The organism is Asanoa sp. NPDC050611, from assembly GCF_040654855.1.
In the GTDB taxonomy this organism is placed as follows: domain Bacteria; phylum Actinomycetota; class Actinomycetes; order Mycobacteriales; family Micromonosporaceae; genus Asanoa.
Genome location: NZ_JBFAIU010000010.1, coordinates 1 through 56,740, shown reverse-complemented (window position 1 = coordinate 56,740; position 56,740 = coordinate 1). Strand labels below are relative to the sequence as shown.

Here is a 56,740-nt window from a genome sequence, read left to right as displayed (position 1 = left end):
CCTCCCGCCGGACCATGACCACGAGATCCGGCAGGCCGATCTCCAGGACCCCGTCCAGGTCAAGGACCTCGTCGAGAGCGTCGTCGGCCGGCACGGGTCCGTGGGGGTGCTGGTCAACAACGCCGGGATGTACGAGCCGCAGCCGGTGCTCGAGACCTCCTACGACGACTGGCAGGCGATCTGGCGCCGCACGCTCGACACGAACCTGGTCGGCCCCGCGAACCTCATCCACGCCGTCGTGCCGCACATGGTGGCCGCCGGCGGTGGGCGCATCATCAACATCACCTCGCGCGGCGCGTTCCGCGGTGAGCCGAACCACGTGGCGTACGGCGCGAGCAAGGCGGGCCTGAACAGCCTCAGCCAGTCACTGGCCAAGGCCCTCGGCCCGCACAACATCTTCGTCACCGCGATCGCGCCCGGGTACGTCGAGACCGACATGGCCGCGCCCTACCTCAACGGGCCGCGCGGGCACGAGATCCGCGGCGAGACCGCGATCGGGCGCGTCGCCGACCCCGACGAGGTGGCGCGGCTGGTGACGTTCCTGGCCACCCCGGGCACGGAGTCGATGACCGGCGGGGTCATCGACATCAACGGCGCTTCCTACCTGCGTACGTGACGGCGGCGGCGGCCACCAGTGCCGCGGCGCAGCCGCAGAGGAGCGCGGTGCCCAGGGCGGAGTCGCCGGCTTCGTAACCGTCCGTGAGGAGGAAGGGCCAGAGGGCGCCGGCCAGGCAACCCAGGAGAGTGGCGGCGAGCACCCACAGCAGCGAGCTGCGGTAGGTCACCGAAAGATCACTCGTCGTTGAGGACGAGGCGGTAGGCGTCTTCGATGCGCGCCGCCAGCGTGACCTCGCGCTCCGTGATCGACACGCCGTCGGCCGCGGCGAGCTTGACCTGTGTGTAACCATCGAGACGGCGGATTTCGGCCCGCAGGTGGAGGGCGTCGGCGCAGACCTTGACGCGTTCGGTCAGGTCGCTGTGCTGCGAGTTGTCCAGCTGGAACACCCGTTTGAGCTGCTTGTCTTCACGTGTCCAGCCGGCCAGCAGGGCGAGCGCGTCGGATAGGTAGTCGCCACGGCTCCGCCCGTTCCACAGGGCTCGCATCCACACCTCCCAGGCGTCGTTGCCGGCTTGTGGCCAAATCGTCGCCGTCTCGTCATGGTTCGGTGCTCACAGTCTTTCGCTGACCGGCCCCCGTGTCCACGCCCACATTTCCCCCTTGTGGTGACCTAGGGGACGGCTCCGGCACCCGAAACGACAATTCGTCTGGCACGCTGGTTGCTCGTGCAAGCCGAAAGTCCAAGCGCGCCCGACGGGCGGGGGAGTGCAGCCATCCGCGTTATCGTCGGTGCCGCCATCGTTGCTGAGCGTAAAGTTTTGGCCTGTGCCCGGGCGCATCCTCCCGAATTGGCCGGCCTGTGGGAGTTTCCCGGCGGCAAGGTCGAGCCGGGTGAGTCCGAGACCGGGGCACTCGTGCGGGAATGCCAGGAAGAACTGGGTGTGCGGATCGCGGTTGGCGACCGCATCGGCGACGATATCCCGTTAGGGCACCGCCGTACCGTATTGAAGATTTTCGCCGCACGACTGCTTGACGGGCAGCCCCGACCGCTGGAACATGCCGCCCTGCGCTGGCTGCACCGCGACGAGTTGGACGAGGTTCCCTGGCTGCCGGCCGACGCCCCGATCGTGGCCGCCCTCCGCGCGGGCCCGTGGCTCACCTAGCGTGAAACGCGAAGGCCCCCGGCGAAAGCCGGGGGCCTGAGCGAACGAACCAGATCAGTCCTGGTCGGGGTGCGCGTAGTTGAGGTCGCGCGCGCGCATCGGGAACTCCACGTCGTCGCCGAACGGAGAGGCCGCGCCCGAGCGGTCGAACGCCGCCTCGCTCACGCCCAGCCTGCCGTTGGCACCCACTGCCGGAAGCTGCGCGGGCGCGAGCTGCCGGTGCCAGTTGACGCCTCGTTCCACTTCCTGCTCCTCGGTGCGCTCGTGTGCGTCCGGCAAGTCCTCGCCCCTCATCGCGGGTCCAGCGCTCACCGAGTGACGTGCGCCGGCATCGGTCAGCTCGTCGTCGCCAGGGTGCCGACGGAAGATCTTGCTGCCCAGCCACACCAGCGGATCGTACTTACGGTCCACCACGCGCTCCTTCATCGGAATGATCGCGTTGTCGGTGATCTTGATGTGCTCAGGGCACACCTCGGTGCAGCACTTGGTGATGTTGCAGTATCCGAGACCCTGATGCTGCTGAGCGTACGTCTTCCGGTCGTCCTGCGCGTCCAATGGATGCATATCCAGCTCCGCGGCGCGGATGAAGAACCGCGGGCCCGCGAACGCCTTCTTGTTCTCGTCGTGGTCGCGCACCACGTGGCAGGTGTTCTGGCACAGGAAGCACTCGATGCACTTCCGGAACTCCTGTGAGCGCTCGACGTCGACCTGCTGCATCCGGTACTGGCCGGGGGCAACACCCTCGGGAGGCGAGAAGGCCGGCGTTTCCCGCGCCTTCTCGTAGTTGAAGGACACGTCCGTGACCAGGTCGCGGATGACGGGGAACGTCCGCAGCGGCGTGACCGTGATGGTCTCGTCGTCCGAGAACGTCGACATCCGGGTCATGCAGCCGAGCCGCGGCATGCCGTTGATCTCCATCGAGCACGAGCCGCACTTGCCGGCCTTGCAGTTCCACCGGCAGGCGAGGTCGGGCGCCTCGGTGGCCTGCAGCCGGTGGATGATGTCGAGGACGACCTCACCCTCGTTGACCTCGACCTGGTAGTCCTGCAGGTCGCCGCCGGTGTCGTCACCCCGCCAGACCTTGAATTGGCGCTTGGTTCCCATTACTTGCTCGCCCCTTCGGTAGCAGACGTGTCGAAGTCCGCCAGCTCCTCGTCGGTCAGGTACTTCGACAGCTCGGTGCGCTCGAACAGCTGGATCAGCTCCGGCCGGATCTTCGGCAGCGGCTTGTGCTCGAGCCGCACCTTGTCGCCGTCGAGCGAGCAGACGAGGTTGACCGTCCGCCACTTCGCGGACATCGCGGGGAAGTCCTCGCGGGTGTGGCCGCCCCGCGACTCCTCCCGCTCCAGCGCCGCCTTGGCGGTGCACTCGGAGACCACCAGCATGTTGCGCAGGTCCAGCGCCAGGTGCCAGCCCGGGTTGTAGCGGCGGCCGCCGCTCGCGCTGACCTTGGCGACCCGCTCGCGCAGCTCGGCGAGCCGGGTCAGCGCGTCCTCCAGCTCACCCTTGCGGCGGATGATGCCGACCAGGTCGCCCATCACGGCCTGCAGGTCCTGCTGCAGCTTGTACGGGTTCTCGCCCGTGTCCCGGGACAGCGGGGCGAGGGCGGTGTCGACGGCCGCCTCCACCGCACCCGCGGGCACGGCCGGGCGCTTGCCGATGGCGTCGACGTAGCGGGCGGCGTACTCACCCGCGCGCTTGCCGAACACCAGCAGGTCGGAGAGCGAGTTGCCGCCGAGCCGGTTGGAGCCGTGCATGCCGCCGGACACCTCGCCGGCCGCGAACAGGCCCTGCACGTGCCCCATCGCCGCACCCGAGTCAGGGTCGACCTCGACGCCGCCCATCACGTAGTGGCAGGTCGGCCCGATCTCCATCGGCTCCTTGGTGATGTCGACGTCGGCCAGCTCCTTGAACTGGTGGTACATCGACGGCAGGCGCTTCTGGATGTAGTCGGCCGACCGCCGGGACGCGATGTCGAGGTAGATGCCGCCGGCGGGGGTGCCGCGACCCTCCTTGACCTCGTTGTTGATCGCGCGGGCGACCTCGTCGCGGGGCAGCAGCTCCGGCGGGCGCCGGTTGTTGTCCGGGTCGGTGTACCAGCGGTCCGCCTCCTCCTCGGTCTCCGCGTACTGCTTGCGGAAGACGTCGGGGACGTAGTCGAACATGAACCGCTTGCCCTCGGAGTTCTTGAGGACGCCACCGTCACCGCGGACGGACTCGGTGACCAGGATGCCCTTGACCGAGGGTGGCCAGACCATGCCGGTCGGGTGGAACTGCAGGAACTCCATGTTGATCAGCGTGGCGCCGGCGCGCAGCGCGAGCGCGTGGCCGTCACCGGTGTATTCCCAGGAGTTCGAGGTCACCTTGTACGAGCGGCCGACGCCGCCCGTCGCCAGCACCACCGCGGGCGCCTGCAGCAGCAGGAAGTCGCCGGACTCGCGGTAGTAGCCGAACGCGCCGGCCACGCGGTCGCCGTCGAGCACCAGCTCGGTGATCGTGGTCTCGGCGAACACCCGGATGCGGGCGTCGTAGTCGCCGAACTCGCGCTTGTCCTCCTGCTGCAGCGACACGATCTTCTGCTGCAGCGTGCGGATCAGCTCGAGGCCGGTGCGGTCGCCGACGTGCGCGAGCCGCGGGTACTCGTGGCCGCCGAAGTTCCGCTGGGAGATCTTGCCGTCCGGCGTGCGGTCGAACAGCGCGCCGTAGGTCTCCAGCTCCCAGATCCGCTCCGGCGCCTCCTTGGCATGCAGCTCGGCCATCCGGAAGTTGTTGAGGAACTTGCCGCCGCGCATGGTGTCGCGGAAGTGCACCTGCCAGTTGTCGCGCGAGTTCACGTTGCCCATCGCCGCGGCGGCGCCGCCCTCGGCCATGACCGTGTGCGCCTTGCCGAACAGCGACTTGGAGATGATGGCGACCCGCTTGCCGGCGAGCCGCGCCTCGATCGCCGCGCGCAGGCCGGCGCCGCCGGCGCCGATCACGACGACGTCGTAGTGGTGTCGTTCGATTCGCTCAGTCATGTCAGTCGCCTCAGTTGATGAACCGCACGTCGCCGAACCAGCCCGCCGAGACCGCCATGATGTAGAAGTCGGTGAGGGCGAGAGTCCCCAGGGTGATCCACGCCAGCATCATGTGCCGGGTGTTCAACTTGGACACGAACGTCCAGAAGCGGTAACGCACCGGATGCTTGGAGAAGTGCTTGAGCCGGCCACCGGCGATGTGCCGGCAGGAGTGGCAGGAAAGCGTATAGGCCCAGAGCATGACCACATTCCCGATGAGAATGAGGTTGCCGAGCCCGAAGCCGAATCCCTCGGGGCTGTGGAACGCTTTGATGGCGTCCCAGGTGTTGATGACCGAGATGATGCCGGCGGCGTAGAACGCGTACCGGTGGGCGTTCTGGAAAATCAGGGGGAAGCGCGTCTCGCCGGAGTAGGTCTTGTGCCCGTCGGGCACCGCGCAGGCCGGCGGCGAAAGCCAGAACGAGCGGTAGTACGCCTTGCGGTAGTAGTAGCACGTCAGCCGGAAGAGCAGCAGGAACGGCAGCGTGAGGGCCGCCTCGGGGATGATCCACCAGCTCGGCAGGAAGGTGCCGAACTCCGCCGCCGAGCCACACCGATCGGTCAGACACGGTGAATAGAACGGGGTCAGGTAGTGGAAATCCTCGACGAAGAACCACTTGTGCATGTAAACCCGGACGGTCGCGTAGATGACCCAGGCCGACAGCCCGATCACCGTGATGAGCGGCGCTAGCCACCATCGATCCGTACGCAACGTCCGAGCCGAAATCGAGGCGCGCGCCTGCGCCCCGACCGGCCTCGTCGCCGTTGTCGTCATGAAGTCTCCCGCAAGGTTCTCATTGCCGCTGACCGGCGCGTGACGGTGCACACGTTACGCCGAGGAAAACGAGCGGCTCGCGGAGGTGCCAGCGGATGTGATCAATCCGCTGGACGGTGCTCAGAGATCCGGTGCGGAGAGGCGACGGACGGATGCGGCGCAGTCGTGGTGGCGGCTCGCCAACCGCTGCGAACCCGGCCCGACGAAGAACGCCGGCGCACCGCCGCGCACCTGCCGGTCGAGCGCGTCCGCGTAGCTGGTGCGCGCGTCGACGAGCGCGGTCCACCGGCGCACGAGGCGGTCGTCGTCATCGTCGCGCCGCAGTTCGTCGAGGAACGGGCGCACCGCCGCGTTCTCGTTGCGGATCGCGAGCGCGCGCTCGCGCGGGCCGGCCGTGGAGCCCGGCGGTGCCACGCGGTTGAGCCGCACCTCCAGCGCCTCGCAGGCCTCGCCCACGCGCCCCTCGCCGTCGACCGCGTCGGCGAACCGCGCCACGCCGACCACGCCCGCGCCGCAGGCGGCGACCACGACGAGGACGACGGCCGCGACGATCCCACCGATGATCAGCTGGCGGCGCCGCCGATTGTCCACATTGTCCGAAACGGGAGCGGGTGATTCGGGCAGATTGTCCGGCTCGTCGATGGTCGACGACGACGGCGGGGGTGGCGGGGTCGTCATACAGCAGAATCTATCCCGAAGCGCCGCCCGTGAAGTTCCACGAAGCCAGCCGCAGCGACGGGCCGGTGAAGCCGAAGACGTCCCAACTGTCGGCCGGCGTGATCGCGTTGCCGCCGACGCCGAGCACCGCACCCGGACCCAGTGCCTGCGGGTAGGACTGTGTGAACCGGAAGTTGCGCACCGGCCGGGTGATCTCCCCGCCCTCCACCAGCCACACACCGTTGCGGGTGAGCCCGGTGACCACCAGGGTCTTCGGGTCGAGCACGCGGGTGTACCAGAAGTCGGTGACCAGCAGGCCGCGCTCCATCGTGGACAGCAGCGCCGCGGTGTGCCCGTCGGCCACCGGGCCGGCGACCGCCGCGGCCGGCGCGCCGTCGTCCGGCAGCAGCCGCAGGTTGGCGGCCAGCGGGCCGAACGCGCTGCCGCCCGGCCACGCGTGCCCGGTGGACGTCGCGCCGGCCTCGGCCGCCGCCCGCCGGTCGTACGCCACCGCCGTGGTGATGCCCTCGCCGACGAACGTGATCGGGCGCTTCGGCGTGCCCTCGCCGTCGAACGGGACGCCCGCGCCGGCCGTGGCGGTCACGTCGTCGACGATCGTCACCGCCGGGTCGAACTGGGCCGCGCCGATCTCCGCGAACGACTGGCGCTCGTTGTGCAGCTTGCCGTTGAACCCGTAGAACGCGAAGTTCGCCAGCAGGTCGGCCACCGCGGTGGGTTCGAGCACCACCTCGTAGCGGCCCGGCGGCAGCTCGACGGGGTCGGCGCCGGCGCGCGCCTTGAGCGCGGCCCGGCCGCCGAGCAGCGCGCCGTCGATGTCGGCCAGCCGGCGCGAGCCGAGCCGGGCGACGCCGTCGGCGCCCGGCACGCGGGCGATGCCGTCCATCGCGGCTTCGGCCGCCCGACCGGACACGGACTGCCCGGCGCTGTTGGCGAACGCGCCGGACCAGTGCACGGTGCGGCAGTAGCCGGCGGTCTCCAGCCCCTCGGCCGCGTCGACGAACGCGCGCACCCGGGCGGCCCGCTCCTCGGGGCCGGCCTGCGCGGTGGCCTCGTCCCAGGCGCCGTCGGCGACCAGGGGCGCGGGCGGCGCGAGGCCCGGCCAGCCCGGGTCGACCGGGGTCAGCGCGGCCGCGGCGATCGTGCGCTCGACCAGCGCGCTCAGGCCGGCCTCGTCGACCACGGTGGTCGAGCCGCCGACCGTGCGGCCGTCGAGGTTGATGCGCAGCCGGACCGCGGTGGTCGCGTCCGCGACGTTCTGGTGGATGCCGGAGTTGGCGAACCGGGTCAGCGCCAGGGCGGTGTGTCCCACCAGCGCCTCGGCCTGCGCGCCGCTGCCCGCCAGGCGGTGGACCAGGTCGACCACCCGGCCCGCGAGATCGAGCTCCGCCGACATCAGCCCGTCACCCCCACGCGTACGCCGGTGAACCGTGCCGGAGCCGCGGGATGGCCGGTGTGCCCGGTCTGGCCCGGCTGGCCCTTGCCGCAGTTCGGGATGCCCCACGCGGTGACCTCCGACGAGAGCATGTCCATGGACTGCCAGAAGGTCGGGCCGATCCCGGTGTAGGTCGGGTTGCGCAACATCCGGCCGATCTTGCCGTTCTTGATCTCCCAGCCGATCTCGCAGCCGAACTGGAAGTTGAGCCGCCGGTCGTCGATCGACCAGGACCGGTTGGTGTCCATGAAGATCCCGTCATCGGTGCTGGCGATGATCTCTTCGAGCGTGTGCGGGCCGGGCTCCAGCCCGACGTTCGTCATCCGCACCATCGGCAGCCGGGCCCAGCCGTCGGAGCGCACGCTGCCGGCGTAGTCGAGACCGGCGACCGACGCCGAGTCACGCCCGGCCAGCACACCGACCCAGAGGCCCTCGTGCACCGCGTAGCGGGCACCGGCCGGCGTGCCTTCGTCGTCGTAGCCGAAGCTGCCCAGCGCGCCCGGGATGGTCGGGTCGATCGCGATGTTCATCAGGTGCGAGCCGTAGCGCATCGTGCCGAGCTGGCGCAGGTCGAGCCAGGACGTGCCGGCGTAGGCGGCCTCCCAGCCGAGGATCCGGTCGAGCTCGATCGCGTGCCCCACGGACTCGTGGATCTGCAACGCCATCTGCTCGCTGCCGAGGATCAGCGTGGTCTCGCCGGCCGGGCACGGCGCCGCGGTGAGCAGCTCGCGCGACTCGACCGCCACGCGCGCGGCGTTGCCGGGCAGGTCGAGCCCGGTGACCAGCTCCCAGCCGCGGGTGCCGTACTGGTTGCCGTAGGACCGTCGTTGCGACTCGCCCTCGCCGATCGAGGTTGCCGCGATGCCGCCACCGCACTCCCGGAACCGCTGGTCGATCCGGTGCCCCTCGCTGGAGACGAACCACTTCGCGGTGTCCCAGATCTGGTAGTGGCTCTCGGCCAGGTCGGCGCCGTGCTCGCGCATCGTGGTGGTCAGCCCGACCATCAGGTCGGCCTTCTCGGTCAGCGGCACGCTCAGCGGGTCGACCTCGCACGGCGACGACCACGAGCCGGACGCCGGCGGCAGCGGCACCAGGCCGGTGGCCGGCCCGGGGACGCCGGCGCTCGCGGCGGCGATCTTCGCGGCGCGGGTGCCGGCCGCGCGGGCGGCACCGTCGGACATGTCGGGCAGGGCGTAGAAGCCCCACCCTGAGCCGACCAGCGCGCGCACGCCGACACCGGCGTCCTCGTCCTGGTTGAGCTCCTCGATCTCGCCGTTGCGGGCCGACATGGACTCGGACCGGCGGTGCATCACCCGCGCGTCCGCATATCGCGCCCCGGCGTCCAGTGCTGCCTGGACCGCGGCGGCGGCCGCGTCGAAATGGGTCACGCGCCGACCCTATCCAGGAGATCGCCAACCGGCACGCCGGCTTCCGGTGATAGGTCACGATTCCGTCGCGGGCGCGAACCCTTGGCGGGGCATATGGCGTCCTCGATGCAGAGTCGTTACCACCGACCTGGCTGACAGTTCGCAGGCCGTAGCTTACTTTCAGCGCCAACGGTCGGATGCAACTTCCTTTCGCGTTCGAAGCGTTCACTGCACAGTGCACGACCCGGAAGGAGGGTGACCGCCATGACCGATGGCGCCACCGGTCCGGTCGGTCTCGCGGTCGCGTCACCCGACGACCCCGTCGGGGAGCAACCGAGCGCCGGCAAGGTCATCGTCGGCCGTTCTCCCGGTCAGCTCGCCTGGCTCCGACTCAAGCGCGATCGCACCGCGTGGGCCAGCGGCATCGCCCTCGCCGTGTTCGCGCTGGCCGCCCTGACCGCCCCGCTGATCGAACGGCTCTACGGCAAGGGACCGCTCGACCGGTTCACCGACAAGCTCGACCGCAACGGCAACCCGCTCGGCTATCTCGGCGGCATCAGCGCCGAGCACTGGCTCGGCGTGCAGCCCCGGCTCGGCCGGGACATCTTCATCCAGATCGTCTACGGCATGCGCACGTCGCTGATCGTCGCGCTCACCGCGGCGCTGCTGACCATCGTGCTCGGCGTGGTCATCGGCATCGTGGCCGGCTACCTCGGCGGCAAGGTCGACGCGGTGCTGAGCTGGCTGACCGACCTGACGCTGGCGTTCCCGTTCTACATCTTCTGCTTCGCGTTCGTGCCGATCGCGGTGGCGCAGCGCTACGGGCCGACCGACCAGGAGGCGTCCTGGTTCCGGCCACTGCTGCTGATCATCGTGTTCGTCCTCTTCAACTGGACCTACAGCGCCCGGCTGGTCCGCGGGCAGGTGCTCACGCTGCGGGAGCGGGAGTTCGTCGAGGCGGCCCGCGCGTCCGGCGCCCGCGTCGGGCACGTGCTGTTCAAGCAGCTTCTGCCCAACCTGTGGGCACCGATCTTGGTGACCTTCTCGCTCAACGTGCCGGCGCTGATCACCGCCGAGGCGGCCCTGTCGTTCCTCGGCATCGGCATCCTCGAGCCCACACCCGACCTCGGGCGGCTGATCAGCGACAGCGTCAACTACATCCGCGACGACCCCGCGTTCACGCTGACCGGCGGCATCACGCTGTTCGCGCTGGTGCTCGCGTTCAACCTGTTCGGCGACTCACTGCGGGACGCCCTCGACCCGAAGTCCGACCGGTAGGAGACGGCGACGATGATCCGGTTCTTCGTCAAGAAGGCTCTCCTCGCGGTCGCGACGCTGTTCACGGTCAGCGTGCTCACCTTCGGGCTGTTCTTCGCGGTGCCCAACAGCCCGGCCGAGCTGATGTGCGGCAACCGCAAGACCTGCACGGCCGAGCAGCAGGAGAGCATTGCCCGGCGGATGGGCCTCGACAAGCCCGTCGTCCAGCAATATGCGGACTTCATGGCCGGGATCGTCAAGGGGCGCACGTTCGGCGAGGGCGAGGCGGCCCGCGACTGTCCGGCGCCGTGTCTCGGCTACTCGTTCCGCAACGACGAGCCGGTCACCGACATCATCGGCCGCACGCTGCCGGTGACGCTGTCCATCGTGTTCGGTGCCGCGGTGGTCTGGCTGCTGATCGGCGTCTCGGTCGGCATGATCTCGGCACTGCGCAAGGGCACGATCTTCGACAAGGGCGCGGTCGGTTTCTCGCTGACCGGCGCCTCGATGCCGATCCTGCTGTTCGGGCCGCTCCTTTTGATCATCTTCGTGTACGAGACGGGCCTGCTCGGCTATCCGACCTATGTGCCGATCACCGAGAACCCGCTCAGGTGGGCGGCGGCGATGCTGTTGCCGTGGCTGGCTCTCGGCTTCATCAACTCCGCCAGCTACGCGCGCCTGGCCCGCGCGCAGATGCTGGAGACATTGTCCGAGGACTTCGTGCGCACCGCACGGGCCAAGGGCATGACCAAGATGCGGGTGTACGGGCGACACGCGCTGCGCGCCGCGATCACGCCGATCGTGACGATCGCGGGTCTCGACCTGGGCACCTACCTCGGCGGCACGGTGGTGACGGAGACGATCTTCGGCTTCACCGGGCTTGGCAAGGCATCGCTCAACGCGGCGATCAACCTCGATATGCCGCTGGTTATGGCGACGGTGTTGCTCGCCGCGTTGTTCATCGTCGCGGCCAACCTCGTCGTCGACGTCCTCTACTCGTTCATCGACCCCAGAGTTCGTCTGGCGTAGACCCACGGGCGCGTGCCGGTGTGGGCCGTGCCGACACGCGCCCGTGACCCGAAAGAAATGTTCGAACATCAGGCTCATGGCGGAGGTTTTCTGCAAGCCTCCGACGGATAGGGAGGGAGTGACCGATGCGTCCACCACGGACGTTGCGGCGGGTGACCGCCGCGACCGGCGCCGCGCTGCTGCTGGCGGCGACGCTGGCCGCCTGTTCGAAGAACACGGGCGATTCCGGCGAGCAAGGCAACGAGGTCGTCGAGAGGACCGGCGCGATCTCGACCGATCCGAAGGAGTCGCAGGGCCCCGCACCCGAGGTCGAGGGTGCGGTCAAGGGCGGCACGCTGAAGATCATTCAGCAGGCCGACTTCGAGCACCTGGACCCGCAGCGCACCTACACCGTCAACTCGATGGCGCTGCAGCACCTGATCGTCCGCAACCTGACCCAGTTCCGCGAGGACGGCAAGGGCAAGCTGACGCTGGTCGGCGACCTCGCCGAGGATCCGGGCAAGGACGTCAACGGGGACTGCAAGACCTGGGAGTACACGCTCAAGAAGGGCGTCAAGTACGAGGACGGCAGCGAGGTCAAGGCCGCCGACGTGGCCTACGGCATCGCCCGGTCGTTCGAGGAGACCATCGACGGCGGCCCGACCTACGTCCAGGAGTGGCTGGCCGACAACCCGACCTACAACGCGGAATACAAGGGCCCCTACACCTCCGGCAACACCACCGTGCCGGGCCTGACCGTCAACGGTGACTACGGGCTCAAGTTCGACTTCAAGAACCCGCACTGCGACCTGCCGTTCGCGCTGAGCATGGGCACCTCGGTGCCACTGCCGCAGGCCAAGGACACGAAGCTCGAGTACGACCGGCGGATCTTCTCGTCCGGCCCGTACAAGATCAAGGAGTACGTGAAGGACAGCAAGGTCGTCCTGGAGCGGAACCCGAACTGGGACCCGAACACGGACCCGATCCGGCACAACTACCTCGACAGCGTCGAGGTGGAGATCGGCCCGGACGACGCGGCGCAGACCGAGCGGGCCATCGCGGGCGGCGCGGACGCCAACGCGATCGCCTACGACAACGTGCCGCAGTCACTGGTCAGCAAGGTGCAGGGCGACCCGTCGCTCAAGGAGCGGACGATCGACACCCCGAGCCTGTTCGTCTGGTACCTCGCGATGAACAACCAGAAGCTCACGGACATGAACGTCCGCAAGGCCATCGGCTGCGCGCTCGACAAGCAGGGCATCCTGCTGACGCAGGGCGGTGACGCGGCCGGCCGGCTGACCAACAACCTGCAGGCCGACACCACGATCGGCTACCAGGAGATCGCCGACCCGACCGGCTGCGGCCCGACCGGCAACCCGGAGAAGGCCAAGGAACTGCTGGGCGGCAAGAAGATCAAGCTCGCCTTCATGTCCCGCGACACGGCGTTCGGCCAGCAGACCGCGCCGGTCGTCAAGGACAGCCTCGAGAAGGCCGGCTTCGAGGTCGTCGTCTCCTACGTCGCGACGCCGAACCACAACCCGACGGCGCGCACGAAGGACAACCCGTACGACATCTACATCAGCAACTGGGGTGCGGACTGGCCGAGCGGCGCGTCGACGATCCCGGTGCTCTACGACGGCCGGAAGATCGGCCCGAAGGGCAACTCGAACGTCTCCTACTTCAACGGCGACGACGTCAACCAGGCCATCGACAAGGCCTCGGCGCTGCCGGCCGGCGAGGCGGGCGACGACTGGTCCGCGATCGAGAAGACCATCGTCGAGAAGTACTACCCGGTCGTCCCGATCTACCAGTCCAAGACCTTCCTGGTCATGGGTGACAAGGTCGGCGGGGTCTTCCACTCCGACTCGATCGGCACGACGGTCTACTACAACGCCTACATCAAGCAGTAGGTAGGCGCGGCGTGAGGAGGGGCTCCTAGCGGGGCCCCTCCTTCTGCTCCAGCGGGCACCACCAGGTGCTCCGGCCGCCGTAGATGCCGTGCGCCGCCGGCGTGCCGTCCCGCGGACAGCGGCCGTCCGGTCCGCGCAGCTTCAGGCTCCCGAGGGTGTGTACGCCGCCGTCGCGCACAGACGTCCGGATCGCGTATCGGGTGGCCCGCAGCAGCGCGGTCACCTCGTCCGGGGTCAGCTCGTCGACCGGCCGGCCCGGGTGCACCTTGGCCCGCCAGAGGATGTCGTCGGCCAGCAGGTTGCCGATCCCGGCGACCGCGTGCTGGTCGAGCAGGCGCGCCTTGATCGGCGCCGTGCCCCGGCCGAGCATGGCCCGGAACTGCTCCGGGGTGATCACCGTGGCGTCCGGGCCGAGCAGCTCGATCGGCGGGTCCAGCCGGATCCGCCCGAGCCGGCGCGGGTCGATGAGCATCAGCCGGCCGCCGTCGGCGAAGGTCAGCGCGAACCGGGAGTATCGGTAGTCGCCCTTGGGGCGGCCGCGCTCCCAGTAGTCGCCGCCGTCCACTTCGGAGCCGTCCGGGTCCGCGACCACGATCTTGCCGGACATGCCGAGATGGATGCCGAGGATCGGCCCGCCCTCCGAGGTCTCGCACCACATGCTCTTGCCGCGCCGGTGCGCGACGGTCAGCTCCCGGTCGACCAGCGCGTCCCGGATCTGGCCGGGCGGGTGCGGCCGGCACACCCAGGTGTCGTGGTCGTCGACGGCCACGATCCGCCGGCCTACAGCGGTCCGCGCGATCACCGCACGCGCGTTCTCGACCTCGGGAAGCTCCGGCACGCCCTAAACGCTACGGCGCAGGAAGTCGAGCTCGGCTGGCAGGCGGCGGGCCGGGTCCGTCTCGCGGAGCAGCTCGTGCGGGCGGTTGGTCCGGGTCAGGGCCGTGGACAGCCGGGCCACCTCGGCGGACTCCTCCGGGTCGGCCGGATCCGCCACGATCAGCATCGGGCGAACGGTCGACCGCGCCGGCAGCGGCTCGGCGGCCACCTCCAGCAGCGAGTGGTGCGCGTAGATCTCCGGGCCGTCGATCGGCTGGCCCAGGTAGCGCTCCGCGTACGCGGTGCCGCACTGGGCCCAGTCGACGATCGGGCCCTGCGCGACCGCCGACCGGAACACCTCGGGCCGGCGCAGCACCGCGAGCGCGGCGAGCCAGCCGCCGAACCGCCGGCCGCGCACCGCGACCCGGGCGAGGTCCAGGTCGGGGTGCTTGCCGCTGAGGGCGCCGAGCGCGTCGGCCTGGTCGGTGAGCATCACGTCGGCGAGCCGGCGGTGCACCACCTTCTCGAACGACGGCGCGACACCGGGCGTACCCCGGTTGTCCACGGTGACCACCGCGAAACCGTTGTCGGCCCACCACTGCCGCTCGATCCAGGCGGACCGCTCGGCGCGCACCTCCTGGTGGCCGGGGCCGCCGTCGATGTCGAGCAGCACCGGCAGCCGGCGCCCGGCGACGTGGCCGGCCGGGTAGAGCACCGCGGCCGGCAGCCGCCGGTCGGTGACCCGTTCCAGCGTGGGCCGCGGCGTCAGCGGCGGCTCGGCCGATCGGAGCTCGAGCTTCGCCACCTGGGTGTCGCCCTGCCAGATCGTCCAGCGGGTGCCGGTGTGTTCGAGCGAGCGGGCGCCGATGACCAGCACGTCACCGCCGACGGCGCCGGTGTGCCAGCCGGGCGCGGTGGTCAGCCGGCGGGACTCGACGCCACCGCCGCCGATCGCCGTGCGTACGCGGAAGAGGTGTTGCTCGCTGGGTTCGCCGTCGCTGGCCTCGACCAGCAGGTCGGGGGAGTTGCCCGGCCCCGGCATCCGGCCGACCACCCGGCGCAGGTAGAGCGACGGCGGCGTGAGCAACGTGCCGTCGGCGAACAGGCAGCGCGCGTCGTAGCCGTCGTGGGCCAGCTCGCCGCCCACCAGCACGCGGCCGTCGGGCAGGTGGCAGGGCGTGCCCGCGACCGGCTCGACCCAGCGCGGGTCGGCCAGCTCGGCGTGCACCTGGGTCTCGCCGGTGCGCGGGTCGACGGCGAGCACCAGGCCGTGCTGCTGCATCCGGCGCAGCACGGTGATCAGCGGGCCGCCCTCGACCCAGTCGACCGCGACCAGGTAGGGATAGGTCTCCCGGTCCCAGTGCACGTCGACCCAGCCGCCGTCGAGGTCGAGCAGGTGCAGGCTGACCTCTGCGTTGGTGGCCCCTGCGCGGGGACGGGCGAGCGTGACCGGTGGCTCGCCGACCTCCGTGCGGGTCACCCGCGCGTCGTCGACCCGGGTGGCGAGCAGGGTCTGCCCGTCCGGCGACCACCAGTAGCCCCGGTGCCGGTCGAAGTCGCGGACGGCGACCTCCTCGGCGCGGCCCCAGCTCACGTGGGTGCCCTCGCCGGCCAGCAGCACGTCGGCGCCGTCGGGCTCGATCACCCGCAGCTCGCCGGCCGGGCTCAGGTAGGCGATCCGGGTGCCGGTGGGGTCCGGCCGCGCGTCGGTGACCGGGCCGGTCGCCGGGACGTCGGCGACCGCACCGGTGCGCACGTCGACCCGGCGCATCCGGCCCGCGGTGACCAGCGCCGCGTACCGGGCCAGCGGGTCGGTCGCGTACGCGTCGATCGGGCCCTCGGCGATGAGGCGTTCGGTCGCCTCGCCGCCCAGATCCAGGCTCCATAGCGAGTCGGTGGCGTCCTCCGGGCCGGCGGAGCGCAGGAACAGCACCCGCGAGCCGTCGGCGGCCACGGTGACCTCGTGCGGCGCGCCGCGCGTGAACAGTTGCGTCCGTGCGGCCAGCTCGGGAAACTCCACATCCGGATCGTATGGGGTCTAAGAGGCTGGTGAGAGTCGTTCCGGGAGGCCGCCGGAGACACGCGTAGAGTGGCCCGGTGGCTCGACGACTACTGCTGGTGCACGCCCATCCGGACGACGAGTCGATCAGCACCGGCGCGACGATGGCGCACTACGCGGCGCAGGGTGCCCAGGTAACCCTGGTGACCTGCACGCTCGGCGAAGAGGGCGAGATCTACGTCCCCGAGCTGGCGCTGCTCTCCGCCGGGGAGGCCGACCAGCTGGGCGGTTACCGGATCGCGGAGCTGCGCGCCGCCTGCACCGCCCTGGGCGTGCGGGACGTGCGCTTCCTCGGTGGCGCGGGCCGCTACCGCGACTCCGGGATGATGGGCACGCCCGCCAACGACCACCCCCGGGCGTTCTGGCGCGCCGACCTGGACGTCGCCGCCATGCACCTGGTCGAGGTCATGCGCGAGGTCCGGCCGCAGGTCATGATCACCGACGACGACCGCGGCTTCTACGGGCACCCCGACCACATCCAGTCCCACCGGGTGGCGATGCGGGCGGCCGAGCTGGCCCGGGCCGAGGGCGTCGCGCCGCAGAAGATCTACTGGACCGCGCAGCCGAAGAGCGTGCTGGAGGCAGGCCTGCACGCGTTCGCCGGCACCGTCGGCAACCCGTTCGAGGGCGTCGAGAGCGTCGACGACTTCCCGTTCGGCACCCCCGACGACAAGATCGCCGCCCGGATCGACGCGACCGACCTGCACGACGCGAAGGTCGCCGCGCTGCGGTCGCACGCCACCCAGATCCCCGACTCGTCCTGGCTGTACGCGCTGGCCGGCGACTTCGGCAGCGAGTTCATGGGTGTCGAGTACTTCACGCTCGCGGCCGGCGAGCGGGGCCCGGGCGGCGGGCCCAACGGCTGGGAGACCGACCTGTTCGCCGGCCTGGCGGCCGACGAGCCCGCGCCGGCGGAGGCCGGGTCCAGGTGAGCAGCGTGTCCAGCCCCACCGACCACGTGCCACCGCCGCCGGAGTCGCCCGAGCCGGCGCCCGCGCCCGCTCCCGGTCCCGAGCCGCGGCCCAGCCGCGACCGTGGCGTGGTGGCCGTGCTGCTGACCCTCGCCGGCGTGCTGCTCACGGTGCTGCTGTCAGCGCTGTCCGCCGTGCTCGAACTGCTGTTGATCAGCGTGCGGGTCGGCGGGCAGCTGATCGGCGTCTCGGCGCTGCTGGCGCTGGTCGGCAACCTGTTCGTGGGCTGGTTCGCATACCGGTCGACACGGCGCAAGTGGGCCGTCCTCCCGGCCGCCCTGATCTGGCTCGCGATCACCCTCCTGGCCGCCGGCAGGACTACAGAGGGTGACTATCTGATTGCGTCCAATAACTGGGTGGGTTGGGCGATGATCGGTCTCGGGTCACTGGCCTGGACCATCGTCGGCATCCGACTTGTCTCTTCTCCACCTGCGAAAACGCTGTATTAGACCCCTGCCTGGCCGGCGATTCCGATAGGTGAGCGCCGCCACGCAGGGTGTCAACTCCGAGATCTGTTCGTTACAGTCGGTGCGGTCCAAACAAATCCGATTTAAGGTATTTGATGCAGACCGCCCCCCGGAGCAAGAAGCGTCGTCGGTTCGCCGTCGGCGGCGCCCTCCTCGCCCTGCTGCTGATCGCCATCGGTGTCCTCGCCGGCTTCGCGTACAAGGGTGACGTCCCCCGCGGCACCTCCGTGCTCGGCATCGACATCGGCGGCCTGGACCGCTCGGCCGCCGCCAACCGCCTGCACGCCGGGCTCGACGGCAAGCCGGCGCTGGACAAGCCGATCACCGTGCACGTCACCGGCGACTCCGCGAAGTCCGCCGACGCGCAGGTCACCCCCGACCAGATCGGCCTGGCCGTGGACGTGGACGCCACCGTGGCCGACGCCGCGGACGGCGGACCGCACCTGTGGGGCGGCGACACCGTCAAGCCGCACGTCACCCTCGACGCCACCAAGCTCGACGCCGTCCTGCGCCCCACGGTGCAGCAGGCCACCGGCGACGCCGCCACCCCCGGCTCGATCACGTTCGACGGCGTCACCCCGAAGATCACCTACCCGACGCCGGGCAAGGGCGTCGACCTGCCGAAGGCCGCCGAGGCTGTGAAGTCCGGCTGGGTCGACACCATCTCCGCCGCCGGCGTCGCCGCCGGTGGCACCGTGCCGAGCCCGGGCCAGCCCGGCGCCGCGAGCGTCTCGGTGCCGCTGGTCGAGGTCGACAACGCCAAGGCCCGCGCCGCGGTCGACCAGCTGATGGACACGCTGGTCAAGCCGGCCGTCGCGGCTCCGGTGACGGTGCACTCGGCGAAGGGCGACGTCACCATCACCCCCGACATGATCGCCAAGAGCCTGAAGATCAACGGCGCCGCGGACGGCACGGTCACGCCGTCGGTCGACCCGGCCGCGCTGCGTACCGCCATGGGTCCCGCGATCTCGAAGATCGAGTCGTCGCCGCCGTCGGCGGTCAAGGGCTCGGGCGCGACGCAGCAGGTGCTGGTCAGCCAGGCCGGCGGCCAGTACGTGGACGGCAACAAGCTGGCCACCGACGTGCTCGGCGTGCTGCCCAAGGCCGGCCCTCGCACCGTCGACGCCGTGCTGAACCCGGCCCAGGCGATGACCGCCGACGCCAACCTGCAGAAGATGGGCGTCAAGGAGAAGGTCTCGACCTTCACCACCAAGTTCACCGGCGGGCTCGACGAGCCCCGGGTCAAGAACATCGTGACCGTGGCCGACAAGGTCGACGGCGCGGTCGTGAAGCCCGGCGAGACCTTCTCGCTCAACGGCTTCACCGGCTGGCGCGGCTACGAGCAGGGCTACGTCGACGCGCCGGTGATCGAGAACAACAAGCTCGTCCCGGCCGTGGGCGGTGGCATTTCGCAGTTCACCACCACGCTGTTCAACGCGAGCTACTACGCGGGCCTCAAGGACGTGGAGCACAAGCCGCACTCGTTCTACATCTCGCGCTACCCGTCGGTGATCGAGTCGACGATCTTCTGGCCCGACCTGGACCTGAAGTTCCAGAACACCACGCCGTACGGGATGCTCATCGACACGTCGTACACCAATGACTCGATCACGGTGTCGATGTGGAGCACCAAGGTCTACGACAGCGTCAAGACCGAATGGGCCCCGAAGCACGACGTCGTCAAGCCGGAGAGCAAGACCCTGCCGGCCGGCCCGGAGTGCATCGCGACCACCGGCACGGACGGCTTCACGCAGGACGCCTACCGCGTGATCACCAAGGACGGCAAAGAGGTGCAGCGCGAGAAGTTCAGCTGGCGTTACGATGCTGAACCGCGTTACACGTGCGAAAAGCCCCCTGCCGACAAGCCCGCGGGCGACGCGGCCGCGACCGACCAGGCCACGACCGACACGCCCGACAGCCAGCCGGAGCAGCAGCAGCCGACCGACGAGCCGGTCGCTCCGGTGGCGCCGTCGAACTCCTACGGCGGCTGGGGACGCTGAGCGCGCGTCTGACGCCGAGTGAGCGTTGGAGGCGCAGATGAGAAACCGCTGGCTCCGGATCGGCGCCCTCGCCGGCGCGTTGTTCGCGATCAACCTGGTTGCCCGGGGGGTCGCGAACTTCGCGTATGGCGATGACACGGACATGCAGGACCGCGTGTCGCTGGTCTTCTTCGCGGTCGTGGCGCTGGTCATCGCCGGCGTCGCGTTCCGCTGGGGGCGCGACCGGCCGGTCGGCGTCTTGCTGGCCGACATGGCCGGCGCGGTGCTCGTGGCCTGCCTGGCGACGGTGCTGATCGGGCCGGCGGTGTTCGGGGCCAACCCGGTCGGCGGCGGCGCGGGGGAGTTCTTCGCCCAGATCTGGCTCTATGCGGCGTTCAGCGCCGGCGGCTTCCTGGTCGGCTACCTGCTGCTCGTGGTGCTCGGCAAGGATTACCGCTCCCGCCAGCTCGCCGCCTACTCGAAGGCGAAGCTCAGCAAGCCGCGTCGGGTCGTGCGCCGCTAGGCTGCTCGCGCGTCAGGTAGCTGTGGTGGGTGGTGAACCCCAGCGTGCCGTAGAGCGCGATCGCGGCCGTGTTGTGCTCCTCGACCTGCAGGAACGCCTCGGTGGCGCCGAGCTCGGCGGCCCAGGTGGCGAGCGCCGCGGTGACCACGCGGGCCAGGCCCTTGCGCCGGTGCGCCGGGATCACCTCGATCGACGCCAGGTGCAGCCACCGCCGTTCCTCGCCGACCACGGCGCCCCGGCCGGCCGCGATCAGCGTGTCGCCGTCGTACAGGCTGGCGAACCGCACCTCGGGCGGCCCGGTGAGCACGTGCCGGGCGGCGGGCGGGAGGCTCCGCTTGCGCGCCTCGTAGATCGCCAGCCAGTCGTCGCCGGGCGCCTTGGCCAGCGACACGCCCGGGGCGTCGGCGACCAGCCGGCTCAGCGCCCCGGTCTGCACGAAGGTCAGCGGCCGGGCGGTCCAGCCGCGGGCGTCCAGCGCCGCGCCGACCGGCGCCGCCAGCGGCAACGGGGTGTTGATCAAGGCCGGCTGGCCGCGCTCGGCGTACCACTCCTCGATCGCGTCGATCGCCGCCTCGAGCGGCCGGTCCGGGTCGCCGATCGGCAGCGCCGAGTTGGCCCGACCCGTCCACCCGTCCGCGCTGCGCAGCAGCCAGTCGCCCAGCCGGCCGCGGATCGGCGCCGGCCAGGCGGCGTCGGCGGCCAGCTCCAGCGCGATCACGTCGGCGGCGGTCGGGCGGCGCTGCGGCGGCACCCGCTTGGCCCGGTGTACCTCCGACAGGGGTACGACGATCGTGCCGTTCGTCGTTGCCACGGTGAGTTTCGTCTCGTCCACCGCGACCAGCTCACCCAGCGCGTCCGAATAGAGCGGGCGACCGTTGCGAACGCCGACAATCCGCCGGATCACCACACGGTGTCCTACATCCTGCCGTCGGAGCACGATCGACCCCCCTCCACGCGAGATACTAGGCTCTTGACCGCCGCGGGTGATCGCGGCGTGGCTACGGAGGAGAGAAACCCGTGACCTACATCATCGCGGAGCCGTGCGTCGATGTGCTCGACAAGGCGTGCATCGAGGAGTGCCCCGTCGACTGCATCTACGAGGGCAACCGGATGCTCTACATCCACCCCGATGAGTGCGTCGACTGCGGGGCCTGTGAACCGGTCTGCCCGGTCGAGGCGATCTTCTACGAGGACGACGTGCCGGAGCAGTGGAAGGACTACACCACCGCCAACTACGAGTTCTTCGAGGACCTCGGCTCGCCGGGCGGCGCGTCCAAGGTCGGCAAGATCGAGAAGGACCACGCCGTCGTCGCGGCGCAGCCTCCGCGCGAAGCGGAGCACTGACCGGCGTGCGGGTGTCGGCCACCCTGCCCGACTTCCCGTGGGACCTGCTCGAGCCCGCCAAGGCGGTCGCCGCGGGGCACCCGGACGGCATCGTCGACCTGTCGATCGGCACGCCGGTCGACCCGGTGCCCGCGGCGATCCGCGCGGCCCTGGTCGCGGCCGCCGACGCGCCGGGTTACCCGCTGACCGCCGGCACGCCGGCGCTGCGCTCGGCGATCCGGCGGTGGGTGGCCCGCGCCTGCGGTGCCACCTTCGAGGAGATCGGCGTCCTGCCGACGATCGGCTCCAAGGAGCTGGTCGCCGGCCTGCCGGCGCAGCTCGGCCTCGGCGCCGGTGACGTCGTGGTGATCCCGCCGGTCTGCTACCCGACCTACGAGGTCGGTGCCCGGCTGGCCGGCGCCAAGGTCATGCGCGCGGACTCGCTGCTGTCCCTGGGTCCGGCGACCGACGTCAAGCTGATCTGGGTCAACTCGCCCGGCAACCCCAACGGTCGCGTGCTCCCGCCGGCCCACCTGCGCAAGGTGGTCGACTGGGCGCGCGAGCGGGGCGCGGTGGTGGCCAGCGACGAGTGCTACCTGACGCTCGGCTGGGAGGTCGAGCCGACCTCGATCCTGTCGCCGTCGGTCAACGGCGGCTCGCTGGAGGGCCTGCTCGCGGTGCACTCGCTGTCGAAGCGGTCCAACCTCGCGGGCTACCGGGCGGGCTTCGTCGCCGGCGACCCGGCGCTGGTCGGCGAGCTGCTGGCGGTGCGCAAGCACGCGGGCCTGATCGTCCCGGACCCGGTGCAGGCCGCGATGGTGGCGGCCCTCGACGACGAGGCGTCGGCGACCGAGCAGCGCACCCGGTACGCCGCCCGGCGCGGAGTCCTGCGCGAGGCGCTGGAGAAGGCCGGCTTCGCGATCTCCCACTCCGAGGCGGGCCTCTACCTGTGGGCGTCCCGCGACGAGGACTGCTGGTCCACCGTGGAGCACCTGGCCCGGCTCGGCATCCTGGTCGCACCCGGCGCGTTCTACGGGCCCACCGGCGAGCGGCACGTCCGGGTCGCGCTGACAGCCACCGACGAACGCATCGCCGCCGCCGCCGACCGCCTATCCTCGGTGGATGGCTGATCCCGTCGTCGCGGTGCGCGGTGAGGCGGTGCGTGAGGTGCCGCCGGAGATCGCACGGTTCTCGGTCACGGTCGCCGCGCGCGACAAGGACCGCCAGGCCACGCTGCGCCGGCTGGCGGAGCGCGCGGAGCAGACCCGGGCGCTGGTCGACAGCTACTCGGTCGAGCGCCGCGAGTCCGGCGGCCTCCAGGTCTTTCCGGAGCGCAAGCGGTCGGGCGAGAAGGTCGCCGCCTACCAGGGCAGCGTGACGACGACCGTCACGCTAGCCGACTTCGACGTGCTCGGCGAGCTGATGCTGCGGCTGGCCGACCAGGAGCAGACGTCCGTCTCCGGGCCGTGGTGGGAGCTGCGGCCCGACAGCCCGGCGCAGCGCGAGGTGCGCCGGGCGGCGATCGAGGACGCGATCGCGGTGGCCCGGGACTACGCCGCCGCGCTGGGCGCCCGGATCACCGCGCTGGTCGAGGTCGCCGACGCGGGGATGCGACCGCAGCCGATGTTCGCCCGTGCGGGGATGGAACGCGACGCAGCGCTCAGCGTCCCGAGCATCGACCTCGACCCGCAGGTGCAGACCGTGCACGCCGCGATCGAGGCCCGCTTCACGATCAGCGCGCCCTCGGTGCTATCGGAGGTCGGCTGAGGTCCCGCCGGGCTCCAGCGCCGCCGCGGCCCAGCAGTAGCGGGCCACCACCGTCCGGTACGGGCGGAACCGCTCGCCCTCCGGCTCCAGCTGTTTCGGCGTCGGCACGGTGTCCCGCGGCCAGATGTGCGTGAAGCCCTGCCGCACGCCGAGGTCGTCGACCGGCCAGACGTCGAGCCGGCGCAGCTCGAAGATCAGGAACATCTCGGCCGTCCAGGGCCCGATGCCGCGCACGGTGACCAGCCGCGCGATGATCTCGTCGTCCGGCATCCGGGCGCCGGCCCTGAGCACCACGGTGCCGTCGACGACCTTGGCGGCCAGGTCGCGCAGGGCGGCGGACTTGGCGCCCGACAGCCCGGCCGCGCGGAGCTGCTCAGCGGAGAGCGCCAGCAGGGCCTCCGGGGTGAACGGGCCGTCCACCATGGCCCGCAGGCGGCCGTGGATGGCGATCGCGGACCGCCCGGAGAGCTGCTGGAACGTGATCGCCCGGACGAGCGCGCCGAACGGCCCGTCCGGGTCCCGCTTGCGGTGCTGGATCGGCCCCGCCCGGCGGATCACCCGGGCCAGGGCCGGGTCAACGGCCGCCACCTGGTCGGTCGCGGCGGCGAGGCCGACCGTCAAGAGTCCCGGACCTCCACCGCGACGTCGACGCCCGGGTAGTACCGCTGCACGTCGGCGGCGCCGTACTTGCTGCTGAACTCGTCCATCACCTGGCCGACCTTGGCCTGGTCGGTGATCAGCTTGGCCTTGGCCGAGGTGGCGCCCAACTTGATCGTCGGGTTGTTCCGGAGGTTCCGGAACCACTGGCTGCCGCGGCCACCGACCGGCAGCAGAAACGTCGACTTGCCCTCGCGGATGAACCACACCGGGTGCGAGTGACCCTCCCCGGTCCGCCGGCCGATGGTGGTGATCTCGATTTCCGTCGCTTCGGTTGCCATCGCACACCCCCTGTTGACCACGGTAGGCGCGGCGCGGGGCCGCCGTCCGCGTTCTCCATGTCATGGTTACTACGGCAAGGATGGGGCGTGCGATAGTTCCTCGCGTGACGTCGTACCCCCTGGATGCGCTCGTGGCCCGGGCGGCCGCCCTGGCCGACCTCGGGCCGCGCCGGCTGCTCGGCATCGTCGGCCCGCCCGGTGCCGGCAAGTCGACGCTGGCCGCGCGCATCGTCGAGGCCGTCGGGCCGACCGCCGTGCTCGTGTCGATGGACGGCTACCACCTGGCCGAGGCGGAGCTGCACCGGCTCGGCCGGCACGACCGCAAGGGCGCGATCGACACGTTCGACGCGGCCGGCTACGTCTCGCTGCTCGGCCGGCTGGCCGCCGCGGGCCCGGAGACCGTCTACGCGCCGGCGTTCCACCGGGAGATCGAGGAGCCGGTCGCGGGATCCATCCCGGTGCCGCCGGAGGTCCGGCTGGTCGTCACCGAGGGCAACTACCTGCTGGTTCCCGACGAGCCGTGGTCCGGCGTGCGCCTGCTGCTCGACGAGATCTGGTACCTCGACCTCGACGAGGAGGAGCGGCTGCGCCGGCTGGTGGCACGGCACATGGCGTACGGCCGCAGCCAGGCGGAGGCGAAGGCGCGCTCGTACGGCAGCGACCAGGTCAACGCGGAGCTGATCGCCACGACCCGCTCCCGAGCCGACCTGGTCGCCAGGTTGATCTGAGGTCTAGTCGTTGGCGTGCAGCGCCGCGTTGAGCTCGATGCCCCTGCCCGAGCGGGGGCGGGCCTCGAGGGCGCCGGTCACCGAGTTGCGCCAGAACAGCAGGTTGTCGGCGCCGGACAGCTCGCGGGCCTTGACCACGCGGCCGTCCGGCAGCGTGAGCTTCGAGCTGGGCGTGATGTAGCAGCCCGCCTCGACCACGCAGTCGTCGCCGAGCGAGATGCCGATGCCCGCGTTCGCGCCCAGCAGGCAGCGCTCGCCGATGCGCAGCTTGTCCTTGCCGCCACCCGAGAGCGTGCCGAGGATCGACGCGCCGCCGCCGATGTCGGAGCCGTCGCCGACCACGACGCCGGCCACGATCCGGCCCTCGACCATCGAGGTGCCCAGCGTGCCCGCGTTGAAGTTGACGAAGCCCTCGTGCATCACCGTGGTGCCGCTGGCCAGGTGGGCGCCGAGGCGGACCCGGTCGCCGTCGGCGATCCGGACGCCGGCCGGCACCACGTAGTCGATCATGCGCGGGAACTTGTCGACGCCGTGCACGGTGAGCTGGCGGCCGGCCAGCCGCTCGCGGACGCGCAGCTCGTCGACCCGGTCCGGCGGGCACGGGCCGGCCGACGTCCAGGCGACGTTGGCCAGCATGCCGAAGATCCCGTCGAGGTTCGGCTCGTTGGGCCGCACGAGGCGGTGGGAGAGCAGGTGCAGCCGCAGGTACGCGTCGGCGGCGTCCTTGATGGGGTCGGCCAGCGAGCCGATCTCCACGACCACGATCTCGGTGCGCAGCCCGGGCAGCGTGCGCTCGCCGACGGCGCCGGCCGCGGCGCCGAGCAGGGTGGCCGGGTCGCCGGCCGGGCGGGCGCCGAGGCCCAGCGTCTCCGCCGGGAACCAGGCGTCGAGCACCTGACCTTCCGCAGTGGTCGTCGACAGGCCGATTCCCCAGGCAGGCTGCTCACTCGTCACGGTTATGACGGTAGCGTGCGAGCTATGACCAACCCGCTTACCCCCGCCGTGTTGTCGGACCCGGTCGAGCTGACCCGCGTGCTGGTCGACATCGAGTCGGTGTCACTGCACGAGAAGGACATTGCGGACTGTGTGGAGCAGGTCCTGCGGGCGGTGCCGCACCTGCGGGTGGAGCGCCTGGGCAACACGGTCATGGCCCGCACCGAGCTGGGCCGCGCGCAGCGGGTGGTGCTCGCCGGCCACCTCGACACGGTGCCGATCGCCGACAACCTGCCGGCCCGGGTCGACGGCGAGATCATGTACGGCTGCGGCACGTCCGACATGAAGTCCGGGGTCGCGCTCGCGCTGCAGCTCGCCGTGTCGCTGCCGGAGCCGCGCTACGACGTGACCTACTTCTTCTACGAGGCCGAGGAGATCGACTCCGCGTACAACGGGCTCAACCTGGTCTCCAAGAGCCACCCCGAGTGGCTGGCCGCCGACTTCGCGGTGCTGCTGGAACCGACCCACGGCGTCGTCGAGGCGGGTTGCCAGGGGACGATGCGGGTGCACGTCTCGACCACCGGCAAGCGGGCGCACTCCGCCCGGTCGTGGCGCGGCGTCAACGCGATCCACGCGGCGTCCGGTGTGCTCGACCGGCTGGCCGCCTACGAGGCCCGGCAGGTGACCATCGACAGCTGCGCGTACCGCGAGGGCCTCAACGCGGTGCGGATCAACGGCGGCATCGCCGGCAACGTGATCCCGGACCGGTGCGAGATCGAGATCAACTACCGGTTCGCCCCGGACCGCGACGTAGCGGAGGCGGAGGCCCACCTCCGCGAGCTGTTCGACGGGTACGAGGTGACGCTGATCGACGCGGCACCGGGCGCGCTGCCGGGGTTGGGCGCCGCACCCGCGCAGGAGTTCGTCGCCGCGGTCGGCTCAGCCCCGATCGGCAAGCTGGGCTGGACCGACGTGTCGCGGTTCGCCGCGATGGGGATCCCGGCGCTCAACTTCGGGCCGGGCGACCCCAACGTGGCGCACGCGGTCGACGAGCGGGTCGAGATCCCGCTGATCAGGGAAGGCGCGGCGACCCTGCACCGCTGGCTCGTGGGCTAGGACGCGGTGGGGACGCTGTCGTCGACGGGATGGAGCTCGACGGTGGTCTCGTCGTCATCGTCGGCGATCGGGGCGATGCGGGTGAGCCGGCGTTCGACCACGACGGCACGGATGCGGCGGTGCATCTCACGGCGCTGGCGGAGCTGATCGAAGCGGGTCATGACGGCTCTCCTCCCCCCAAGGTGCCCGGCGTCGCCGGGCGGCCCTGCATACCCGGTATTCGAAGATTAAGACGCCCGGCAAGCGAATTCGGTTGCGGCTACGCCCGGGTTAATTTCCCCTTCCGACAGATTGTTGGCCGGATGGCCTAATCGTCCGGTGGGAATTTGATGTGGGCCGCGACACGGTGGTGTGCGCCGATGTGGCTACCGTGGTGACCATGACCCACGGAAACGGCCGCAACCCCGACCGGCTACGCGGACCGGAGCGCCACCGCGGCGCGGTCACGCTGCGCCGGGACGCGATTCCGATCAGCACCGCCGACCAGCGGCTGCTGGACTCGCGCACGCGGGCGGACTGGAAGACCAAGGACGCCTGGCGGGCGTTGCGCATCCTCTCGGAATTCGTCGAGGGCTTCGACACCCTGGCCGACCTGCCCCCAGCGGTCAGCGTGTTCGGTTCGGCCCGCAGCAAGCCGCAGAGCGCGGAATGCGTGATGGCCGAGCAGGTCGGCGCGGCGCTGGCGCGGGCCGGCTACGCGGTGATCACCGGCGGCGGGCCGGGCGTGATGGAGGCGGCCAACCGCGGCGCGACCGAGGCCGGCGGCCTCTCCGTCGGGCTGGGCATCGAGCTCCCGTTCGAGCAGGGCATAAACGACTGGGTCGACATGGGCATCGACTTCCGGTACTTCTTCGCCCGGAAGACCATGTTCGTCAAGTACGCCCAGGCGTTCGTCGTGCTGCCCGGCGGCTTCGGCACGATGGACGAGCTCTTCGAGGCGCTGACGCTGGTGCAGACCGGCAAGGTCACCCGGTTCCCGGTCGTGCTGATGGGCGAGTCCTACTGGGCCGGCCTGCTCGAGTGGATGCGCAGCACGCTGCTGACCGACGGGAAGATCGGCGAGGCCGACCTCGATCTGATGTGCGTCACCGACGACGTGGACGCGGCGGTCCGCTACATCGTGGACGCCGACGCGGCGCTCGCCGCCGAGCAGGACGCGATCCAGGAGGCGGCGGCCGCCCGGCGCGGCGCCGACGCCTGAGCCCGTGGCCACCATCTGCGTGTTCTGCGCGTCGTCGCAGACGCTGGACCAGCGCTGGACCGACCTCGCCACCGAGGTGGGCGTGGCGCTCGCCCGGGCCGGCCACGTGCTGGTCTCCGGCGGCGGCCGGGCCGGCATGATGGGCGCGGTCGCCGAGGGCGCCCGCGGCGCCGGGGGCCACACGATCGGCGTCATCCCGCAGTCGCTGGTCGACCGTGAGATCGCCGACACCCGGGCGGGTGAGCTCGTGGTCACCGACGGCATGGCCAGCCGCAAGAACCTGATGATCGAGAAGTCCGACGCGTTCCTGACGCTGCCGGGCGGCATCGGCACATTGGACGAGCTGTTCGAGGTCTGGACCACCGGCATGCTGCGGGTCCATGACAAACCGGTCGTCCTGCTCGACGCCGACGGCTTTTACGCCGGTCTGCGGGACTGGTTGGAGTCCCTGGTCCCCGGCGGGTTCGTGCGGCGCGAGGCGCTCGACCGCCTGGTCGTCACCCGCACCGTCGGGGAGGCCGTTGCCGCCCTCCCGCGCTGAGCCGGCGGTTGGGGCGGGTGGTGCCCCTGTGGCTTGTCGGACCCGCGTGGTTCGATGGGCGGCATGCAGGCGTACCGGCTGGTTCGCCGGGAGCCCGCGCCGGAGGAGCCTCGGGCTGACCGGCTCGACCCTCTACAGGCCAACGTGGTCGCGCACACCGACGGGCCGTTGCTCGTGTTCGGCGGGCCCGGCACCGGCAAGACCAGCACGCTCGTGGAGGCGGTCGCCGCGCGGGTGGCGTCCGGAGTGGATCCCGAGCGTGTGCTGGTGCTCACCTTCAGCCGGCGCGGCGCCACCGCGCTGCGCGAGCGGATCGAGGCGCGGATCGCCGCCGGCGACGGGCGGGTCGTGCACGAGCCGCTGGTGCGGACGTTCGCGGCATACGCGTTCGGCATCCTGCGCCGAGCCGCGGCCCTGCGGGGCGAGCCGTCACCGCGCCTGCTCACCGGCCCTGAGCAGGACCTGGTGATCCGCGAGCTGCTCGACGTGGTCGGCCCCGACGGCGAGGCCGACGACCCGATCGGCTGGCCCGCGCACCTGCGCCCGGCCCTGCGCACGCGGGCGTTCGCCGAGCAGCTGCGCGACCTGCTGATGCGCGCCGCCGAGCGCGGGATCGGGCCGGTCGAGCTGGCCCGGCTCGGCGAGCGGCTGGGCCGCGACGACTGGCCGGCCGCCGCGCGGTTCCTGCGCGAATACGTGGCGGTGCTGGCCCTGCGCGACGTGACCACCCGCGGCTCGGTCGCCTACGACGCCGCCGAGCTGGTGCGGGCCGCCACCGGGCTGCTCGACGACGACCCGGAGCTGCTCGCCGCCGAGCGTGGCCGGCTCGACGTCGTCTACGTCGACGAGCTGGCCGACACCGACCCGGCCCAGCTCGACCTGCTGCACCGCGTCGCCGGCGGCGGCCTGCCGCTGGTCGCGTTCGCCGACCCCGACTCGTCGACGTTCGCGTTCCGCGGCGCCGACCCGAGCGGGGTGGGCATGTTCCCGCACCGGTTCCGCACGGCCTCCGGCGCCGTGGCGCGCTCGCTGACGTTGCGCACCGACTACCGCTCGGCCGGGCCGCTGTTCACGGCCACCGGCCGCGTGGCGCGGCGCCTGCGTGGGCCGGTCGGCCACCGCCGCGCGCTGCACGCGCCCGACGCGACGCCGGGCCGGGTCGAGGTGCGCACCTTCCGGTCGCGCACGAGCGAGGCCGCCTTCCTCGCACACGCACTGCGCGAGGCGCACCTGCTCGACGGCGTGCCGTGGTCGCGGATGGCGGTGCTGATGCGCTCCACCACCCTGCAGCTGCCGGCGCTGCAACGGGCCCTGCACTCGTCGGGGGTGCCGACCGTCGTGCACGCCGAAGACCTGCCGCTGCACCAGCAGCCGGCGGTCGCGCCGCTGTTGTTGCTGCTGCGCTGCGCGCTGGAGCCGGCGTGGCTCGACGAGGAGGCGGCCGTCGCGCTGTTGCACTCCCCACTGGGCGGTGCCGACCCGCTCGCCGAGCGGCGGTTGCGCCAGGGGCTGCGCACGCTCGCGCTGGCCGCGGGCGACCGGCGGCCCTCGGGCGAGCTGCTGGTCGACGCGCTGCGCGACCCGGCCGAGCTGGCCGCGGTCGAGCGGCGCTGGGCCGCGCCGGCCAAGTCGGTGGCCCGCTTGCTGGCCGTCGCGCGGGCGGCGGCGGCCGAGCCGGCCAGCACCGCCGAGGACGTGCTCTGGGCGCTGTGGCGGGCGACGGGGCTGGGCGAGCGGTGGTACGGCGCGATCGTCCGCGCCGGCCGCGCCACCGGCGAGCCCGACAACGGTCCGCGCTGGCGGGCCGCGGCGGCCGACCGCGACCTCGACGCCGTGGTCGTGCTGTTCGACGCGGCGGCCCGGTTCGTCGACCGCCTGCCCGGCGCCCGCACCGAGGTGTTCCTCGACCACGTGCTCGGCCAGCAGCTGCCCGCCGACACGATCGCGCCGAGCGCCGACCGGGGCGAGGCGGTCCGCCTCCTCACCGCGCACGCCGCCAAGGGTCTCGAGTGGGATCTGGTCGCCGTGGCCGGCGTGCAGGAGGGTGTCTGGCCCGACCTGCGGCTGCGCGGCACGCTGCTGGGCTCCGAGCGGCTGGTCGACGTCGTCTCCGGGCGGGCCGACGGCACCGGCGTGGCGGCGTCCCTGGTCGGCCAGGCCTCGGCGCTGCTCGACGAGGAGCGCCGGCTGTTCTACGTCGCCGTCACCCGGGCCCGGCAGCGGCTGCTGGTCTCCGCGGTCAACTCGTCCGCGGTGGGCGGCGCCGATCACGAGGAGCAGCCCAGCCGGTTCCTGCACGAGCTGCTCGGCCCGGGCGGCGACGAGCCATCGACCGACCCGCCCGACGAGCCGCCGCCGTCCGACGAGCCCGACGACGACCTGCCGCCGGATCCCGACGACCTGCCGGTCGACGACGACGGCCGGGTGATCTGGCCCGACGACGAGGTGCCGGAGGCCGCCGCGCCGGCTCCCGCCCCCGCCCGGCCGCGCGACGAGTCCGACGAGCTGCCGCTGTCCCGGCCGCCGCGGGCGATGACGCTGCCCGCGCTGGTGGCCGAGCTGCGCACCGCGGCCACCGACCCGGGCGGGACGCCCACCCGGCGGCACGCCGCGGCGCGCGAGCTGGCCCGCCTGGCCGCCGCCGGTGTGCCGGGCGCGCACCCCGACGACTGGTGGGGCTTGCGCCCGCTCTCCGATGACCGCCCGCTCGCCGACGCCGGCGAGACCGTGCGGGTGACACCGTCCACCATGGAGAGCGCGCTGCGGTGCAGCCTGCGCTGGCTGCTCGAACGCCACGGCGGTGCGGCGCCGGCCACGGCGGCCCAGGGCGTCGGCAACCTCGTGCACGCGGCCGCGATGCTCGCCGAGGACGCGGCGGTCGACCGCGAGCGGCTCATCGAATACGTCTCCGCCCGGTTCGACGCGATCGACCTGGCCGCCCGCTGGCTGGCCGGCCCCGAGCGCGAACGGGCCGAGGCGATGGTCGACAAGCTGCTCGTCTGGCTGGCCGCCAACCCCCGCCGGCTGCTCGCGATCGAGCAGGAGTTCGCCGTGCGGCTCGAAGACCCGACACACGACATCGAGCTGCGCGGCCGGGTCGACCGGCTCGAGGTCGACGCCGAGGGGCGGCTGGTCGTGGTCGACCTCAAGACCGGGCGCACGACCTCGACCGCCGACGACCTGGCCGACCACCCGCAGCTCGCGGCCTACCAGGCGGCCGTCCAGGCCGGCGCCTTCGACCCGCACGGCGCCGAGTCGGGCGGTGCGGCGCTGCTGCAGCTCGGCACCACCGCCAAGGCGGCCAAGGAGCAGGCGCAGCCGTCGCTCGCCGAGCACGACGACCCGGGGTGGGCCCAGGCGCTGGTGCGGCGCACGGCCGAGACGATGGCCGCCTCGACGTTCCACGCGGTCGCCAACAGCCGCTGCCGCGTCTGCCCGGTGCGCACGAGCTGCCCGATCTCGGGCAAGGGACGCCAGGTCGTGGAGCCGCGGTCATGACCGAGCCTTGGCGAGGGCATCATCAGCAGAGCCCACCCGGGCAGGACCCGTCATGACACAGCCCTCGTTGTTCACCACCGCGCCGGCGCCGCGCCGGGCCGCCTCGGCCGGGCCCCGCTACACGCCGGTCGAGCTGGCCCGCCTGCTCGGCATGCGCTACGCGCCGACCGCCGAGCAGTCCGCGATCATCGCCGCGCCGGTCGAGCCGCTGCTGGTCGTGGCCGGCGCCGGGTCCGGCAAGACCGAGACGATGGCGGCCCGGGTGGTCTGGCTGGTCGCCAACGGCTACGCCACGCCCGACCAGATCCTCGGCCTGACCTTCACCCGCAAGGCCGCCGGCGAGCTGGCGCACCGGGTCCGCATGCGGCTCGGGCAGCTGGTCCGCAAGCTCGGCCGGGCCGGCGACCTGTCCGGCGAGGCGACCATCTCGACCTACCACTCGTACGCCGCCCGCGTGGTCACCGAGCACGGCCTGCGCTCGGGTTACGAGCCGGCCAGCCGGCTGCTCACCGAGGCGTCGCGCTGGCAGATCGTCGACCTGATCGTGCGCAACTACGACGGCGACATGTCCGACGTCGACCGGGCCGCCAGCACGGTCACCGACGCGGTCCTCGCGCTCTCCGCCGAGCTGGCCGAGCATCTGGTGACGCCCGACGAGCTGGCGGGCTGGACAGGCCGGTTCTTCGCCGAGGTGCAGGGCCGCCCCGGCCGGGTCTACGCCGACGTCAAGAAGGCGCTGGCCATCCAGCAGGCCCGGCTCGCGCTGCTGCCGATGGTGCGCGCCTTCGAGAAGCGCAAGCTCGACTTCGAGGCCATCGACTTCGGCGACCAGATGGCCCGCGCGGCCCGGGTGGCCCGTGACCACGCGGACGTGGGCACGGTCGAGCGGGCCCGCTACCCGATCGTGCTGCTCGACGAGTTCCAGGACACCAGCCACGCCCAGGTGGTGCTGCTGCGGTCGCTGTTCGGCGGCGGCCACCCGGTGACCGCGGTCGGCGACCCCTGCCAGTCCATCTACGGCTGGCGTGGCGCGAGCGCCGGCACGCTCGAGCGGTTCCCGCACGAGTTCGCCCGGGCCGACGGCCGCCCGGCCCGATCGCTGACGCTGACCACGAGCTGGCGCAACCGGCCCGAGATCCTCGGCATCGCCAACCAGCTCTCCGCGCCGTTGCGCGCCGCCGGTGCCCAGGTCGCCGAGCTGGCACCGGCGTTCAGTGTCGACGAGCCGATCCGCGGCCGCGCCACCGTCCACTGTGCGCTGCTGCCGACCGTCGCCGACGAGGCCGGCTGGATCGCCGACAGCGTGCTCGCCGCCTGGCGCGGCGCTGCCCGGATGCCGGACGCGCTGCCCGAGCACATCCCGCTGGAGCGCCGGCCGACCACGGCGGTGCTGGTCCGGGTGCGCAGCCAGATCCCGGCGATCGAGAACGCGCTGCGCGAGCGCGGGCTGCCGGTCGAGGTCGTCGGGCTCGGTGGGCTGCTGGACACCCCCGAGGTCCGCGACGTGGTCTGCACGCTGCGGGTGCTCGCCGACCCGACCGACGGCGCCTCGCTGCTCCGGCTGCTCACCGGCGCCCGCTGGCGGATCGGGCCGCGCGACCTCGTGGCGCTGCACCGGCGGGCCCGGTCGATCGCCGCCGCGCGCCGCGACCTGGCGCAGTCGGACGAGGAGCCCGTCGTGGCCGACGCGCTCGACGAGGCGACCCTGGTCGAGGCGCTGGCCGACCTCGGCCCGGCGCAGCTCTACTCGGCCGAGGGGTTCGCCCGGCTGCGCGCGTACGGGCACGAGCTGGCCCTGCTCCGCTACCGCATCGACCAGCCGCTGCCCGACCTGATCGCCGACGTCGAGCGGACCATCGGGCTCGACGTCGAGGTGGCGGTGCGCGCCGGCACGGGCGGCTCGGGCGGCGACGCCGGCCTGGCCCGCGGTCACCTCGACGCGCTCGGTGACGTGGCGGCCCGGTTCGCCCGCGACAGCGACGGCGGCGCGCTGCCCGGCTTCCTCGCCTACCTCGCCGCGGCCGAGGACGAGGAGCGCGGCCTGGAGCCGGGCGAGGTCGAGGTCGTCGAGGGCGCGGTCCAGGTGCTCACCGCACACGCCGCCAAGGGCCTCGAGTGGGACGTGGTCGCGGTCGCCGGCCTGACGCGCGGCGGCTGGCCGGGCGTGGCGCGCTCGTCCGACCACTACCTGCACGGCCTCGGCGTGCTGCCGTTCCCGCTGCGTGGCGACGCCGGCGGGCTGCCGCGGTTCCCCCTCGACGACGCCGGCGACCAGCGCGAGGTGATGGCCGCGCTGACCGAGTTCACCGACGAGTGGAAGGCGCACGACGAGCGGGAGGAGCGCCGGCTGGCCTACGTGGCGGTGACCCGGCCGCGCCGGCTGCTGCTCTGCTCGGGCTACTGGTGGGGCGAGGGTGCCAAGCGGCCGCGCGGGCCGTCAAGATTCCTGACCGAGGTGCACGACGCGTGCCTCGCGGGCGGCGGCGAGGTCGACCAGTGGGCGCCGGAGCCGGCCGGCGAGGCCAACCCGATGGTCGAGGAGACGCCGCGCGCCGAGTGGCCGGGCGACCCGCTCGGCCCGCGCCGCCCGCCGATGACCGAGGCGGCCGCCCTGGTCCGCCGCCTGATGACCGACCCCGACGCCGACGCCCTGCTCGACCCGGACGCGGCCGACGACGCCGACCGCTGGCGGCGCGAGGTCGACCTGCTGCTCGCCGAGCGCGACCAGCTCGTCCGCGGCCCGGGCCCGCTCGAGGTCGTGCTGCCGGATCACCTCACCGTCTCGCAGCTCGTGCTGCTGCAGCGCGACCCGCAGGCGCTGGCCCGTTCGCTGCGCCGGCCGATGCCGTCGCGGCCCGACCCGTACGCCCGGCGGGGCACGGCCTTCCACACGTGGCTGGAGCAACGCTTCGGCGCGGTGCGGCTGCTCGACGTCGACGAGCTGCCGGGCGCCGCCGACGAGGACGCCGCGCCCGACGAGGCCCTGGCCGAGCTGCAGGAGCTCTTCCTGGCCAGCGAGTGGGCCGACCGCACGCCAGTGGAGGTCGAGGTGCCGTTCGCCACCACGATCGGCGGTGTCGTGCTGCGTGGCCGGATGGACGCCGTGTTCGCGGACCCGGGCGACCGCTACGACGTGGTCGACTGGAAGACCGGCCGCCGCCCGACCGGCGCCGACGAGCGCGCGGCCGCGATCCAGCTCGCCGCCTACCGGCTGGCCTGGCCGACCTGGCGGGCGTGCCGGTCGACCGCGTCCGCGCGGCGTTCCACTATGTCCGCGACGGCGAAACGGTCCGCCCGGCCGACCTGCTCGACGCCGAGGGCCTGGCCGCCCTCGTGACCGCGCTACCGACCCGCGGCTAGCCGGCGGAACGCGAGCTCGGCGAGGAGCGCGCTGCCGTCGGCGACCACGGCGTCGTCGAACAGCGCGCCCGCGGAGTGGTTGGTCGCCGCCGTGGCCGGGTCCCGGTCCGGTGGGCAGGCGCCCAGGTTCAGGTAGGCGCCCGGGACCTTCTCCAGCACGAACGACATGTCCTCGGAACCCGTCTTCGGGTTCACCAGCCACTGGTAGCGCCGGTCGCCGAACACCTCCGTCGCGGTCGCGGCAGCGAACTCGGCCTCCGTGACGTCGTTGACGACCGCCGGGTAGCCGCGCTCGAAGTCGACGTCCACCTCGAGCCCGTGCGCGGCGGCGATGCCGCGGACCACGTCGGCGGTGCGCGCGACGAGCTTCTCGCGGGCCGCGGTGGAGAACGAGCGCAGCGAGGCCGAGAACTCGGCGGTGGCCGGGATGACGTTGTCGACCGTGCCCGAGTGGAACTGGCCCACGGTCAGCACCACCGGGTCGAACACGTCGAAGCCGCGGGTCACCATCGTCTGCAGGGCCAGCACCATCTCGCAGGCCGCGGGGATCGGGTCGCGCGCGCGGAACGGCGTCGAACCGTGCCCGCCTGCGCCGCGGACGCGCACCTTGCAGGTGTCGTGCGCCGCGCCGAAGACGCCACGCCGGCCGAAGAACACCCCGCCCCGGAAGACCGCCGAGACATGCAGGCAGTACGCGGCCGCGGGCGGGTCGCCGGCGGCGGAGAGCAGCCCCTCGTCGAGCATGGGCTGTGCCCCGCCGGGACCCTCCTCGCCCGGCTGGAACATGAAGATCACGTCGCCGGCCAGCTGGTCGCGGACGGCGCTGAGCAGCCGGGCGGCGCCGACCAGGATCGCGGTGTGCAGGTCGTGCCCGCAGGCGTGCATCGCGCCCGGGATCGTCGACGCGTACGGCAGGCCGGTCTGCTCGGTCACCGGCAGCGCGTCCATGTCACCGCGCAGCAGCACCGACTGCCCGCGCTTCGCACCGCGCAGGACCGCGACCACCGACGTCAGCGCGCGGCCGGTGGTGATCTCCAGCGGCAGCCCGCCCAGCGCGTCGAGCACCGCCGCCTGCGTCTCGGGCAGGTGCAGGCCGATCTCGGGGCGCTGGTGCAGCCGGCGGCGGAACGCGACCAACTCGTCGCTGATGTGCGCGGCGGACTCCCGGAAATTCATCAGTCGACTCCCAAACGGATCAGCTCCAGCAGGGCCGCGCCGTACGCCTCCTCCGCCGTGACCGCCTCGAAGGAGAGCCGGCGGTCGCCGACGGACAGCACCGCGCGATAGCCCGTGCCCGTGTGTTCCAGCATGTGGAACGTCCCACCCAGCAGGTCGCGGAGCTGGTCCTCGCGCGGCAGCCAGATCGCCTCGCTCTGCTCGACGTCGTCCATCGCCCACTCTGTCGTGCCGTTGAACCCGATCACCGGACCCTCGGGCAGCTCGTGCACCGCGATGACCATGTTGCTGAGCACGAAGACCTCGTCGTCGAGGTCGCGGTCGGGGATGGCGAAGCGGTCGCCGGGCGCGGGTTTCCAGCGCAGGCCGGCGTTACGCAACTGAAGGGCGAGCGGCACGGGCAACACGCCCTCCATGGTGCCTCGGGTGCTTCACTAGGCGTATGCCGAACGCCGAACGGTTTCCCGCGGGTGCGGTGACCCGGCTCGGCCCGCCGCCGCCCGACCTGCCCGCGCCGCCGGAAACGCCGGACGAGCCGCGCGGGCCACGGCGACGGCTGTGGTGGTTCGCGGGCGCGGCGACCTTGATCCTGCTGACGGGGCTCGTCGCGGTGATCGGCACCCGGGCCGGCCCCGGCCTGTTCGACGGCCGCCCGGAGGCACCCGTCGACGTGCGGCCGCCGCTGGCCCGCGCGTGCCCGCCGCCACCGGACGTGCCCGGCGGCACGGCCGCGCCGGAGCCCAACCCGGCACCGACGGGCGCGCGGACAGTCGACGAGACGGCCGGCATCTCGTACCCCGCCTATGGTCCGCCCTGGGAGACGTGGAACACGATCTGGAACGCCGGTGAGCTGGAGGTGCCCTACCGCGTCGGGCAGCACTTCGTCACCGAGCACCTGTACGACGGCGTCAGCGACTACCACGCGTCGGTGCTCTCCGGTGCCGTGCCGGCCGCGACCAACGACGCGTTCACCTTCGACCTGGAATGCGTCGGCCGGCAGGTGGCCGCCGACGCCCGCGCCCACTACTACCCGCAGCCCAACCAGCAGGAGCTGATCCGCGACGAACGCACCGTCCTGGGTGGACGACCGGCCTGGGTGACGGTGTTCCGGCTGCGCTTCACCACCCCGGGGCTGCGGGCGCGGGACGAGCTGGTCGCGCTGGCCTGCATCGATGTGGGCCGGCCGACGGCCGCCGTGCTCTACGTCTCGATACCGGGCACGCACGCCCGGTGGGACTGGGTGGCCGACGACGCGCTGGCCGGAATGCGGCCGGTCTGACGGTTACGCGTGCAGCGCAGCGCGCTAACCTCGGCCGTGTGGCCCGCAAAATGAAGATCCCGGCGACCAAATATCCGGTCGAGCGGTTCACGCTCGACAACGGCTTGCGGGTGGTGCTGGCGCCCGACCGCAGCGCGCCCGTGGTCGGCGTCGCGGTGGTCTACGACGTCGGCATCCGCAGTGAGCCCGAGGGGCGCACCGGCTTCGCGCACCTCTTCGAGCACCTGATGTTCCAGGGCTCCGAGAACCTCGAGAAGCTCGCCCACTTCCGGCACGTCCAGGGTGCCGGCGGCACCTTCAACGGCTCCACCCACCTCGACTACACCGACTACTTCGAGACACTGCCGTCCGGCGCGCTCGAACGGGCGCTGTTCCTCGAGGCCGACCGCATGCGCGGGCCCCGGCTGACCGAGGAGAACCTGCGCAACCAGGTCGACGTGGTCAAGGAGGAGATCCGGGTCAACGTGCTCAACCGGCCGTACGGCGGCTTCCCCTGGCTGAAGCTCCCGCCGGTCATGTTCGACACGTTCCCGAACGCGCACGACGGCTACGGCTCGTTCGAGGACCTGGAGAGCGCGACGGTCGCCGACGCGGCCGAGTTCTTCTCGCGTTACTACGCCTGCGGCAACGCGGTGCTCTCGGTCGCCGGTGACCTCGACGTCGCCGAGGCCACCGAGATGATCAAGCGGCACTTCGGCGACGTACCCGCCCGGCCCGCCCCGGCCCGGCCCGACTTCGACGAGCCAGACCTGACCAGCGAGCGGCGCGAGTCGTACGCCGACCGCCTCGCGCCCCTGCCCGCGGTCGCCGCCGCCTGGCGGGTGCCGGACCCGATCGAGGACTTCGCCGGATACCTGCCCTACGTGGTGCTGGCCGAGGTGCTCACCGACGGCGACGCGTCCCGGCTGGTCGAGCGGCTGGTGCTGCGCGACCGCACGGTCACGAGCCTCGGCGGCTACCTCGGTTTCATGGGCGAGCCGTTCGAGGTGCGCAACCCGACGGCCGCGCTGCTGCAGTTCCACCTGCCGCCGGGCGGCGACGTCGACAAGGTGCTGCGCACCGCCGACGAGGAGCTCGAGCGGCTGGCGAGCGACGGCCTGGACGCCGCCGAGCTGGGCCGGGTGCAGGCCCGGATGGCCACCCACCTGCTCCGCGAGACCGACGCGGTGCTGGGCCGGGCGCTGCGGATCGCCGTGCTCGAGGAGCAGCGTGGCGAGCCTGAGCTGATCAACGAGCTGCCGCGGCTGATCGGCGAGGTCACGGCGGCACAGATCCAAGCGGCTGCGGCCGCCCTGACCCCGCAGCGCCGGGCGTCGATCGAGGTCATCCCCGGAGGCGGACAGTGAGCGAGACGAAGCGGGCGCTGCCCGCCCTGCTGCCGGCGGCGCCGATCAAGCTGCCGACCGAGTCGGAGCGGCGGCTGACCAACGGGCTGACCGTGATCGCGATCCGCCGGCCGGCGGTGCCACTCGTCGAGGTCCGGCTGCGGGTGCCGTTCGCCCGGGCCAACCTGGCCCGCGGCGCGATGCTGTCGCAGACGCTGTTCTCCGGCACCGCCGACAAGTCCACCGTCGACATCGCCGCCGAGCTGCAGGCCGTCGGTGGTGGGCTGGGCGCGTCGGTCGACCCCGACCGCTTGCTGGTCAGCGGCAACAGCCTGGCCGCCGGCCTCGGCCGGACCCTGGAGATCCTCGCCGAGGTCGTGGACGGCGCGGCGTACCCGAGCGACGAGGTCGGGCTCGAACGCGACCGGCTCGTCGACCACATCCAGGTCGCCAAGAGCCAGCCCGCCCACCTGGCCCGCGAGGCGCTGCTGCGCCGGCTCTACGGTCGGCACCCGTACGCGGTGCAGACGCCGGAGCCGGAGCAGGTGCGCGCGGTCCGGCCGGCGCAGCTGCGCGCGCTGCACGCCGAGCGGGTGCATCCGTCCGACGCGACGCTCGTGCTGGTCGGCGACTTCCAGCCCAAGCGCGCCCTGGACACCGCGGAGGCCGTGCTGGGCTCGTGGAACGGCGGCGGCAAGGACGTTTCGCTGCCGGCCGCGCCGGCCCCTTCGCCGGGTCCCGTGCTGCTGGTCGACCGGCCGGACTCCGTGCAGTCGTCGCTGCGGATGGCGCTGCCGGCCGTGCCGCGGACGCACCCTGACCACGCCGCGCTGCAACTCGCCAACCTGATCTTCGGCGGCTACTTCTCGTCGCGCTGGGTGGAGAACATCCGCGAGGACAAGGGCTACACGTACGGGCCGCACTCGACCGTCGACCACTCGGCGGCCGGGTCGGTCGTGCAGGTCTCGGCCGAGGTGGCCACCGAGGTGACCGGGCCGGCATTGCTGGAGACGGTGTACGAGCTGGGCCGGATGGCCACGCTGCCGCCCGGCGAGGAGGAGCTGGAGCAGGCCCGGCAGTACGTGCTCGGCACGCTGATGCTCGGCATCTCGACGCAGGGCGGGTTGGCCTCGCTGGCCAGCACCTATGCCGGCGCCGGGCTGCGGTTGGACTTCCTCTCGTCGTACACCGAGCAGCTGCGCACCGCGACCCGTGACGACGTGGCGGCCGCGGCGGCGAAATACCTGGCGCCGTCCGGCGCGGTCACGGTGATCCTCGGCGACGCCGCGAAGATCGAGGCGCCGGTGGCCACGCTGCGCGAGGTGGAGCGGGAATGACGGGCGCACCGCCCCTCGCCCGGGCCAGGCTCGACCGGGCAGGGCACCGGCGATCGGATCCGCACTGGATCGAGTCCGTCTGGCCGTCCGCCCGGCTGCTGCGGGTCGACTCGTCGGTCGGCACCGCGCTGTTCCGCGACGTCGTGACCGGTGACGCCGCCGACGCCGCGGTCGGTGCGGTGCTGTCGCTGGTCCTCTCCGGCACCGCCGGGGTCGACCCGGCGTCGGCCGTCTTCCTCGGCGTCGAGCCGGACGGGGTGGCGGTGTTCGCGGTCGACGGTCCGCTGCCGGCCGAGCCGGGCACCCGCCCCGCGAACCTGCGCGACGTCGGGCACCGCCTGGACGACCGGGACGCGGGCCTGCTCACCACGGCGCTGGCGCTGTTGAACTGGCACGCCCGCAGCCGGTTCTCGCCGGCGACCGGCCAGCCGACCACGGTCGGCGACGCGGGCTGGTCGCGGGCCGACGCGTCCGGCAACCAGACCTGGCCGCGGACGGACCCGGCGATGATCGTGCTCGTGCACGACGGTGTGGCCGGCCCGGAGGGGCGCTGCCTGCTCGGCAACAACGCGACCTGGCCCAAGCAGCCGGGCTTCCGGCGGTTCTCGTGCCTGGCCGGCTACGTCGAGCCGGGGGAGTCCGCCGAGGCGGCCGTGACCCGCGAGGTCGAGGAGGAGGTCGGGATCACGCTCGACCGGATCGACTACGTGGCCAGCCAGTCATGGCCGTTCCCGGGGTCGTTGATGCTGGGCTACACGGCCGTGGCGGACCCGGCGCAGCCCTTGAAGGTCGATCCCGCGGAGATCACCGAGGCGCGCTGGTTCAGCCGCACCGAGATCCATGGGCTGCTGGCCGGCGAGAGCATCGACCTCGGCACGCCCGAGGAGCCGGCGCTGATGACGCTGCCGATGGAGGTATCCATCGCCCACTACCTGATCAGGACGTGGGCCGGCCTTTAGGGCCGGTCGTGGTGCCGCGGACCCGGCTGGGCAGGGGCCCGGTTTGTGGGCCCCTCGCCCATTTGCGCGCGGGAGCAAACGGTCGTGCGCCCGACGGACGCGCGTAAATCTGGAACCTGATCTTGGGTCAGGCCGCTTCGAGGCTGGCCAGGTGCTGCTTGACCTGCGTGATCGAGGGGTTGGTCAGGGCGGTGCCGTCGTCGAAGCGCAGGGTCGGGACGGTCTGGTTGCCGCCGTTGACGCTCTCGACGAATGCGGCCGAGGCGGGGTCACGCTCGATGTCGATCACCTCGTAGGCGATGCCCTCGCGGTCGAGCTGGGACTTCAGGCGGTGGCAGTAGCCGCACCACGAGGTGGAGTACATGGTCAACATCGAACGTTCCTCCGGGGGGAGTTGGGGGGTCTCCGTTCGGAAGAACGTCAGACCTGGCTGTCATGATTCCTGACTGTGGCGGTTGACTCTCCGGCGGAGCAGGTCCTCTCGGGCCTCGATCCCGAGCAGCGCACCGCTGTGACCGCACCGGCCGGGCCGGTCTGCATCCTGGCCGGCGCCGGCACGGGCAAGACCAGGGCGATCACGCACCGCATCGCCCACCGTGCGCTGCGTGGCGAGACCGCCGGGCGGCACGTCCTGGCCGTCACGTTCACCGCGCGGGCCGCGGCCGAGATGCGGGCCCGGCTCGCCGCGCTCGGCGTGAGCGGCGTGCAGGCACGCACGTTCCACGCGGCGGCGCTGCGCCAGGTGCGCTACTTCGCGCCGCGGCTGCTGGCCGGGCGCGAGCTGCCGGAGCTGGTCGAGAGCAAGGCCCGGCTGGTCGCGCTGGCGGCGGCCCGGGTCGGCGTGCGCACCGACCGCACGGGCGCGCGCGACCTGGCCGGCGAGATCGAGTGGGCCAAGTCGTCGCTGGTCGAGCCCGGCGAATACGCGGTCGCGGCGGCCAAGGCGACCCGCGACACGCCGTTCGAGGCGGGGAAGGTGGCCGAGGTGTTCGCCGCCTACGAGCAGCTCAAGCGCGGCAACGGCGTGATCGACTTCGAGGACCTGCTGCGCGCGGCGGTCTGGGGCATCGAGGAGCACTCCGACGTCGCCGAGCAGGTGCGCGCGCAATACCGGCACTTCGTGGTCGACGAATACCAGGACGTCAACCCGTTGCAGCAACGCCTGCTCGACGCCTGGCTCGGCGGGCGCGACGACCTGACCGTGGTCGGCGACGCGTCGCAGACGATCTACTCGTTCACCGGCGCGACCTCGGCCTATCTGATCGACTTCCCGCGGGTGCGGCGGTCCGCCGTGGTGGTCCGGCTCGTCCGCGACTACCGGTCGACGCCGCAGGTGGTGGGGCTGGCCAACGCGGTGATCCGGCAGGCCCGCGGTTCGGAGGCGCGGTTGCGGCTCGAGCTGGTCGGGCAGCGCCCGTCCGGGCCCGAGCCGGAGCTGCGGATCTTCCAGGACGAGCCCGGCGAGGCGGCCGCGGTGGCCGCGCGTTGCAAGCATCTCGTCTCCAGCGGCACGCCCGCGCGCGAGATCGCGATCCTGTTCCGCACCAACGCGCAGTCCGAGACCTACGAGAAGGCGTTGGCCGAGGCCGAGGTGCCCTACGTCGTGCAGGGTGCGGAGCGGTTCTTCGAGCGGGCCGAGATCCGGCAGGCGCTGGTCGCGCTGCGGGCGGCGACCCGGTCCGCCGATCCCGGCGAGCCGCTGGTGCGGTCCGTGGCGGCGGCGCTGGAGGCGGTCGGCTGGGCACCCGAGCAACGGCCGCCGGGTGGCGCGGCGCGCGAGCGGTGGGAGGCGCTGGCCGCGCTGGTGCAGGTCGCCGAGGAGTTCGCAGCGGTGCCGACGCTGTTGCCGATCGGTGAGGGGGCGGTGTCGTCGCGCCCGCCGTCGCTGTCCGACTTCGTCGACGAGCTGGCGCGGCGGGCGGCGGCGCAGCACGCGCCCACCGTCGAGGGAGTCACGCTCGCGTCGCTGCATTCGGCCAAGGGGCTCGAATGGGACGCGGTGTTCGTGGTCGGGCTCTCCGACGGCACGCTGCCGACGACCTATGCCAAAACGCCCGAGCAGGTCGAGGAGGAGCGCCGGCTGCTCTACGTCGGGGTGACCCGGGCGCGGGAGTGGCTCTGGCTCTCCTATGCGATCTCGCGGTCGCCGGGCGGGCGGCCGCGGCGGCCCTGCCGGTTCCTGCCGCAGTTCGACGGGCGGTCCGGCGGGGGGCCCGGCGCGGGCTCCGGGATGGCACGACTCAGTCGCAAACCCGACAGCCGGCCGCCGCGGATCGTCTCGTGCCGGGTCTGCGGAGCGACGCTGCTCGGCGGCGCCGATCGCAAACTGGGCCGGTGCGCGACCTGTCCGTCCGATCTGGACGAAGAGCTGCTTGCTCGGCTGCAGGCCTGGCGTGCGCGCGTTTCCGCAGGTCAGCGCGTTCCGGCATACGTCGTCTTCACTGACGCCACGCTCGTCGCGATCGCCGAGCGCAAACCGGCGCAGCGCTCCGAGCTCATCGCGATCGCTGGCATCGGCCCGCGGAAGCTGGCTCTCTACGGCGATGCCGCCCTGGCCCTCGTGGCCGGTGCGACGGTCGATGATCTTGAGCCAGAAAAAACTTCTGCGAATGACCCGTAAAACCGTTTGCCCTCCCGAGAGGGGGAGGCATAGCCTCAGAGCACACCAGGAGAGAGCGCTGCTCAACCCTGGTCAGGCAGAGATATCCGTTCGCATGACGAGTCAGCAGAGGGAGGTGGCCCCGGTGGCAAGCATCTACACGACCCGACCGTGGTCGCCGAGCGCTGCCGTGTGCCCAGTGGATGCTTCGCGCCTCCACGTGCACGCTCCGGCTCCGATCGCGCCGGTGTATCAGGCCCAGGCTCAGGCCGAGCTGCTCCTGGTGCCCACTGCCGTCGCGTTCAAGGGGACCAATGGGTCCACGGTCAAGGGCATTCAGGTCAAGGGCGGCATGGATGTCCGCGGCGTTCCACCTCGAAGTAGGCCGGTCTAGCAAACAGACCTCCGGCTCGCTTCGAGGCCGCGGAACCCGCAACCCGGGATCCGCGGCCTCAGTTTTTTTGCACCACCAGTTTTGGAAGCCGGTCCATGAGACCGAACGCGAGAGAGAGGTGACCGGGCGATGAGCCTGGCCTTGGCCAACCTGGACGCGCAGAGCGTCGGGTTGGACGCGGAACTGCCCTGTCGGAAGTTCGACCCGGACCTGTGGTTCGCGGACGCACCGACCGAGCTCGAGCTGGCCAAGTCGCTCTGCGGGGACTGCCCGCTGCGCGTCGAGTGCCTGGCGGGTGCGGTCGAGCGTGCGGAGCCCTGGGGCGTCTGGGGCGGCGAGATCTTCGAGCGTGGCGCGGTCGTCCCGCGCAAGCGGCCCCGTGGCCGCCCGCGCAAGGAGGACGTCGCCCGCGACGCCGTCCTGCGAGTCGAGGTCGAGGCGCGGCTGGCAGCCGATGGGCTTGCCGAGCAGTCGCGCGTCGCAGTCCGGCTGGCGGCCTGACATGCCGACGGTCCGCGTAACCCCCACCACCACCGAGAGAACGAAGAACCCCGCCATGACCAGTGTGAACGGAGCCACGGAGATGAATCTCATCCAAGAAGCGTTGTCCCGAGCGCGAATGCGACTGCCTCAGACCGGCAGGAAGACGCGCTCTGAGGCCAACCGATCCGCCCGTACCATCGCCATGCAGGCCCGTCGTGAGTCGGCCCGCCAGATGGGTGGCTGGTAGATCTTTCGCTTCGCGGCCCGCTCCCTTCGGGGGGCGGGCCGCTCTCTTTGTTCTTTGCCCGGGTTCGCGGTGGTCCGGACCGTCGCTCCCGCCGGACACCGCTCGCTCCGCTTCGCTGCCAGGTCCGCGGTTGGTTTCACTTTCCACGTGCCCGGCACCGCGGTCCGGTTCGGCGTTGCCGGCGGGACCACCGGCCCCCGCCGCCGTGCTCGCGCTGCTTTCGCCGGTGCCGGCGATGCCGTGTCACGGCCGCGGTCCCCGTCGGGGCGGCGTCCTATGCGGCCAGGTGGGTCCGCGCCCGGGTCCGGGACGTCGTCCTCACCCGGATAGCCGAGGTGGCCGTGCCGCAGCGCGGGCAGTGGAACAGGGCGCGGTGAGGTCGCCGGTCCGGTGGAGGCGGCGGACGAAATCCTCCGCCTCGTGGGGCGTTCAGCCGTGGCGGTCGAGGTCGCTGCGGATCATGGCCAGGGCGTCCGGGTGTGGTTCCAGGTCGGCGTAGCCGGCTCGGCCCGGGAAGGCGGTGCAGCGGCAGAGCCATGCCGGCTCGGCCCGGGGAAGCGGCGCAGCGGTAGACCATGCCGGCTGCTGCCAGCCCGCCATCGCATGGTCGCCGGTGAGCGTGCCGGTCTTGGCCCGCACGACGCCGGCGGCGGCCTTGCGGGTCGCCGTGGTGCCGAACCGGTCCTCGAGCGTGCCGAATCCGGGCGTCCGCTGAGTGATCGCCTCGATCACCTCAAAGTGGCGCGCTGCCGCCGCTCAGTAGGGCGCGCGTCGCGTCCCAGCCCTCCACCGCCGGGTCGAGGGTGGCCAGGTCGGCCGGGGTGCGGAGGCGGCGCCAGGGTGGGGCGGTCGCTATCTCGGCCGGGTTCGGGGCGTGCGGGCGGATCGCCGTCGCAGCCACGTCGGCGTCGAGGTCCACATCCGGCAGCCAGTCCGGCGCCGGCAGGCGGGAGGCGACGCCGAGCAGGCCGGTGCCGCCTTCGGCCGGGGCGACTGCCAGGGTCTTCGTGGTCAGTGGGCGGAACAGCTTGCCCAGGATCAGGCCCGGCACGTCCGGTGCGTCGGCCGCGATCACGGCCGCCTGGTCGTAGCCGTCGGCCGCGGCCGCTGCGAAGGTGGCGTTGACCGTCGTTGCGCGTACCTCGTAGATCTGCATCGAAGGCCAGGCCACCGCGTCCGCGAGCGGGCGGTCGGCCGGCACCGCGGCGATCGCCGGGTCGACCTCGTTGAGGGTCGCGAGCAGGTCGACGACGTCCTCGGCGAGCGCGTGGCGCCACTTCCCGAGATCGACGCCGGGGGGCGCCCAGGTCACCGGGGTCAGCAGGACGACGATCACACGACGGGTCACGGGACCCAGGCTATTTCAGTCGGCGAGGACGACGCCCGTGGTGGCGGCCACGCCTTCGAGGTAGCCGCGCGCCCGCTCCGTCTTCGGGTAGCGACCCACGAGGGCCCAGAAGCGCGCGTTGTGGTTGGGGACGACGAGGTGCGCGAGCTCATGGAGGAGCACGTAGTCGATCACCCAGTCGGGCATCTCCTGGATCCGATGGGAGATCCGGATCGACCGGTCAGCGGGCGTGCACGACCCCCAGCGGCCCGTCTGGTTGGTCACCCACCGGACGCTCGCCGGTTGGGCCGTGCGGGCGAACTCAGCGAGGTACTGACCGATCAGGCGCTGCGAGCGGGCCTGCAGCTCGGCGTCGCTCCGGCTGAGGCGCTGCTCACGGGCGGCGAGGCGAGCGAGCATCTTGTCGACCCACTCGGTCTCCTCGGCGCGGGAGAACTGGTCGGGTATGAGCACGACCACGCGCTCACCGTCGCGGTAGGCGGACACCGTCCGGCGCCGGCGCTGTGAGCGCCGTACCTCGACGACCGGCTTCCGCGTGGCGGCCATTACCGCACCCCGGAGCCCCGGGTTCCGTTCACGAAGGCACGCTAACCGGTAGGTGCCATGCCGCCGCAAGGGCCAACACACACGGTCACGCCGGGAAAGTGCTAGTTGACGCCGTGTCGTCCGGAAAAAATTTCGCGGGTACGCCGAGAACGGTGGGCCCGCTGCGCCTCGAGGGACCTTACGGCAAACGTTAAGGGATCCCGCGCCCGGATGGGCCGTAATCGGCGTGATCCCGCTCGCAGGAGCGCTTTGGTCGGCGTGTCAGGAGCGAATCTGACTAATCCGGCCTAGTCCGACATGCACACTCGTCGGCGTCAGGTGTCATATCGCACTACCAGCTCGGCCCCGTCGCTGGTGATGATCGGGTTCCTGACATGGAACCGCCCGCATGTGGGTAGGGTCCGCGGACCGGCGGTCGCATGTGTGACCGCGGAGAAAGCCCCGACGCCGGCGCTCTTGTGCCGCGGCCGGGCACTCGCCGGGGCAAATCCGGCGAACAAGACTAGGAGGGCATCGTGGCCGACAAGGCCCAGACCTACAACGGGTACTGCGTCAAGTGCAAGGAGAAGCGCGACTTCACCGGCACCGTCGAGGTGTCGAAGACCGGTATGAACATGGCCAAGGGCAAGTGCCCGGTTTGTGGCACCACTGTCAACCGCATCCTCGGCAAGGCGAAGGTCTGACTGACGCCGCGCTGATCGCGGGAGGGGGCGGCCGGTTTTCCGGCCGCCCCCTCCCGCGTTCGGTCGACCCGGACACAGCGGGACAGATACGCAGTGTTATGGAAAAGGGGTGACTAAGTTACCGGCCAGTTGTGGATAACGCGCCAGAAGCTGTGGATAACCGCGTGTACAGGACCCGCCACCTGTGGACAACGAGCCGACCGCCAGCAGGTGACGGTGACATTCCGTTACGCGGCGGCGACGATCGGGTCGGTTCAGCCAACGCTGGCGGCGCGCTCGACCCGCCTTCCGTGCGCTGCTGTCCGGCGTGTTCACAGGGCGCTCGGAGCAGGTCGGCGGGCCCGCCGAGCAGGCCGTCAGAGTCCTCGCCCTGCTGGCTGGCCAGCGCACCGGTGAGAGGTCCTGAGGGACGCCCAGAGCCTCGGCGCGGTGCCCGGTGTCCCTCGGGCGGATGGTCGTCGCGGAGCGCGCCTACGGGCCGCTGAAGCCCGCACGCACGGTGACGCCACCGCAGTCCGACCGCAAGCCCTGTCACTCTCCCGGACCGGGGACTTGCGGCGGCCGGCGATCATCGCGTGCCCGGCCTTGATCCTTTGCCGAACGCCGGGGCTCCTCGTCCATGAGATGGCTTGGTGGGGGTTGCGCGGGCGGCGGCGGTGATCGTTGGCGGAAGGTCGGGGCTCCTCGTCCATGAGATGGCTTGGTGGGGGTTGCGCGGGCGGAGGCGGTGATCGTTGGCGGAAGGTCGGGGCTCCTCGTCCGGTGAGATGGCTTGCTAGGGGTTGCGCGGGCGGCGGTGATCGTTGGCGAAGATCGGGGATCCTCGGGCCGTGCGTTGACTTGCTTGGGGGTAGCGCGGGCGGCGGCGGTGATCGTTGGCGGGACGCTGGGGCTCGTTGGCAGGTGCGTTGGCTTGCTGGGGGTAGCGCGGCCGGCGGCGGCGGTCGTTGGCGGAACGCTGGGGGTCCTTGGCCGGTGAGATCGCTTGCTGGACCGGTAGTGCGGTCCGCGACCGCGATCGTTGGCCGAAGGCAGGAGCCTGTGGGTCGGTGACTTGGCTCGCAGGAGCGGTAGGGCGGTCCGCGGCCGTGACCGAAGAGGGGCGCTCCTTCGCCGGCGTGTAGGGCTTGCAGGACTGGTAGCGCGGTCCGCGAGCGGCCAAACGACGGAGGCTGCGCCATGTGTGGCGCGGGACACATCGCCTGATTGGGTGGGATCGGTCACGTCCAAGCTGGTGGTGCGCGGCGCGTGCGGCCCCGGCGTCGGTTGCCGGCTGCGGGCCGCGGGCGCCGTTGATCGCGTCGGCGCGGGACGGCGGCGCGGAGGCGGCGCCCGGCGGCGTTGGCCGCTGACCTATGTCGACCGACGCACCTTCACGGAGTGTCGACGCGGCAGTGACCGACGTCTCCCCTTGGCGACCTGCGGCGGCGTGACTGACCGCCGCAACCGCGGCGCGCAACCGTACGCGGGAAATTATGATCTTGGGTGTCCGGAAACTGTCGGTCACAATGATCTGGTGAGCGACATCCCACGCCAGGCCGTTACCCGGGCCGCCAAGCTCGCTTCCCTTCCGCTCGGCTTTGCCGGGCGATCGATGCTGGGCTTTGGCAAGCGGATGACGGGCATGGCGTCAGATGCGATCTCCGCCGAGTTGCAGCAGCGCACCGCCGAGCAGGTGTTCAGCGTGTTGGGGCAGCTCAAGGGTGGTGCGATGAAGTTCGGGCAGGCCCTGTCCGTCTTCGAGGCCGCGCTGCCCGAGGAGATGGCCGGACCCTACCGCCAGGCCCTGACCAAGCTGCAGGAAGCGGCGCCGCCGCTGCCCGCGGCCAGCCTCCACGCCGTGCTCGCCGACCAGCTCGGGCCGCAGTGGCGCACGAAGTTCCTCGAGTTCGACGACACGCCGGCCGCCGCGGCCAGCATCGGGCAGGTGCACCGCGCGGTCTGGAAAAGTCGCGCCAAGGCCGGCCGGCCGGTCGCCGTCAAGATCCAGTACCCGGGCGCCGGTGATGCGCTGCTCTCCGACCTGCGGCAGATCTCGCGGCTCGGTGCGATGTTCAAGGCGATCCAGCCCGGCCTCGACATCAAGCCGCTGCTCGCCGAGATGCGCGAGCGGATCAGTGAGGAGCTCGACTACGAGCTCGAGGCCAAGGCGCAGAAGGCGTTCGCCGCGGCGTACGCCGGTGACGACGAGATCCTCGTCCCCAAGGTGGTCGCCGCCGCGCCGCGTGTGCTGATCACCGAGTGGATCGAGGGCAAGCCGCTCTCGAAGATCATTGCCGGTGGCACCGAGGACGAGCGCGACCTCGCCGGCGCCCGCATGGCGACGCTGCACTTCTCGGCGCCCGCCCGGGCCCGGCTGCTGCACGCGGACCCGCACCCCGGCAACTTCCGCCTGATGCCCGACGGTCGCCTGGGCGTGGTCGACTTCGGCGCCGTGGCCCGGCTGCCCGAGGGACTGCCCGAGCCGGTCGGCCGCCTCACCCGCCTGGCGCTGGCTCACGAGGCCGACGCGGTCGTCGAGGGCCTGCGCACCGAGGGCTTCCTGAAGCCCGAGCAGGAGATCGACGCCGAAGCGGTGCTGAACTTCCTGCTCCCGATGCTCGACCCCCTGGCGCACGACGAGTTCCGCTTCACCCGCGCCTGGTTACGCGCCGAGGCGGCCCGCCTGGCCAGCCCGAAGTCGCCGGCCTTCCAGCTCAGCCGCCAGCTCAACCTGCCGCCGTCGTACCTGCTGATCCACCGCGTCACCCTCGGCTCCATCGGCGTCCTGTGCCAACTCGAAGCCAAGGCGCCCTACCGCGGGATCCTGGAGAAGTGGCTGCCGGGCTTCGCCCCGGTGGCGTGATCAAGCGCGGACGCCGAGGTCTGGCGGGAGCAACGGTCGTGCCCCCGCCGGACCCGAGCAATAGGTTATTTGTCTTCTTCGTCGCCCTTGGGCGGGTTTTCCTTCGGTCCCTCGTCGGAGCCGAAGTCGATGTCGCCAAGGTCGTCGAAGTCGCCCAGGCCGCCGTTGTCGAACTGCGACCGCGCGAACGCCTCCGGGTCCGCGAAGTCATCGCCCGACGGCAGCAGGTCGGGGTGCGCCCAGAGGCCGTCCCGGCCCTGCACGCCCCGGTGCTCCGTGACCGCGCTCCACAGCGCCGCGGCCTCGCGGAGGCGGCGCGGGCGTAGCTCGAGGCCGACCAGGGCCGCGAACGTCTGCTCGGCCGGGCCGCCGGCCGCGCGGCGACGACGGAACGCCTCCGCGAGGCGCACCACGTTGGGCAGCCGGTCGCCGACGGCCAGGTCGACGACGTGCCCGACCCAGCCCTCGACCAGGGCCAGCGTCGTCTCCAGGCGGGCCAGCGACGCCTTCTGCGCCGGCGTGTCCTCGGGCGTGAAGATGCCCTCCAGGGCCATCTCCTGCATCGACTCCGGGTTGGTCGGGTCGATGCGGCCCATCGCCTCCTCGATCGCCTCACGGTTGACCGTGATGCCGTTGGCGTAGGTCTCCACCGCGTTGAGCACGTGCCCCCGCAGCCACGGGACGTGCTCGAAGAGCCGCTGGTGGGCCGCCTCGCGCAGGGCCACGTAGAGCCGGACCTCGTCCTCGGGCAGCTCCAGCCCCGAGGCGAACTCGCGGATGTTGGCCGGGATCAGCGCGCCCGTGCCGGCCGGGCCGAGTGGCAGGCCGATGTCGCCGGCGGAGAGCACCTCCGCGGCGAGCGAGCCGAGCGCCTGGCCGAGCTGGCCGCCGAAGAGCGCGCCGCCGAGCGTGGTGACCATCGACTGCATCGGGCCGAGCTGGGCGCGGGCCTCCGGTGGCACCAGGTCGCCCATCGCGTTGACCATGCGGCCCGCGACCGGGTTGCAGAGCTTCTGCCAGACGTCGAGGGTCCGGTAGATCCATTCGTTGCGGTTCCAGGCGACCGCCGTGCGGACGCCCGAGGGCAGGGCGACCGCCTGCTCCAGCCAGAGGTCAGCGAGGCGCAGCACCTCTTCCACGGCGTTTCGCTCATAGGGTGAAACGGCCGGGTCGCCGGCCTGGGAAAGCTGTGCGGCGGCTACCTGGCGCGCCAGGTCCCAGTTGACCGGGCCCGAGCCCGGCGCCGCGAGCAGCTGCTGCAGCTGCGCCATGAACTGCTGCATCTGCTGCGGGTCGTTGGGGTCCGGCGGCTGGCCGCCCGGGAGCGCGAAGCCAAACGGAATATCAGGCACAGGTCAACGGTACGCGCGTCGCGAGCGGGGGACCGTACCGCATGCTTAAGCCCAGGGAGAACTCGGGGAACGCCATTCAGGGACGCTCGGTACGCTTCCCGCCATGAAAAGTCGTGGCGTGACGGTTCTGCTCGGTGCCGTGATCACGGTGCTGCTGAGCTTCGGGGTGCTCTCCGCCCCGGTTCCGTACGTCGTGCTCGGTCCCGGGCCCACCGTCAACACCCTGGGCAAAGAGGCCGACAAAGAGGTCATCCAGATCTCCGGGACGCAGACCTACCAGTCGGCCGGCCAGCTGCGGCTGACCACCGTCAAGGTGGCGCCCGAGACGAAGCTGCTCCCCGCGATCGCCGGCTGGTTCTCCGACGAGGAGGCGGTCGTCCCGCGGGAGCTGATCTACCCGCCCGACCAGACCGAGCAGCAGGTCGAGCAGCAGAACGCCGAGGACTTCCAAGCGTCGCAGACCAGCGCGGAGACGGCGGCGCTGACCGAGCTCGGCTACCCGATCCAGGTCACGGTCAGCAAGGTCACGCCCGGCGGCGCCGCGGAGAACGTGCTCAAGGCCGGCGACGTGATCACCTCGGTCGACGGCAAGGCGGTCAAGACGGCCCCCGACCTGACCGACACGATCCGGACCAAGCCGGCCGGCGGCACGGTCACGGTCGGCTACACCCGGGGCGGCCAGGCGGCCGAAGCCTCGATCAAGCCGAAGACGGTCGACGGGCAGCAGCGGATCGGGGTCGAGATCGAGCAGAAGCAGCCGCACCCGTTCGACCTCAAGTTCGACCTCGAGGACATCGGCGGTCCCAGCGCCGGCCTGATGTTCACGCTCGGCATCATCGACAAGCTGGGCGCCGACGACCTCACCGGCGGCAAGGTCATCGCGGGCACCGGCACGATCGACGACCAGGGCAACGTGGGTCCGATCGGCGGCATCCCACAGAAACTGGTCGGCGCCAAGGACGCCGGCGCGGTCGCCTTCCTGGTGCCCGCCGACAACTGCAAGGAAGCCAAGGACAATGCGGTCGACGGCCTGCCGCTCTACAAGGTGGGCACGCTCGACGAGGCGCTGAACGCGCTCAACGCGCTGAAGAGCGGCGGCGCCGCTCCCATGTGCTGACCCCCCGTAGTCTGAACACCGCCCCCTGAGCTAACCAAGCGTTGCGGAGCCAACTGTGGTCATGCGTAGCAGTCCCCTGCCGAGAATGAGCCGCCGTGGCCGCGTGACGGTCGGTGTGCTGGTCGGCGTCTTCGTGTTGTTCACCCTGCTCGGTTGGGGTGTCAACGCGTGGACCGACTGGCTGTGGTTCGACGAGGTGCACTACACAAAGGTGTTCAGCACCGTGCTGACCACCCGCCTGCTGCTGTTCCTGGCCGTCGGCGCGGCGATGGCCGTGGTCATCGGCGGCAACCTCTACCTGGCCTACCGCCTCCGGCCGCTGCTGCGGCCGCACTCCTCGGAGCAGCAGACCCTGGACCGCTACCGGGTCGCGCTCACGCCGCGGATCGGCCTGTGGGTCACCATCGTCTCGCTGATCGTCGGCCTGTTCGCCGGGCTGTCCGCGCAGGGCCGGTGGGACACCTGGATGCTGTTCCGCAACGCGCAGACGTTCGGCCAGAAGGACCCGATCTTCAACATCGACATCGGGTTCTACGTCTTCCAGTACCCGTTCTACCGCTACCTGCTGGGCGTCGGCTTCACGGCCGTCGTGCTCGCTGTGATCGGCTCGCTGGCGGTCCACTACATCTTCGGCGGCGTGCGCCTGCAGGGCGGTGGCGACCGCATCACCAACGCGGCCCGCGCCCACCTGACCACGCTGGTCGCGGTCTTCGTGCTGTTCAAGGCCGTGGCCTACGTGCTCGACCGGCGCGCGCTGCTGCTGTCCTACAACGAGGGTGCCAAGGTCTACGGCGCCGGGTACGCCGACGTCAACGCGCTGCTGCCGGCCAAGGAGATCCTCGGCTACATCTCGATCGTGGTCGCCATCGCGATCATCCTGTTCTCGAACGCCATCATCCGGAACCTGGTCTGGCCGGGCGTCTCGCTCGCCCTGCTCGGCATCTCGGCCGTGGCGATCGGCGGCATCTACCCGTCGGCCGTGCAGAGCTTCGAGGTCAACCCGAGCACGCTCGACAAGGAGCGGCCGTACATCAAGAACAGCATCGAGGCGACCAGAGCGGCGTTCGGGATCAAGGACGTCGACATAGAGCCGTACGCCGGCGTCAGCCAACCACCGCCGGCGAGCCTGGCGACCGACACCTCGATCGTGCCGAACATCCGGCTGCTCGACCCGCAGCTGCTCTCCGAGACCTACACGCAGCTGCAGCAGGCCCGCGGCTTCTACAACTTCGGCGAGAAGCTCGACATCGACCGCTACACGATCAACGACCGCACGCAGGACTACGTGGTCGGCGTCCGGGAGATCAACTACCGCGGCCTGACCGCGCAGCAGAGCAACTGGCTCAACCGACACACCATCTACACGCACGGGTACGGCGTGGTCGCCGCGCCCGCCAACGAGGTGTGCCGGGAGCAGCCCAAGTTCGTCTCGGGCTTCCTGGGCGAGGAGGGCGGCTGCCAGTCGGAGACCGAGCTGATCAAGACCGACCAGCCCCGGATCTACTACGGCGAGCAGATGGACGACAGTGACTACGCCGTCGTCGGCTCGCGGGGCGAGGGCAGCAACGCCGAGTTCGACCGCCCGACGGGCAGCAACGAGCAGTACTACACGTACGAGGGCGCGGGCGGCGTCCCGATCGGCTCGTTCGTCCGGCGGCTGCTCTACACGGTGAAGATGCAGGAGACCAACTTCCTGCTCTCCGAGGCGGTCAACGACAATTCGAAGCTGATGTACGTGCGCAACCCGCGCGACCGGGTCGCCAAGGTGGCGCCGTTCCTCAAGCTTGACGGCGACCCGTACCCGGCGGTGGTCAACGGCCGGGTGGTCTGGATCGTCGACGGCTACACGACCGCGTCGACCTACCCCAACTCGGAGCGGGTCAACCTGCAGTCGGCGACCACCGACGAGCTGACCGGCACGGGCACCGTGGCCCAGGTCCGTGAAGAGATCAACTACATCCGCAACTCGGTGAAGGCGACGGTCGACGCCTACGACGGCACGGTCAAGCTCTTCCAGTGGGACGAGCAGGACCCGGTGCTCAAGGCCTGGAACAAGGCCTTCGGCGGCAACCTGATCACACCGAAGGCGGAGATCCCGCAGGAGCTCAGCGACCACTTCCGCTACCCGGCCGACCTGTTCAAGGTGCAGCGCGACCTGCTGGCGCGCTACCACGTGAGCGAGCCCAACGAGTTCTTCTCCGGGCAGGACTACTGGGAGGTCCCGAACGCGCCGGACGACCCGGACAGGGGCCAGAAGCAGCCGCCGTACTACCTGATGACCCAGCTGCCGGGCCAGGACGAGCCGCGGTTCCAGCTCACGTCGGCGGTGACGCCACGCGGCCGGCAGAACCTGGCCGCGATCATCTCCGCGTCGTACGTGAACGGCCAACCCAAGCTGGAGGCGCTGGAGCTGCCGGACCAGAGCGTGGTCTCCGGGCCGGTCCAGGTGCACCAACAGATGACCAACGCGACGGACGTCCGTGGCCAGCTGTCGGTGCTCGCGGCGGACGGCAAGGCGCAGGTGCAGTACGGCAACCTGCTCTCGCTGCCGTTCGGCAACGGCATGCTCTACGTCGAGCCGGTCTACGTGAAATCCAACCAGCAGAACGCGTATCCGCTGTTGCAACGCGTGCTGCTGTCGTACGGCGACGGCTCCAACGCGGTCCTGGCCAGCAGTCTCCAGCAAGGCATCAAGGAGCTGGTGGAGAAGGGCGGGGAGCAACCCGGCACCCAGCCACCGACGCAGCCCGAACAGCCCAACCCACCGCCCGCGACGGGCAGCCCGACACCGCCGGCGATGTCCCCCGAGCTGGCCCTGGCGGCCCAGCGCGTCTCGGACGCGATCGACGAGGTGAAGGCGGCACAGGAGTCGGGCGACTTCAACCGCTACGGGAAGGCCCTGGCCGACCTGGACGCGGCCGCGGACGCGTTCAAGGCGGCCCAGGCGGCGACGAACCGCCCGGCGAACACCGCGCCGACGGCGACGCCGACGACGCCGGCCAGCCCGCCGGCGACACCGCCGGCCACACCGCAAGGTTGAGCCCAAACGGGGGCCGGCGGCTCGCCGGCCCCCGTTTTGGCAAGGCGCCTCAGCTTGCGCTAGTGTTAACAAGCCGACGCGGGGTGGAGCAGCTCGGTAGCTCGCTGGGCTCATAACCCAGAGGTCGCAGGTTCAAATCCTGTCCCCGCTACCAGTGGAAACGGCCCCTCCGAGATCATCTGAGGGGCCGTTTTCGTTGTCCGGGCCGTCGGGGGCGCACGGTCGGGTGTGTGCCAGCCCACAGCGTGAGTAGCCGCCCGCGTCGTCGCCGGATGTAGTTGCGCCGTGGCCGACGGCAGTGCGGTCCTTTGTGGACCGGGACGTCAACCCCCTGCCCGCCGGCGCACCCGGTTGCGGACCGCCGACCAGACCCGGCGGCCGAGGCGGGTCTTCTTGACCCAGCGGAGCCGGGCCACCACTTCGGCGCGTCCGTGTGCGTCAGCAGCCAGAGGGGAGCGACCTGCAGCTCGATCGTGGCGCGCTGTGGGCAGGTCAGCCGCTCGCACGTCTTGCAGCCCGGGCCGATCGGGGTGGCGCCGTCGGGCGCGGCCCGGCAGCTTCCAGTCGTGCTCGCTGAAGAACCGC

At 71.8% G+C, this 56,740-nt stretch carries 49 protein-coding genes, 1 tRNA gene and 2 pseudogenes (1 of these 52 cut by a window edge); 29 read left to right on the top strand and 23 right to left on the bottom strand.

The window, feature by feature from the left end; translation table 11 throughout:
- Positions 1–616, top strand: partial view of an SDR family oxidoreductase gene (locus AB0H87_RS03275; protein WP_360138770.1) — the 3' portion only. 146 nt of this gene lie to the left of the window's left edge; the window shows 616 of its 762 coding nt (coding positions 147–762); its start codon lies beyond the left edge, outside the window; the stop codon is at positions 614–616.
- Here AB0H87_RS03275 and AB0H87_RS03270 read toward each other — a convergent pair.
- Both AB0H87_RS03270 and AB0H87_RS03265 read right to left on the bottom strand, forming a co-directional pair.
- A complete protein-coding gene (locus AB0H87_RS03270) occupies positions 588–785 on the bottom strand; it encodes a hypothetical protein (RefSeq protein ID WP_360138767.1) in 198 nt (65 codons plus the stop codon). The genes AB0H87_RS03275 and AB0H87_RS03270 overlap by 29 nt on opposite strands.
- 7 nt (positions 786–792) lie before the next feature.
- Entirely contained in the window at positions 793–1,104 is a 312-nt protein-coding gene (locus tag AB0H87_RS03265; protein ID WP_360138764.1) for a 4a-hydroxytetrahydrobiopterin dehydratase, read from the bottom strand.
- Between the two features lie 180 nt (positions 1,105–1,284).
- Between AB0H87_RS03265 and AB0H87_RS03260 the strand changes: the two genes are divergently transcribed.
- A complete protein-coding gene (locus tag AB0H87_RS03260) occupies positions 1,285–1,722 on the top strand; it encodes a (deoxy)nucleoside triphosphate pyrophosphohydrolase (protein ID WP_360138762.1) in 438 nt (145 codons plus the stop codon).
- 54 nt (positions 1,723–1,776) lie between these two features.
- Here the strand turns inward: AB0H87_RS03260 and AB0H87_RS03255 are convergent, their stop codons facing one another.
- From AB0H87_RS03255 to AB0H87_RS03230, 6 genes are all read right to left on the bottom strand, one after another.
- Positions 1,777–2,826, bottom strand: a complete 1,050-nt coding sequence (locus tag AB0H87_RS03255) for a succinate dehydrogenase/fumarate reductase iron-sulfur subunit (RefSeq protein ID WP_360138759.1) — start codon at positions 2,824–2,826, stop codon at positions 1,777–1,779.
- Complete coding sequence (locus AB0H87_RS03250; RefSeq protein ID WP_360138756.1) at positions 2,826–4,739, bottom strand: fumarate reductase/succinate dehydrogenase flavoprotein subunit; 1,914 nt, start codon at positions 4,737–4,739, stop codon at positions 2,826–2,828. Before AB0H87_RS03250 ends, AB0H87_RS03255 begins: the two co-directional genes overlap by 1 nt.
- A 10-nt stretch (positions 4,740–4,749) precedes the next feature.
- Positions 4,750–5,553: a hypothetical protein gene (locus AB0H87_RS03245; RefSeq protein WP_360138785.1), complete on the bottom strand. Its 804-nt coding sequence runs from the start codon at positions 5,551–5,553 to the stop codon at positions 4,750–4,752.
- A 120-nt stretch (positions 5,554–5,673) separates the two neighbouring features.
- A complete protein-coding gene (locus tag AB0H87_RS03240; RefSeq protein WP_360138753.1) occupies positions 5,674–6,231 on the bottom strand; it encodes a hypothetical protein in 558 nt (185 codons plus the stop codon).
- A 10-nt stretch (positions 6,232–6,241) separates the two neighbouring features.
- The gene (locus tag AB0H87_RS03235; protein ID WP_360138750.1) at positions 6,242–7,624 is read right to left on the bottom strand and encodes a metallopeptidase TldD-related protein; all 1,383 of its coding nucleotides are present in this window, start codon (positions 7,622–7,624) and stop codon (positions 6,242–6,244) included.
- A complete protein-coding gene (locus AB0H87_RS03230) occupies positions 7,624–9,051 on the bottom strand; it encodes a TldD/PmbA family protein (protein ID WP_360138747.1) in 1,428 nt (475 codons plus the stop codon). Before AB0H87_RS03230 ends, AB0H87_RS03235 begins: the two co-directional genes overlap by 1 nt.
- A 243-nt stretch (positions 9,052–9,294) precedes the next feature.
- Between AB0H87_RS03230 and AB0H87_RS03225 the strand changes: the two genes are divergently transcribed.
- The 3 genes from AB0H87_RS03225 (at position 9,295) to AB0H87_RS03215 (ending at position 13,205) form a co-directional block, all read left to right on the top strand.
- Positions 9,295–10,308 (top strand): ABC transporter permease, encoded by a 1,014-nt coding sequence (locus tag AB0H87_RS03225; RefSeq protein WP_360138744.1) that lies wholly within the window; start codon positions 9,295–9,297, stop codon positions 10,306–10,308.
- Positions 10,309–10,320: 12 nt separating this feature from the next.
- On the top strand, positions 10,321–11,316 hold the full coding sequence (locus AB0H87_RS03220; RefSeq protein WP_360138741.1) for an ABC transporter permease: 996 nt from the start codon (positions 10,321–10,323) through the stop codon (positions 11,314–11,316).
- Between the two features lie 125 nt (positions 11,317–11,441).
- Positions 11,442–13,205 (top strand): ABC transporter substrate-binding protein, encoded by a 1,764-nt coding sequence (locus AB0H87_RS03215; protein ID WP_360138738.1) that lies wholly within the window; start codon positions 11,442–11,444, stop codon positions 13,203–13,205.
- Positions 13,206–13,230: 25 nt separating this feature from the next.
- On the opposite strand, the gene AB0H87_RS03210 is transcribed toward AB0H87_RS03215, so the two are convergent.
- Positions 13,231–14,043: a DNA-formamidopyrimidine glycosylase family protein gene (locus tag AB0H87_RS03210; protein WP_360138735.1), complete on the bottom strand. Its 813-nt coding sequence runs from the start codon at positions 14,041–14,043 to the stop codon at positions 13,231–13,233.
- 3 nt (positions 14,044–14,046) lie between these two features.
- Positions 14,047–16,041 carry a prolyl oligopeptidase family serine peptidase gene (locus AB0H87_RS03205; RefSeq protein ID WP_360138732.1) on the bottom strand — a complete coding sequence of 665 codons (1,995 nt, stop codon included), beginning with the start codon at positions 16,039–16,041 and terminating at the stop codon, positions 14,047–14,049.
- A gap of 77 nt (positions 16,042–16,118) precedes the next feature.
- Between AB0H87_RS03205 and mshB the strand changes: the two genes are divergently transcribed.
- The 4 genes from mshB (at position 16,119) to AB0H87_RS03185 (ending at position 20,020) form a co-directional block, all read left to right on the top strand.
- Complete coding sequence (gene mshB / locus AB0H87_RS03200; RefSeq protein WP_360138729.1) at positions 16,119–17,012, top strand: N-acetyl-1-D-myo-inositol-2-amino-2-deoxy-alpha-D-glucopyranoside deacetylase; 894 nt, start codon at positions 16,119–16,121, stop codon at positions 17,010–17,012.
- A gap of 5 nt (positions 17,013–17,017) precedes the next feature.
- Positions 17,018–17,500, top strand: a complete 483-nt coding sequence (locus tag AB0H87_RS03195; RefSeq protein WP_360138726.1) for a hypothetical protein — start codon at positions 17,018–17,020, stop codon at positions 17,498–17,500.
- A gap of 113 nt (positions 17,501–17,613) precedes the next feature.
- On the top strand, positions 17,614–19,518 hold the full coding sequence (locus AB0H87_RS03190) for a VanW family protein (protein WP_360138723.1): 1,905 nt from the start codon (positions 17,614–17,616) through the stop codon (positions 19,516–19,518).
- A 37-nt stretch (positions 19,519–19,555) separates the two neighbouring features.
- Positions 19,556–20,020 carry a hypothetical protein gene (locus AB0H87_RS03185; protein WP_360138720.1) on the top strand — a complete coding sequence of 155 codons (465 nt, stop codon included), beginning with the start codon at positions 19,556–19,558 and terminating at the stop codon, positions 20,018–20,020.
- On the opposite strand, the gene AB0H87_RS03180 is transcribed toward AB0H87_RS03185, so the two are convergent.
- Positions 19,989–20,957: a GNAT family N-acetyltransferase gene (locus AB0H87_RS03180; protein ID WP_360138717.1), complete on the bottom strand. Its 969-nt coding sequence runs from the start codon at positions 20,955–20,957 to the stop codon at positions 19,989–19,991. The genes AB0H87_RS03185 and AB0H87_RS03180 overlap by 32 nt on opposite strands.
- 80 nt (positions 20,958–21,037) lie before the next feature.
- On the opposite strand from AB0H87_RS03180, the gene fdxA reads away from it, so the two are divergent.
- Genes fdxA through AB0H87_RS03165 form a run of 3 tightly spaced genes read left to right on the top strand, consistent with a single transcriptional unit; the run spans position 21,038 to position 23,110 of the window.
- Complete coding sequence (gene fdxA / locus AB0H87_RS03175) at positions 21,038–21,364, top strand: ferredoxin (protein ID WP_239091056.1); 327 nt, start codon at positions 21,038–21,040, stop codon at positions 21,362–21,364.
- A 5-nt stretch (positions 21,365–21,369) separates the two neighbouring features.
- A complete protein-coding gene (gene dapC / locus AB0H87_RS03170) occupies positions 21,370–22,473 on the top strand; it encodes a succinyldiaminopimelate transaminase (RefSeq protein ID WP_360138713.1) in 1,104 nt (367 codons plus the stop codon).
- Positions 22,466–23,110, top strand: coding sequence for an SIMPL domain-containing protein (locus tag AB0H87_RS03165; RefSeq protein WP_360138710.1), 645 nt, complete (start codon positions 22,466–22,468; stop codon positions 23,108–23,110). Before dapC ends, AB0H87_RS03165 begins: the two co-directional genes overlap by 8 nt.
- Here the strand turns inward: AB0H87_RS03165 and AB0H87_RS03160 are convergent.
- On the bottom strand, positions 23,093–23,731 hold the full coding sequence (locus AB0H87_RS03160) for a DNA-3-methyladenine glycosylase 2 family protein (RefSeq protein ID WP_360138707.1): 639 nt from the start codon (positions 23,729–23,731) through the stop codon (positions 23,093–23,095). The two genes, AB0H87_RS03165 and AB0H87_RS03160, sit on opposite strands and share 18 nt — an antisense overlap.
- Positions 23,728–24,048 carry a nitroreductase/quinone reductase family protein gene (locus AB0H87_RS03155; protein WP_360138704.1) on the bottom strand — a complete coding sequence of 107 codons (321 nt, stop codon included), beginning with the start codon at positions 24,046–24,048 and terminating at the stop codon, positions 23,728–23,730. Before AB0H87_RS03155 ends, AB0H87_RS03160 begins: the two co-directional genes overlap by 4 nt.
- Positions 24,049–24,128: 80 nt before the next feature.
- On the opposite strand from AB0H87_RS03155, the gene AB0H87_RS03150 reads away from it, so the two are divergent.
- Positions 24,129–24,776, top strand: a complete 648-nt coding sequence (locus AB0H87_RS03150; RefSeq protein ID WP_360138701.1) for a nucleoside/nucleotide kinase family protein — start codon at positions 24,129–24,131, stop codon at positions 24,774–24,776.
- Positions 24,777–24,779: 3 nt separating this feature from the next.
- On the opposite strand, the gene dapD is transcribed toward AB0H87_RS03150, so the two are convergent.
- Entirely contained in the window at positions 24,780–25,730 is a 951-nt protein-coding gene (dapD, locus tag AB0H87_RS03145) for a 2,3,4,5-tetrahydropyridine-2,6-dicarboxylate N-succinyltransferase (RefSeq protein WP_360138698.1), read from the bottom strand.
- A 24-nt stretch (positions 25,731–25,754) separates the two neighbouring features.
- On the opposite strand from dapD, the gene dapE reads away from it, so the two are divergent.
- Positions 25,755–26,825, top strand: coding sequence for a succinyl-diaminopimelate desuccinylase (dapE, locus tag AB0H87_RS03140; RefSeq protein ID WP_360138695.1), 1,071 nt, complete (start codon positions 25,755–25,757; stop codon positions 26,823–26,825).
- Here dapE and AB0H87_RS03135 read toward each other — a convergent pair.
- Positions 26,822–26,986, bottom strand: a complete 165-nt coding sequence (locus AB0H87_RS03135; RefSeq protein ID WP_360138692.1) for a hypothetical protein — start codon at positions 26,984–26,986, stop codon at positions 26,822–26,824. The two genes, dapE and AB0H87_RS03135, sit on opposite strands and share 4 nt — an antisense overlap.
- A 218-nt stretch (positions 26,987–27,204) precedes the next feature.
- Here AB0H87_RS03135 and AB0H87_RS03130 point away from each other — a divergent pair, with 218 nt between their 5' ends.
- From AB0H87_RS03130 to AB0H87_RS03115, 4 genes and pseudogenes are all read left to right on the top strand, one after another.
- Positions 27,205–28,026 (top strand): TIGR00730 family Rossman fold protein, encoded by an 822-nt coding sequence (locus AB0H87_RS03130; RefSeq protein WP_360138689.1) that lies wholly within the window; start codon positions 27,205–27,207, stop codon positions 28,024–28,026.
- 4 nt (positions 28,027–28,030) lie between these two features.
- Positions 28,031–28,567: a TIGR00730 family Rossman fold protein gene (locus tag AB0H87_RS03125; protein WP_360138686.1), complete on the top strand. Its 537-nt coding sequence runs from the start codon at positions 28,031–28,033 to the stop codon at positions 28,565–28,567.
- A gap of 63 nt (positions 28,568–28,630) precedes the next feature.
- Positions 28,631–32,065 carry an ATP-dependent DNA helicase gene (locus AB0H87_RS03120; protein WP_360138683.1) on the top strand — a complete coding sequence of 1,145 codons (3,435 nt, stop codon included), beginning with the start codon at positions 28,631–28,633 and terminating at the stop codon, positions 32,063–32,065.
- Positions 32,066–32,117: 52 nt separating this feature from the next.
- Positions 32,118–35,425 (top strand): annotated as a pseudogene (locus tag AB0H87_RS03115) (UvrD-helicase domain-containing protein).
- On the opposite strand, the gene AB0H87_RS03110 reads toward AB0H87_RS03115, so the two are convergent.
- On the bottom strand, positions 35,408–36,601 hold the full coding sequence (locus tag AB0H87_RS03110) for a M20 family metallopeptidase (protein ID WP_360138680.1): 1,194 nt from the start codon (positions 36,599–36,601) through the stop codon (positions 35,408–35,410). The pseudogene AB0H87_RS03115 and the gene AB0H87_RS03110 sit on opposite strands and share 18 nt — an antisense overlap.
- Positions 36,601–37,008, bottom strand: coding sequence for a pilus assembly protein CpaE (locus AB0H87_RS03105; RefSeq protein WP_360138677.1), 408 nt, complete (start codon positions 37,006–37,008; stop codon positions 36,601–36,603). The genes AB0H87_RS03110 and AB0H87_RS03105 overlap by 1 nt, the downstream gene beginning before the upstream one ends.
- A gap of 35 nt (positions 37,009–37,043) precedes the next feature.
- Here AB0H87_RS03105 and AB0H87_RS03100 point away from each other — a divergent pair, with 35 nt between their 5' ends.
- From AB0H87_RS03100 to nudC, 4 genes are read left to right on the top strand one after another with little or no spacing between them, the layout of a single operon-like run.
- The gene (locus AB0H87_RS03100; protein ID WP_360138674.1) at positions 37,044–37,880 is read left to right on the top strand and encodes a hypothetical protein; all 837 of its coding nucleotides are present in this window, start codon (positions 37,044–37,046) and stop codon (positions 37,878–37,880) included.
- Positions 37,881–37,930: 50 nt separating this feature from the next.
- Positions 37,931–39,226 (top strand): pitrilysin family protein, encoded by a 1,296-nt coding sequence (locus AB0H87_RS03095; RefSeq protein WP_360138782.1) that lies wholly within the window; start codon positions 37,931–37,933, stop codon positions 39,224–39,226.
- Positions 39,223–40,542, top strand: a complete 1,320-nt coding sequence (locus tag AB0H87_RS03090) for a pitrilysin family protein (protein ID WP_360138671.1) — start codon at positions 39,223–39,225, stop codon at positions 40,540–40,542. Before AB0H87_RS03095 ends, AB0H87_RS03090 begins: the two co-directional genes overlap by 4 nt.
- Positions 40,539–41,501, top strand: a complete 963-nt coding sequence (gene nudC, locus AB0H87_RS03085; RefSeq protein WP_360138668.1) for an NAD(+) diphosphatase — start codon at positions 40,539–40,541, stop codon at positions 41,499–41,501. Before AB0H87_RS03090 ends, nudC begins: the two co-directional genes overlap by 4 nt.
- Positions 41,502–41,628: 127 nt before the next feature.
- Here the strand turns inward: nudC and AB0H87_RS03080 are convergent, their stop codons facing one another.
- Positions 41,629–41,874: a mycoredoxin gene (locus AB0H87_RS03080; RefSeq protein ID WP_203706614.1), complete on the bottom strand. Its 246-nt coding sequence runs from the start codon at positions 41,872–41,874 to the stop codon at positions 41,629–41,631.
- A gap of 75 nt (positions 41,875–41,949) precedes the next feature.
- Here AB0H87_RS03080 and AB0H87_RS03075 point away from each other — a divergent pair, with 75 nt between their 5' ends.
- Together AB0H87_RS03075 and AB0H87_RS03070 are read left to right on the top strand one after the other, a co-directional pair.
- Positions 41,950–44,121 carry an ATP-dependent DNA helicase UvrD2 gene (locus tag AB0H87_RS03075; RefSeq protein WP_360138664.1) on the top strand — a complete coding sequence of 724 codons (2,172 nt, stop codon included), beginning with the start codon at positions 41,950–41,952 and terminating at the stop codon, positions 44,119–44,121.
- Positions 44,122–44,623: 502 nt separating this feature from the next.
- On the top strand, positions 44,624–44,995 hold the full coding sequence (locus AB0H87_RS03070) for a WhiB family transcriptional regulator (protein WP_360138661.1): 372 nt from the start codon (positions 44,624–44,626) through the stop codon (positions 44,993–44,995).
- A gap of 820 nt (positions 44,996–45,815) precedes the next feature.
- Here AB0H87_RS03070 and AB0H87_RS03065 read toward each other — a convergent pair.
- The 3 genes and pseudogenes from AB0H87_RS03065 to AB0H87_RS03055 all read right to left on the bottom strand — a co-directional run.
- Positions 45,816–45,920: pseudogene (locus tag AB0H87_RS03065) on the bottom strand (D-alanyl-D-alanine carboxypeptidase); the annotation flags it as partial.
- Between the two features lie 37 nt (positions 45,921–45,957).
- Positions 45,958–46,572, bottom strand: coding sequence for a hypothetical protein (locus AB0H87_RS03060; RefSeq protein WP_360138658.1), 615 nt, complete (start codon positions 46,570–46,572; stop codon positions 45,958–45,960).
- Positions 46,573–46,587: 15 nt separating this feature from the next.
- On the bottom strand, positions 46,588–47,118 hold the full coding sequence (locus AB0H87_RS03055; RefSeq protein ID WP_360138655.1) for a M48 family metallopeptidase: 531 nt from the start codon (positions 47,116–47,118) through the stop codon (positions 46,588–46,590).
- Between the two features lie 515 nt (positions 47,119–47,633).
- Here AB0H87_RS03055 and AB0H87_RS03050 point away from each other — a divergent pair.
- Complete coding sequence (locus AB0H87_RS03050) at positions 47,634–47,801, top strand: DUF5679 domain-containing protein (protein ID WP_170215861.1); 168 nt, start codon at positions 47,634–47,636, stop codon at positions 47,799–47,801.
- Positions 47,802–49,317: 1,516 nt separating this feature from the next.
- Positions 49,318–50,646, top strand: a complete 1,329-nt coding sequence (locus tag AB0H87_RS03045; RefSeq protein ID WP_360138651.1) for an AarF/ABC1/UbiB kinase family protein — start codon at positions 49,318–49,320, stop codon at positions 50,644–50,646.
- A 65-nt stretch (positions 50,647–50,711) separates the two neighbouring features.
- On the opposite strand, the gene AB0H87_RS03040 is transcribed toward AB0H87_RS03045, so the two are convergent.
- On the bottom strand, positions 50,712–51,998 hold the full coding sequence (locus tag AB0H87_RS03040; protein ID WP_360138648.1) for a zinc-dependent metalloprotease: 1,287 nt from the start codon (positions 51,996–51,998) through the stop codon (positions 50,712–50,714).
- Positions 51,999–52,101: 103 nt separating this feature from the next.
- On the opposite strand from AB0H87_RS03040, the gene AB0H87_RS03035 reads away from it, so the two are divergent.
- From AB0H87_RS03035 to AB0H87_RS03025, 3 genes are all read left to right on the top strand, one after another.
- Positions 52,102–53,115, top strand: coding sequence for a PDZ domain-containing protein (locus AB0H87_RS03035; protein ID WP_360138645.1), 1,014 nt, complete (start codon positions 52,102–52,104; stop codon positions 53,113–53,115).
- 85 nt (positions 53,116–53,200) lie between these two features.
- Positions 53,201–56,155: a UPF0182 family protein gene (locus AB0H87_RS03030; RefSeq protein WP_360138642.1), complete on the top strand. Its 2,955-nt coding sequence runs from the start codon at positions 53,201–53,203 to the stop codon at positions 56,153–56,155.
- A gap of 77 nt (positions 56,156–56,232) precedes the next feature.
- Positions 56,233–56,309 (top strand) — tRNA-Met (locus AB0H87_RS03025).
- A 21-nt stretch (positions 56,310–56,330) separates the two neighbouring features.
- Here the strand turns inward: AB0H87_RS03025 and AB0H87_RS03020 are convergent.
- Positions 56,331–56,740 (bottom strand): short-chain fatty acyl-CoA regulator family protein (locus AB0H87_RS03020; protein ID WP_360138639.1); only part of this gene is annotated, 410 nt, incomplete at its 5' end.

Coding starts and splice junctions, on each gene's coding strand:
- AB0H87_RS03150 (WP_360138701.1), top strand. CDS start 24,129: ATGGGGCGTGCGATAGTTCCTCGCGTGACGTCGTACCCCCTGGATGCG.
- AB0H87_RS03155 (WP_360138704.1), bottom strand. CDS start 24,048: ATGGCAACCGAAGCGACGGAAATCGAGATCACCACCATCGGCCGGCGG.
- AB0H87_RS03035 (WP_360138645.1), top strand. CDS start 52,102: ATGAAAAGTCGTGGCGTGACGGTTCTGCTCGGTGCCGTGATCACGGTG.
- AB0H87_RS03185 (WP_360138720.1), top strand. CDS start 19,556: ATGAGAAACCGCTGGCTCCGGATCGGCGCCCTCGCCGGCGCGTTGTTC.
- AB0H87_RS03240 (WP_360138753.1), bottom strand. CDS start 6,231: ATGACGACCCCGCCACCCCCGCCGTCGTCGTCGACCATCGACGAGCCG.
- AB0H87_RS03030 (WP_360138642.1), top strand. CDS start 53,201: ATGAGCCGCCGTGGCCGCGTGACGGTCGGTGTGCTGGTCGGCGTCTTC.
- AB0H87_RS03110 (WP_360138680.1), bottom strand. CDS start 36,601: ATGAATTTCCGGGAGTCCGCCGCGCACATCAGCGACGAGTTGGTCGCG.
- AB0H87_RS03135 (WP_360138692.1), bottom strand. CDS start 26,986: ATGACCCGCTTCGATCAGCTCCGCCAGCGCCGTGAGATGCACCGCCGC.
- AB0H87_RS03215 (WP_360138738.1), top strand. CDS start 11,442: ATGCGTCCACCACGGACGTTGCGGCGGGTGACCGCCGCGACCGGCGCC.
- AB0H87_RS03225 (WP_360138744.1), top strand. CDS start 9,295: ATGACCGATGGCGCCACCGGTCCGGTCGGTCTCGCGGTCGCGTCACCC.
- AB0H87_RS03120 (WP_360138683.1), top strand. CDS start 28,631: ATGCAGGCGTACCGGCTGGTTCGCCGGGAGCCCGCGCCGGAGGAGCCT.
- AB0H87_RS03130 (WP_360138689.1), top strand. CDS start 27,205: ATGACCCACGGAAACGGCCGCAACCCCGACCGGCTACGCGGACCGGAG.
- AB0H87_RS03220 (WP_360138741.1), top strand. CDS start 10,321: ATGATCCGGTTCTTCGTCAAGAAGGCTCTCCTCGCGGTCGCGACGCTG.
- nudC (WP_360138668.1), top strand. CDS start 40,539: ATGACGGGCGCACCGCCCCTCGCCCGGGCCAGGCTCGACCGGGCAGGG.
- dapE (WP_360138695.1), top strand. CDS start 25,755: ATGACCAACCCGCTTACCCCCGCCGTGTTGTCGGACCCGGTCGAGCTG.
- AB0H87_RS03265 (WP_360138764.1), bottom strand. CDS start 1,104: ATGCGAGCCCTGTGGAACGGGCGGAGCCGTGGCGACTACCTATCCGAC.
- AB0H87_RS03190 (WP_360138723.1), top strand. CDS start 17,614: ATGCAGACCGCCCCCCGGAGCAAGAAGCGTCGTCGGTTCGCCGTCGGC.
- AB0H87_RS03165 (WP_360138710.1), top strand. CDS start 22,466: ATGGCTGATCCCGTCGTCGCGGTGCGCGGTGAGGCGGTGCGTGAGGTG.
- AB0H87_RS03250 (WP_360138756.1), bottom strand. CDS start 4,739: ATGACTGAGCGAATCGAACGACACCACTACGACGTCGTCGTGATCGGC.
- AB0H87_RS03055 (WP_360138655.1), bottom strand. CDS start 47,118: ATGGCCGCCACGCGGAAGCCGGTCGTCGAGGTACGGCGCTCACAGCGC.
- AB0H87_RS03255 (WP_360138759.1), bottom strand. CDS start 2,826: ATGGGAACCAAGCGCCAATTCAAGGTCTGGCGGGGTGACGACACCGGC.
- AB0H87_RS03070 (WP_360138661.1), top strand. CDS start 44,624: ATGAGCCTGGCCTTGGCCAACCTGGACGCGCAGAGCGTCGGGTTGGAC.
- AB0H87_RS03100 (WP_360138674.1), top strand. CDS start 37,044: ATGCCGAACGCCGAACGGTTTCCCGCGGGTGCGGTGACCCGGCTCGGC.
- AB0H87_RS03235 (WP_360138750.1), bottom strand. CDS start 7,624: ATGTCGGCGGAGCTCGATCTCGCGGGCCGGGTGGTCGACCTGGTCCAC.
- AB0H87_RS03080 (WP_203706614.1), bottom strand. CDS start 41,874: ATGTTGACCATGTACTCCACCTCGTGGTGCGGCTACTGCCACCGCCTG.
- AB0H87_RS03095 (WP_360138782.1), top strand. CDS start 37,931: ATGAAGATCCCGGCGACCAAATATCCGGTCGAGCGGTTCACGCTCGAC.
- AB0H87_RS03245 (WP_360138785.1), bottom strand. CDS start 5,553: ATGACGACAACGGCGACGAGGCCGGTCGGGGCGCAGGCGCGCGCCTCG.